This window comes from Mesorhizobium sp. M7A.F.Ca.US.010.02.1.1 (genome assembly GCF_004023085.1).
Classification (GTDB): domain Bacteria; phylum Pseudomonadota; class Alphaproteobacteria; order Rhizobiales; family Rhizobiaceae; genus Mesorhizobium.
Genome location: NZ_RZRV01000024.1, coordinates 1 through 56,805, shown reverse-complemented (window position 1 = coordinate 56,805; position 56,805 = coordinate 1). Strand labels below are relative to the sequence as shown.

Here is a 56,805-nt window from a genome sequence, read left to right as displayed (position 1 = left end):
AGGCTTCGAGACGACAACCGGCGTGCCGGCATCCGAACTTTCGCGGATGCCCATCTCGAGCGGCACTTCGCCAAGGAAGGTGACGCCGAGGCGCTCGGCCTCGCGGCGCGCGCCGCCATGGCCAAAGATGTCGTAGCGCTTGCCGGTGTCCGGGGCGATGAAATAGCTCATGTTCTCGACGATGCCGAGCAACGGGACGTCGACCTTCTTGAACATGTTGAGGCCTTTTCGCGCGTCGATCAGGGCCAGATCCTGTGGCGTCGAGACGATGACAGCACCAGCCAGCGGCACCTGCTGGGCCATGGTCAGTTGCGCGTCGCCGGTACCGGGCGGCATGTCGACGACGAGCACGTCGAGACGGCCCCATTCGACCTCGCGCAGCATCTGCGTCAGCGCCGACATCACCATCGGGCCGCGCCAGATCATCGGCGTTTCCTCGTCGACGAGGAAGCCCATCGACATCACCTTCAGGCCGTAATTCTCCATCGGTTTCAGGATCTTGCCGTCGACGGTCTGCGGCCGTCCGTGGATGTTGAGCAGCCTGGGCATGGACGGTCCGTAGATGTCGGCATCCAGCACGCCGACGCGCAAGCCGTTGGCGGCGAGGCCGAGCGCGATGTTGACGGCGGTGGTCGACTTGCCGACGCCGCCCTTGCCGGAGGCAACGGCAATGATCGCCTCGATACCGGGCACGCCACGCTTGCCCGAGCTGTGCGAGGCCGGTGCGTGCGGAGTCGCACGCGCCGCGGCGGCAGCGGGCTGAGCCGGCGGCGCGGGCCTGGGTGCGGGGCGCGAGGGAACCGGCGCCTCCATGCCGCCGCCCTTCTTTTCGGCCGTCAGCGCGACGACGGCGCCGGCGACACCGGGGATCGCCTTGACGACACGCTCGGCGGCAGCGCGCAGCGGCTCCATCTCCTGGGCGCGGGCGGCGGGAACGGTAATCGAGAAGAAGACCTTCCCGTCGGCGATGAAAATTTCCGAAACCATGCCGAGGTCGACGATGTTGCCGGTGAAATCCGGCCCGTTGACCGTCTTCAGACGCTCGGTGACGATTTCCTTGGTGACGGACATGGCAGTTTTTCCTTACGCAGCTTGCGCCTGAGATGCAGCTTGCACCTGAGATAATGCAGTTTCCGGACAGAACCAAGCCGTGGAGCAATGGCTGTCTTGGCGTGCCTGAAAAAGCGGCGGGTCCTGTCGGATTTCATCCACGCCAAACGTCTTCCAGATAATCGAGCGCCGATGCGGCCAACAATCAGGTCAAGCGACAGTCGTCAAACGATCGCGGCGACCTATTTCGGTGACCAGCACGGGCCGACAACCAGGAAAGGAGACCATCATGCTCGCAAACAGCAACGCAACGGCAAATCTGGCGGTAAGCGACCTGGCAAAGGCCAAGGCTTTCTACGAGGGAACGCTTGGCCTGCAACAGGTGCACGATGAGGGCGGCGAACTGATCGTCTACAAAAGTGGCGATACCACCCTCAACGTCTATCATTCCCAATTTGCCGGAACCAATAAGGCGACAGCGGTGACCTGGATGGTTGGCGACGGGATCGGCGATATCGTCAAGGCGCTGAAGTCGAAGGGCGTCGCCTTCGAGCACTATCAGATGCCGGGCCTGACACTGGAGGGCGATATCCACGTCGGTTACGGAATGAAGGTCGCCTGGTTCAAGGATCCAGACGGCAACATCCTGAACCTTGTGGACAGGTAGATTTCCTCACCTCACCTCGCCAGGCCAACCGCGAGGTAGGTGAGCGCCGAAATCAAAGCGGTGGCCGGCAGGGTGACGATCCAGGCAATGACGATATTGCCGGCAATGCCCCAGCGCACGGCCGAGACGCGGCGGGCGGCGCCGACGCCGATGATGGCGCCGGTGATCGTGTGCGTGGTCGATACGGGAACGCCGAGCCAGGTCGCGGCAAACAGCGTGATCGCCCCACCGGTCTCGGCGCAAAAACCCTGCATCGGGTTCAGCCGGGTGATCTTCGAGCCCATGGTGTGGACAATGCGCCAGCCGCCGAACAACGTACCGAGCGCCAGCGCCGTCTGACAGGTGAGCACGACCCACAGCGGCACATAGAAAGTCGCGCCGAGCATGCCTTGCGAATAGAGCAGCACGGCAATGATGCCCATGGTCTTCTGGGCGTCGTTGCCGCCGTGCCCGAGGGAATAGAGCGAGGCGGAAAAGAACTGCATGACGCGGAAGGTGCTGTCGACCGCAAACGGTGTCTGGCGCACGAAGAGCCAGGAAACGGCAAGGATCAGGACAAGAGCCAGGATAAAGCCGGTCGCTGGCGACAAGACGATTGCCGCAACCGTCTTGCCAAGCCCTGTCCAGACGATGGCGCCCACGCCTGCCTTTGCCACACCGGCGCCGACCAGACCGCCAATCAGCGCGTGCGAGCTGCTCGACGGGATGCCGGCGATCCAGGTGACGATGTTCCAGACGATGGCGCCGACGAGCGCTGCAAAGATCACCGCCGGGGTGACGATGCTGACGTCGATGATACCCTTGCCCACGGTCTCGGCAACGTGGAGGCCGAAGAACATGAAGGCGATGAAATTGAAGAATGCCGCCCACAGCACCGCATATTGCGGCCGCAGCACGCGGGTGGAAACGATGGTGGCGATGGAATTGGCGGCATCGTGCAGGCCGTTGAGAAAGTCGAAGAACAGTGCGACGGCGACGAGGCCGGCCAGCACGGGAAAGGCAATGGTGGCTTCCATCACCTAGACATTCTCAATGACGATGCCGCTGATCTCGTTGGCGACGTCCTCGAAGCGGTCGACCACCTTTTCCAGCTGGCCATAAATCTCTGAGCCGATCATATAGGCCATCGGATCGCTGCTGCCGTGCTTCCTGAAGAGATCCTTCAGCCCTTGCTCATGCAGGTCGTCGGCCCGGCTTTCGACGCGCATTACCTCTTCGGCGATGGCGTTGAGGCGCACAGTATGCGTCGCGACCTTGCTGAGCAGCGGGATCGCCTCGGCCACCAGCTTGGCGGCGGCGACGATGACGCCACCCATTTCCTGCATCAGCGGATCGAACTCCTTGCGCTCGAACAGCTTCACCGTCTTGACCGTCTTGTGCATCATATCGATGGCATCATCCATCGACTGGATCAGGTCCTTGATGTCGCCGCGATCGAAGGGTGTGATGAAGGAGCGCCGCACCGCCAGCAGGACTTCCGCGGTGATGTGGTCGGCCTCATCTTCGAGATCGATGATTTTCTGGCACCATAGGTCGATATCCCTGCCCTGGAGAAGCTGCTCCAGCGCCTCGGCACCGCCGACCACGGTGCGCGAATGTCGTTCGAACAGGTCGAAGAAGCGATCTTCGCGCGGCAAAAGCTTGCGGAACCAGCCCAGCATGGTCGATCTCCCAGTTTCATCCACATAGCGCCGCATCGCGCCGCGGGAAATAGGTAGCCGGCTTAAAGGTGTGGATGCCGGGCAATTGTGCGTGGTGCTTGCGGTAGAGCACAATTTCCCCGACCTTGCAGCGAACGACCGGAAAGATCGCATGATCGACAAGCTGGAATTCTTCATCGCGCTCGCCAGGGAGGAGCATTTCGGCCGGGCGGCGGAGGTGTGCGGTGTCACCCAACCGACGCTCTCGGCCGGCATCAAGCAGTTGGAAGGCCAGCTTGGCGTCATGCTGGTTCTGCGCGGCTCACGCTTCCAGGGGCTGACGCCGGAGGGAAAACAGGTGCTGGTGTGGGCACGCCGCATCGTCGGCGACACCAGAACCATGCGCGAGGAAATGCGCGCGGCGCGCCACGGACTTTCCGGCCGTATCCGCATCGCCGCCATCCCGACGGCGCTCGCCATGCTGCCGCGGCTGACGACGCCGTTTCGCGAAAAGCATCCCGGCGTCACCTTTTCGGTGCTGTCGCGGACCTCGATCGAGGTGCTGTCGCTGCTCGGCAATTTCGACATCGATGCCGGGATCACCTATCTCGACAACGAGCCGCTGGGGCGGGTGACCAGCGTGCCGCTCTATGGCGAGCGCTACCAACTGATCACCGCGATGGGGAATCCCTATTCCGACCGCGACAAAGTGACATGGGCGGAGCTCTCGAGCCTGCCGCTGTGTCTGTTGACGCCGGACATGCAGAACCGCCGCATCATCGATCAGCATCTGGCCGAAGCTGGCGTGCAGGTGCGACCGACGCTGGAATCCAATTCCATGATCGTGCTGTTTTCGCACATCCGCACCGGCAAATGGTCGTCGATCATGCCGCTCAACCTTGCGGAAACATTCGGCTTTTCCGAGCCGATCCGGGCCATTCCGATCATCGAGCCAGATGCCAGCCACACGGTCGGCCTGGTGGCGACACCGCGCGAACCGCACACACCTTTGGTCTCGGCGCTGCTGGACGAGGCAATGGCGCTGGCGGACGATTTCCACGCCAACCGTTCCGCTAGACAGAGTTAGCCAAACGGAACGATAGAAAATTTCTATCGTACAACGAAACCGCTTTATTGATTTCAGAGGTTTTCTCTGGTTTCTTAAGCACTTAGCGATAAAGCGGCACGCGCATGTCGTTGTTCCAAAACAGCTTGATGCTCTTGGCCGATAGTATGGGTCGCTACGATAGGGAGGGCGCTGCATGACAATGCAGCCTGCAAGTACCGAGATTACGTCGCGCACGGCCGCGATCATCCAGGAGATGAAGGGCCTCGAAGGCCCATTGCTGCCGATCCTTCACGGCATCCAGGAAGAGTTCGGCCATGTGCCCAAGGATGCGCTGCCGGTCATCGCCGAGGCGCTGAACATTTCCAGGGCCGAGGTGCACGGCGTCGTCAGCTTTTATCATGATTACCGCAGCCACCCGGCAGGCAGGCATGTGCTGAAGCTCTGCCAGGCGGAATCCTGCCAGTCGATGGGTTCGGACGCCATCGCCGCCAAGCTGAAGCAATTGCTGGGCATCGGCTTCCATGAGACGACCCGCGACGGTTCGGTGACGCTGGAGCCGGTCTATTGTCTCGGCCTGTGCGCCTGTTCGCCCGCCGCAATGCTGGATGGCGAGGTGATCGGGCGGCTCGATGACGAGAAGCTCGACGAGATCGTTGCAGAGGTGCGCTCATGATCCCGCGTATCTACATTCCCGGCGATTCCGGTGCGCTGGCGCTTGGCGCCGAAAAGGTCGCCAAGGCGATCGCCGGCGAACTCGCCGAGCGCGGCATCGAAGCCAAGATCGTGCGCAACGGGTCGCGCGGCGCCTATTTCCTCGAGCCTATGGTCGAAGTCGCGACAGCCAATGGCCGCATCGCCTACGGGCCGGTCAAGCCGTCCGACGTCAAAAGCCTGTTCGACAGCGGCTTCCTCACCGGCGGCCACCACAAGCGCTGGCTGGGCACGCCGGACAAGATCCCCTTCCTGGCCAAGCAGACGCGGCTGACCTTCGCGCGCTGCGGCGTCACGGATCCGCTTTCGCTCGAATCCTACAAGAAGCATGGCGGGTTGAACGGACTGACGAACGCGCTGGCGCTGACGCCTGCCGCCACCGTCGCCCAGGTTACCGAGTCGGGCCTGCGCGGGCGCGGCGGCGCAGGCTTCCCGACCGGCATCAAGTGGAAAACGGTGCTCGATACCGCAGGCGACCGCAAATACATCGTCTGCAACGCCGACGAAGGCGATTCGGGTACCTTCGCCGATCGCATGATCATGGAGGGCGATCCCTTCGTGCTGATCGAAGGCATGACGATCGCCGGTATAGCCACGGGCGCGACGAAGGGCTTCGTCTATGTCCGCTCGGAATATCCGCATGCGGTGGCGGTGATGAACAAGGCCGTCGAGATCGCCCGCAAGGCTGGCGTTCTTGGCGCCAGCGTGCTGGGCTCACCCTACGCTTTCGACATGGAGATCCGGGTCGGCGCCGGCGCCTATGTCTGCGGCGAGGAGACGGCGCTGCTCGATTCGCTCGAGGGCAAACGCGGCATGGTTCGGGCAAAGCCGCCACTGCCGGCGCATAAGGGGCTGTTCGGCAAGCCGACGGTGATCAACAACGTCATCTCGCTGGCCTCGGTGCCTGTCATCATGGACAAGGGTGCGGCCTACTACAAGGATTTCGGCATGGGCCGCTCGCGCGGCACGATCCCGATCCAGATCGCCGGCAACGTCAAATATGCCGGTCTGTTCGAAGCCGCTTTCGGCATGACGCTGGGCGAGATCGTCGACGAGATCGGCGGCGGCACGGCCACGGGGCGCCCCGTCAAGGCCGTGCAGGTCGGCGGGCCGCTCGGCGCCTATTTCCCGCGCGCGCTGTTCGACACGCCATTCGATTATGAAGCCTTCGCCGCCAAGGACGGGCTGATTGGCCATGCCGGCATCGTGGTGTTCGACGACACCGCCGACATGCTGAAACAGGCGCGCTTCGCCATGGAGTTCTGCGCCATCGAAAGCTGTGGCAAATGCACGCCCTGCCGCATCGGCTCGACGCGCGGGGTTGAGACCATCGACAGAATAGTTGCGGGCATTGAGCCGGAGAAGAACCTCGCTCTGGTCACCGATCTCTGCAACACGATGAAGTTTGGTTCGCTCTGCGCGCTGGGCGGCTTCACGCCCTATCCCGTGATGAGCTCGATCACCCATTTCCCCGACGACTTCAAGCCAGCGCCCGTGCGCGTGGCTGCCGAATAGGAGCTGGCAGATGAACATCAAGGCCGACTTCCCCTCCCTCGTCGAAGAGATCGACTACGGAACCCCCCAATCGAAGGCGCAGAAGCAGGTCACGCTGAACGTCGACGGGCGCAGCATCACCGTGCCGGAAGGCACCTCGATCATGCGTGCGGCCATGGAGGGCGGGGTCGAGATCCCGAAGCTTTGCGCCACCGACATGCTGGACTCCTTCGGGTCGTGCCGTGTCTGCCTTGTCGAGATCGAAGGACGTGGCGGCACGCCGGCGTCCTGCACGACGCCCGTCGGCGAAGGCATGATCGTGCGCACGCAGACCGAGCGGCTCGACGCCATTCGCCGAGGCGTCATGGAACTCTACGTCTCCGACCATCCGACCGGCTGGAACGAACAGGCCGGAACCGGCGCCAGCGAGTTCGATGCAGTGGCGAAGTCGATCGGCCTGATCGAGAACCGCTACGGCATCGAAGGTCGCAACCACGTCAAGCCGGAAGGTGGCGTGGCGCCCGGCCATGGCTCGCTGGCGGTCGACTACATCGCCCGCGACGAGTCCAACCCCTATTTCACCTATGATGCCTCGCAATGCATCGTCTGCTCGCGCTGCGTGCGGGCCTGCGAAGAGGTGCAGGGCACCTTCGCGCTGACCATCGAGGGACGAGGCTTCGAATCCCGGGTTTCGGCGGGGATGCACGAGGCGTTCATCGATTCGGAATGCGTGTCCTGCGGCGCCTGCGTCCAGGCCTGTCCAACCGATGCGCTGCGTGAGAAGACGGTGCTTGCCAAGGGCCTGCCGGAGCGCTCCGCCGTCACCACCTGTGCCTATTGCGGCGTCGGCTGCTCATTCAAGGCCGAGGTGAAGGGTGACGAAGTCGTTCGCATGATGCCCTATAAGGAGGGCAAGGCGAACCACGGCCATTCCTGCGTCAAGGGCCGTTTCGCCTATGGCTATGCCACCCACAAGGACCGCGTCCTGTCGCCGATGATCCGGGAAAAGGTCACCGACCCGTGGCGCGAGGTGAGTTGGGAAGAGGCGATCGCCCATACGGCCAAGGAATTCCGCCGCATCCAGTACCAGTATGGACGCACCTCGATCGGCGGCATAACCTCCTCGCGCTGCACCAATGAGGAAACTTACCTAGTCCAGAAGATGGTGCGGCAAGGTTTCCGCAACAACAATGTCGACACCTGCGCACGAGTCTGCCATTCGCCGACGGGCTACGGGCTCGGCCAGACCTATGGCACCTCCGCTGGCACGCAGGATTTCGATTCCGTCGACTTCACCGACGTCGCCGTCATCATCGGCGCCAATCCGGCTTCCGCCCACCCGGTGTTCGCCTCGCGGCTGAAGAAGCGGCTGCGCCAGGGCGCCAAGCTGATCGTGCTCGATCCGCGCCGCACCGAGATGGTCAAGTCGGCCCATATCGAAGCGGATTACCACCTGCCGCTGAAGCCCGGCACCAATGTGGCCGTGCTGACGGCGCTGGCGCATGTGATCGTCACCGAGGGCCTGTTCGACGAAGCCTTCATCCGCGAACGCTGCGACTGGACGGAGTTCCAGGATTGGGCATCGTTCGTCGCCTTGCCGGAAAACAGCCCCGAAACCGTCGGCAAGCTTTCCGGCGTCGATCCGGAGTTGATCCGGGGTGCCGCCCGCCTCTATGCCAAGGGCGGCAACGGCGCGATTTATTACGGCCTCGGCGTCACCGAACACAGCCAGGGTTCGACCACGGTTATGGCTATCGCCAACCTCGCCATGGCCACCGGCAATATCGGCCGGCCAGGCGTCGGCGTGAACCCGCTGCGCGGCCAGAACAACGTGCAGGGCTCGTGCGACATGGGCTCGTTCCCGCACGAACTGCCGGGATATCGCCACATCTCCGGCGAAGCCGTACGCGATATCTATGAGACCTTGTGGGGCGTGAAGCTGGACGACGAACCCGGCCTGCGCATCCCCAACATGCTGGACGCCGCCGTTGACGGCAGTTTCAAGGGCATCTACATCCAGGGCGAAGACATTCTGCAGTCCGATCCCGACACCAAGCATGTCGCCGCCGGCCTTGCCGCGATGGAATGCGTCGTCGTGCACGACCTCTTCCTCAACGAGACGGCGAACTACGCGCATGTCTTCCTGCCGGGCTCGACCTTCCTGGAGAAGGACGGCACCTTCACCAACGCCGAGCGCCGCATCAACATGGTGCGCAAGGTTCTTGAGCCGAAGGCGCGCTACGCCGATTGGGAGGCGACGCAGGAACTTGCCCGCGCGATCGGGCTGGACTGGAACTATCAGCATCCCTCGCAGATCATGGACGAGATCGCGATGACGACGCCGAGCTTCGCCGGCGTCTCCTTTGAGCTGCTCGACCGTGTCGGATCCGTGCAATGGCCCTGCAACGAGAAGGCACCGCTCGGCACCCCGATCATGCACATCGACGGGTTCGTGCGCGGCAAGGGCAAGTTCATCCGGACCGAATATGTGGCGACAGACGAAAGGACGGGGCCACGCTTCCCGCTGCTGCTCACCACCGGCCGCATCCTGTCGCAGTACAATGTCGGCGCGCAGACCAGGCGCACCGACAACAGCATGTGGCACTCGGAGGACCGGCTTGAGATCCATCCGCACGATGCCGAGAACCGGGGCTTGCGCGACGGCGACTGGGTCCGGCTGACCAGCCGCTCGGGCGAGACGACGCTGCGCGCGCTGATCACCGACCGGGTGTCGCCCGGTGTGGTCTACACGACGTTCCATCATCCGGACACGCAGGCCAACGTCATCACCACCGACTTCTCCGACTGGGCGACGAACTGTCCGGAATACAAGGTGACGGCGGTGCAGGTCGGCGCCTCCAACGGGCCGTCGGAATGGCAGCGCGACTATGACGAGCAGGCCAAGCAGAGCCGGCGCATCGCGAAGCTGGAAGCGGCGGAGTAGTCTTGGCACCTCGCCTTCGAGGGAACGAGAGCGAAGTTACTTTGATGGAGGAACAAAGGTGACCCGAAAGGAAGCCTACGAAATGCTCCTTCGCCTTTGTGAGAAGCAAGGCGCCGATCTGGATCGCTTCCTAAGTGATATTCAGGGACATGCTGCCAAAGAGGATTTCGAAAAGCTTCGGAGCATCGTCGGCAAGATAATGGGCAACGGACACTACGAGGCGTTTGAAGCCATTGCCCATGATGTTCCCGAATTGGCGCCTGTTTGGATGAAGCGAACCTGATGCGTACCCGCCAGCCTCTCAGCCAAATTTCCCGCTTGGCGCATCGCGCCAGCGGCACGGCTGCTGCCGACCGCATGGTGCCGGAAGAGACGCCGGTGGCGTTCTCCTTTGCCGGCACCACCCACGCCGTGATGATGGCGAGCCCGGCCGACTTCGAGGATTTCGCGCTCGGCTTCTCGCTGACCGAAGGCATCATCTCGTTACCGGATGAGATCGAAGCGATCGAGGTCGAGGACCATGGCGCCGGCATCGACATCCAGATCCGGCTGAAGGACCGAGCCAACACTCGTTTTGAAGCGCGGCGGCGAAGGCTCGCCGGCCCGGTCGGCTGCGGGCTCTGCGGCATCGAATCGATCGAGGAAGCAATGCGCTCGGTCGATGCGGTTGGTGCTTCAAAGCTTACGCTTGATGCCGACGACATTGTCCGTTCGGTCAAGCTTCTGTCGAAAGTGCAGCCGCTGCACACCGAGACCGGAGCCGTGCACGCCGCCGGCTTCTATGTACCTGGCAAGGGCATCGTCATGGCGCGCGAAGATGTCGGCCGTCACAATGCGCTCGACAAGCTGGCCGGCGCGCTGGCCAAAGCCCGCATCGACGGCGCATCCGGTGCTGTCGTGGTGACATCCAGGGTTTCGGTTGAAATGGTGCAGAAGACGGCTTCTATCGGCTCGGCCTTCATCATCGCCGTCTCGGCGCCGACCGCACTTGCCATCCGCACGGCGCAAGAGGCCGGCATGACGCTGGTGGCGCTGGTTCGCGGCGACGATTTTGATATTTTCACCCACCCCGACCGGGTGGTTTGCGGAGTTGCCAAGCATGTCGCATGACGAAGAACACATTATGAGCACCGCCGAGAAGCTGGTGCGCATGGCAAACCAGATCGCCGATTTCTTCCATTCCAAGCCGCGCGAGGAAGGCATTGCCGGCGTCGCCGAGCACATCAACAAGTTCTGGGAGCCGAGGATGCGGCGGCAGTTCTTCGAAATGCTGGACGACGGCACCGGGAACTTCAACGAGTTGGTGGTGGCCGCCTCCGCCAGGATCAGGCGGCCGATCACGCCGGCTGCGGCCGACCTCAAACTCGGACTCGAGCCCTCCCCTGCCGATGTCGCCGCCTCGCAGGAATAGTCGCCAAGCCGCGCCGGCTTATATTCTCCATCGCTAAAGTTATCTGCCGCAATCTGCGCTGTTCTGCTATGGTTTGACGACCAGAAATCGTCAGGCCGGGGTGGAAATCTCGTGAGGCCGATCGAGACGCGATACGCCCGTAGCGGCGATGTGCGGATCGCCTATCAGGTGGTCGGGCAGGGATCGTTCGATCTCGTCTTCGTGCCGGGTTTCATTTCCAACCTCGACCTGCACTGGGAAGACGAGGGCTATACCAGGCTCTTGAAGCGGCTTTCGGCATTCTCGCGGCTGATCCTGTTCGACAAGCGCGGCACCGGTCTTTCCGACCGCGTCGACGCGCATAACCTGCCCAGTCTCGAAACGCGGATGGACGATGTGCGCGCGGTTATGGACGCCGCCGGCAGCGGCCGTGCAGCCCTGCTCGGCTCCTCCGAAGGCGCGCCGATGGCGATGCTGTTCGCCGCCACCTATCCGGAGCGGACGCGAGCTCTGGCGCTCTATGGCGGCTATGCGCATTTCCACAAATGGGTGATGTCGCCCGAACGCCTCGACGCTTTCATCGAGATGGCGGAGACAGCCTGGGGCACCGGCGCCACGCTGCCCCATTTCGCGCCGAGCCGGGTCGACGACGCGCATTTCGCCCAGTGGTGGGCACGTTTCGAACGATTGTCCGCGAGCCCGACGGCGGCGACGGCGCTGGCGCGCATGAACGCCGACGTCGACATCCGCCATATCCTGAGCGTGATCAGCGCGCCGACGCTCGTGATACATCGCCGCAACGATGCGCGGGTCGACCCCGATGCCAGCCGCTTCCTTGCACAGAAGATCCCCGGTGCCCGGCTCGTCGAGATTCCCGGACGCGACCATCCGATCTGGACCGGCGATGTCGAAGGGGTGGCCGACCTGATAGAGGAATTCCTGACCGGCGAGCGCGCCGTGGGCGAAGTGGACCGCGTGCTGGCGGCACTTCTGGTGACACGTATCTACGACACGGCTCGGCTCGGCGACCGCATGTGGAGCGAACGCAGCCAGCGCTTCCAGGAAACCTGGCGGCTGCTGGTCGGGCGCCATGGCGGGCGTTCGGCGGGCCTGCATGGCGAGTTGATGATTTCGCGCTTCGACGGCCCGGCACGCGCCATACGCTGCGCGGCGGCGCTGCGCGAGGCGGCGCAGGAAATCGGCGTGGCAAGCGCGCAAGGGGCGCATGTCGGCGAGATCGAAGTGCGCGGTCCGCCCGTCGGGATGACGGCGCGGGTGGCGATGCAACTGGCCGCCCATGCCGGGCGCGGCGACATTATCGCGTCGCGTCTCATCGCCGACCTGGCGGCTGGGTCGGGCCTGCATTTCACCGACGCCGGGCGCGTCAGCGTCGACGAGTTGGAGGAGCCGCTGGCGCTGGTCCATGCGACGTCCGAACAACATCTGGAACCCGCCGGCCGGCCCAAACCCAAGGCTGCCGAGCCGGCCGCATTGACGGCGCGCGAAAGCCAGGTGGTGAGCCTCGTCGCCGATGGCAAGAGCAATGCCGCGATCGCCGCCGAATTGAGGCTGAGCGAACATACGGTCAAGCGCCATGTCGCCAACATACTGCTCAAGCTGGACCTGCCGTCGCGGGCGGCGGCGGCGGCGTTCTCAGTCAGGCACCCTGGCCCGCACGGGCCATGAGAGCCATGGCGCTTTCGGGGGAAGCGGCCAAAGGCGGGTAAGCGGTATCAGTGTTCTCCATGCAGGCCAGGCGGATGTCGCCGGAAAAGGTGCTGCGAACGGAGGAGGAAATGCTGAAGTCGAACCGGACACTCAAATTGCTTGTGATCGCTGCAAGCGTGGGCGCGCTGTTCGCCATCGCTCCGGCAAAGGCCGAGGACGCGTCCGCGGCGGCGACCTACAAGGGCATTGAGGCGACGCTCGGCTCGGTGCCGGACATGTTCAAGACGTTGCCGGATGTGGCCGTCGCCGGCGCCTGGGCCGAGATCAAGGGCGTGCAGCTCAACCCGAAGACGGCGCTTGACGGCAAGACCAAGGAACTGCTGGGCCTCGCCGTCGCGGCGCAGATCCCGTGCCAGTATTGCATCTATTTCCACACCGAGGCGGCCAGGCTCAACGGCGCCAGCGACGAGGAGATCAAGGAGGCGGTGGCGATGTCCGCGATCGTGCGCCACTGGTCGACGATGCTCAACGGCAGCCAGGTCGATCTGACGACCTTCAAGAAGCAGGCCGACGACGTGTTCGCGGCCGTCAAGGCGAAGTCGCAGTAAAAACCACTGCCTGGCGACAAGCGCCGGGCAGCACTTCGACCATCAACCGCCCGGAAGACGGGCCAATGGAGAACGACATGCTGACCAAGACTCAAACAGTGGATGGCGCGGCGATCAAGAAGGCCATCGAAATCCGTGACGGCAAGATGCTGTCGAGCTTTTATGCCGAAGACGCGCTGGTGCGGGTGATCGACCGCAACAACCCGCCGAGCAAGCCGCGCGAGATCCGCGGACGCGCCGCGATCACCACATTCTGGGACGACATCTGCAGCCGCGCGATGACCCACAAGGTCGATACCACCATCGCCGACGGCGACAGTCTCGCCTTCACCCAGGCCTGCGCCTATCCGGACGGCACCAAGGTGTTCTGCGCGGCGATGCTGGAGCTGAAGGACGGGCGGATCGCAAGGCAGACCGTCGTGCAGGCCTGGGACGAGTAGACCAACAGCCGGTGGATCAATCGCAGCCTGGGCCGCAAACCTGGAGGAGAAGACGATGTTCAGCGCCAGATGGCAGATCGACGCCAAGTTCGGGCACAAGCAGACCGTGCTCGACCTGTTGAAGAAATGGGAACGCGAGATCGGCTCGCAGGTCGGCCTCGCCGAGCTGGAGTTCCAGATCATGACCGGTTCTATCGGCGCGCGGGAGGCGACCGTCGAGTCCCATCACCAGGTCGAAAGCCTGGCCCAGTTGGAGGCGTTCTTCGCCAAGATCGGCAAGATCGACGCGCACGCGAAATGGGGCAAGGAGATCGAGCCCTATGTCGTGTCGGGCACCAGCCTATGGAATATTTATCGCGTTGTGGAGTAGCGACTCTTCTCCCCGTAAAACGGGGAGAAGAGAAAATAGCCACGCCCGGCCCTTCGCAGGCGCAGGGCGTTCGAAGCTCGAAAAGCCAAGCAATTGGCTTTTCGTTTGCTACGCGGACCACTTCTCAACCATGCGCCACCATCACATGCCGCACGGCGGTGTAGTCCTCCAGCGCATAGAGCGACATATCCTTGCCGTAGCCGGACTGCTTCAGCCCGCCATGCGGCATCTCGTTGGTCAGCATGAAGTGGGTGTTGATCCATGTGCAGCCATATTGCAGGCGGGCGGCCGTCGCCATGGCGCGCGAGACATCCTTGGTCCATACCGAGGACGCCAGGCCGTAGTCGCTGTCATTGGCCCAGTTCACCGCCTCGTCGACCTCCGAAAAACGAGTAACCGAGACGACCGGGCCGAACACTTCGCGGCGGACGATCTCGTCTTCCTGCAGCGCGCCGGCGACGACGGTCGGCTGGTAGTAGAAGCCGGAACCCTCGCCCGGCTTGCCGCCGGTGGTGATCTCGATGTGGTTCAGTTCCGAGGCGCGCTCGACGAAGCTGGAGACGCGGTCGCGCTGGCGGCGGGAGATGAGCGGGCCGATCTCGTTTTCAGTGTCGTCGGGACGATTGTACTTGATGGTCGAGACGGCCGAGGAGAGATCGGCGACGAGCTTGTCATAGATCTTCCTGCCGGCGTAGATGCGGCAGGCGGCGGTGCAGTCCTGGCCGGCATTGTAATAGCCGAAGGCGCGCAGCCCGTTGACCACGGCGCCAAGATCGGCGTCGTCGAAGACGATGACCGGCGCCTTGCCGCCGAGTTCGAGATGCGTGCGCTTGACCGACTTGGCAGCTGCCTGCAGCACCTTCTTGCCGGTGGCGACATCGCCGGTGATCGAGATCATGTTGACCTTGGGATGGTTGATCAGCGTGTTGCCGACGCTGTCGCCGCGGCCGAGCACGACATTGACCACGCCTTCGGGCAAGATGTCCGCAAGGATTTTCGCCAGCTTCAGCGCCGTCAGCGGTGTCTGCTCGGACGGTTTGAAGACGACGGTGTTGCCGCCGGCGATCGCCGGCGCCAGCTTCCAGGCCATCATCATCAGCGGATAGTTCCACGGCGCGATGGAAGCGACGATGCCGATGGCGTCGCGGCGGACCATCGAAGTATGGCCGGGAATGTATTCGCCGGCGACGACGCCCGGCATCGAACGGACGGCTCCGGCGAAGAAGCGGTAGCAGTCGACGATCGCCGGGATTTCGTCATTGAGCACGGCGTTGATCGGCTTGCCGCAATTGAGCGCCTCGAGCGTGGCGAATTCCTTGGCATCGGCCTCGATGCGGTCGGCGATCTTCAGCAAATAGCCGGAGCGCTGCGCCGGCGTGGTGCGCGACCACAAGACGAACGCTTGTTCGGCGGCAGTGATCGCCGCCTCAATCTGTGCCTGGCTGGCCTCGGGCAGGCTGAGGATGGTCGCCCCGGTCTTTGGATTGAGGATCGGCTCCTCGGTTTCGGTGCCCTTCTCGAATTTCGAGCCGATCAGCATCTGGGTGTCCATAAGGTTTCTCCCTTAACAGGAGCGAATAGGGAGTAGCGAGTAGGGTTTGACCGCCGAAATTCCCTATTCGCTACTCGCTATTCGCTGTTTTTCATTTCCCGCTTCCGGCGATCTGGTCGCCGTCGCGGGTGAGGTAATAGGCGGCAAGGATCGGCAGCAGCGTCACCAGCATGACGACCATGGCGACGACATTGGTGACCGGGCGCTGGCGCGGGCGGATCAGCTCTTCCAGCATCCAGATCGGCAGCGTCTGCTGCTGTCCGGCGGTGAAGGTGGTGACGATGACCTCGTCGAAGGACAGCGCGAAGGCCAGCATGCCGCCGGCAAGCAGTGCCGTGGCGATGTTGGGCAGCACGACATGACGGAAGGTCTGGAAACCGTCGGCGCCGAGATCCATCGATGCCTCGATCATCGATCCGGAGGTGCGGCGGAAACGGGCGACGGCGTTGTTGTAGACGACAACGACGCAGAAGGTGGCGTGGCCAAGCACGATCGTCCAGAACGAGAACGGGATATCTGCCAGCGAAAAGGCCGAGCGCAGCGCGATGCCGGTGATGATGCCGGGCAGCGCGATCGGCAGGATGACCAGCAGCGAGATGGTTTCGCGGCCGAAGAATTTTGTCCGCGACACCGCCGCCGAACAGAGCGTCCCGAGGACCAAAGCAATCGCAGTCGAGATCGAGGCAACCCTGACCGATAGCGACAGCGCCTGCCAGACATCCGGCCGGTTCCAGGTCACGGCGAACCATTGCGTCGTCAGCCCTGGCGGCGGCCAGACAAAACTCTTCTCCTCGGTGGTGAAGGCATAGACGAAGATCAGCAGGATCGGCAGATGCAGGAACAGCAGGCCGCAGGCGGCGGCGATCTTCAGGCCGAGCGGCGCCGACTGGGAACCATCAGAGCGCATCGAAGGCCCCCATGCGCTTGGCGCCCCAGAGATAGAAGCCCATGATGACGATCGGCACCACGGTGAAGGCGGCGGCGAGCGGGATGTTGCCGGCGGTGCCTTGCTGCGAATAGACGGCTTGGCCGATGAACAGCCGCGAGGTGCCGATGATCTGCGGAATGATATAGTCGCCGAGCGTCAGCGAGAAGGTGAAGATCGAACCGGCGACGATGCCCGGCAGCGCCAGCGGGAACAGCACGTTGCGGAAGGTCTGGCCGGGCGAAGCGCCCAAATCGGACGAGGCCTCGACGAGATTGCCGGGCACGCGCTCGAGCGCCGCCTGTACCGGCAGGATCATGAACGGTAGCCAGACATAGACGAAGACGATGAAGGTGCCGGTGAACGATACCGACAGCGAATTGCCGCCGACGATCGGCAGCGACAGCCAGGCGTCGAGCACCCACAACAAATGCAGCTTGGCGAGGAGCCAGGTGAGGATGCCTTCCTTGGCCAGGATGAGCTTCCAGGCGTAGATCTTGACCAGATAGCTCGACCACAGCGGCAGCATGATGCCGAGATAGAACAAGGCCTTCCAGCGACCGCGCGCATAGCGCGCCGCGTAGTAGGCGATGGGGAAAGCGATGACGGCCGAGGCCAGCGTGACCAGAGCCGCCATCGTCACCGTGCGCAGGATGATATCGAGATTGGCGGCCTGAAACAGGTCACCATAGGTCTTGAGCGTGAACTCACGGTTGATGAGACCGGAAAACTCGTCGATGGAGAAAAAGCTCTGCGCCAGGAGCGCAAACAGCGAGCCGATATAGACGATGCCCAGCCAAAGCACCGGCGGCAGCAGCATGAGCAACAGCAGGACCTTCGGCTTGCGCCAGAAAAGGTCCGACAGCGCGCCACGCAGGCCGCCGCTGCCCGGCAGGATGGCGGGCGCGGGATTGGAGCTGAGCGCGGCGGTCGTCATGATGGAGCTCTGTACTCATGGAGGATGTATGAGAGGCCGAGATCCTTCACACCCCCCTCTGTCCTGCCGGACATCTCCCCCGCAAGGGGGGAGATCAGCAGCTTGTCCGCCTCACCGGCTCTGCAGCGTTGGAAGCTGGCGAAGCCAGTGGTAACAGCCAATCTCCCCCCTTGCGGGGGAGATGTCCGGCAGGACAGAGGGGGGTGCAATGCGCAAACCTTCATCATGCCGGCTCGTCCATCAGATGCAGGTGCTCGCGGTTGAAAGTCAGCACGACCGCCTCGCCTTCCCCAGGCAAGGCCGTGCCGGCCGGCATGATGGCGTGCAGTCGAAGGCCGTCGGCGTCGAGCGCCAGTTTTGTCGTGGCGCCGAGATAGTTGGTCGAGACGAGGCGGGCGGACACGCCTTCACCACTTGTGCCCCCGCTGGCCGCGCGGCCGACGCGAATGGATTCAGGGCGGAGACTCCCCCAGCGATGCTGGCCGGAATAACGCTGGACGAAATCCGGTGGCAGTACATTCGATGAGCCGACAAAATCGGCAACAAAACGCGTCTTCGGCCGCTGGTAGATATCCTCCGGCGTGCCGATCTGCATGATCTTGCCGTCGTTGAAAACGGCGACGCGGTCGGCCATCGACAGTGCTTCGCCCTGGTCGTGGGTGACGAAGACGAAGGTGATGCCGAGCGCCTTCTGCAGCGACTTCAGCTCCTCCTGCATGTTCTCGCGCAATTTGAGGTCGAGCGCGCCGAGCGGCTCGTCGAGCAGCAGCACCTTTGGCTGGTTGACCAGCGCACGGGCGAGCGCGACGCGCTGGCGCTGGCCGCCGGAAAGCTGGCCGGGGCGGCGGGCGCCATAGCCGGGCAGCCGCACCAGTGACAGCGCCTCTTCCGCCGCCTTGTGCCGCTGAGCCTTGCCGACGCCCTTGACCATCAGCCCGTAGGCGACGTTGTCGAGCACGTTCAGATGCGGGAACAGCGCATAGTCCTGAAACACGGTGTTGACGTTGCGGCGATAGGGCGGAACGCCCTCGGCGCGTTCGCCGAAGATCGAGATCGAGCCCGATGTCGGCTGCTCGAAGCCGGCGATGAGGCGCAGGCAAGTGGTCTTGCCGGAACCGGACGGCCCGAGCATGGCGAAGAATTTCCCCGGCGCGATATCGAGATCGACCGCGTCGACGGCGCGCACGCTGCCGAAATGGCGCGAGGCTTTCTGGAAGGAGACGGCGGAGGTCATGGGCTGTCAGTCCGTTGCCGGTTTGGTGTGCTGATGTCGCGCGACGTCCTACCTCCCCCCTTATGGAGAGGTCGCGGCGAAGCCGCGGGTGGGGGTGCCTCGAAAAACGCCGAGCCGACCCCACCCCGACGCTATGCGTCGACCCTCCCCACGAGAGGGAGGGTAAGAAAAATCACCGCCCGCCGATGACGCCGATATAGTCCGACACCCAGCGGTAGTAGGGCACGCACTGGTCGTTCTGGGTGGTGCATTTCGACACCGGCGTCTTCCAGAACTTGATCTTGTCGAAATTCTCGTAGCCGTTGGTCTTGCAGCCTTCGTCGGTCAAAAGCTCGTTGCCCTTGCAGGCGGCGGGCACGACGGGCAGCGAACCGAACCAGGCCGAGACATCGCCCTGCACCTTGGGCGACAGCGAATGTTCCATCCACATATAGGCGCAGTTTGGGTTGGCCGAATCGGCTTCCATCATCGTGGTGTCGGCCCAACCGGTGGCGCCCTCCTCCGGGATGGTGGACGCGACCGGCTTCTTTGCGGCGACCAGCGTGTTGACCTGATACGGCCACGAGCCGGAAGCGACGACGCCTTCGTTCTGGAAATCGTCGACCTGAATGGCGGCGTCGTGCCAATAGCGGCCGACCAGCGTGCGCTGGACGCGCAGCAATTCCAGCGCAGCCTTGTACTGATCCTCGTTCAGTTCGTAGGGGTCCTTGATGCCGAGTTCCGGCTTGTGGAACATCAGATAGTTGGCGGCATCCGCGATGTGGATCGGCCCGTCATAGGCTTGGACGCGGCCCTTGTTGGACTTGCCGTCAGGCAGCTTCATTTCCTCGAAGACGATGTTCCAGCTCTTGGGAGCCTCCTTGAACACGTCGGTGTTGTACATGAGGACGTTCGGGCCCCACTGGTAAGGAACGCCGTAATGGGCGCCGCCGACGGTGAACCACGGCGCGTCCTTGAGGCGCTCGTCGACCGTCTTCCAGCTCGGGATGAGATCGGTGTTGATCGGCTGCACGCGCTTGCCGGCAACGAGGCGCAGCGAGGCATCGCCTGAAGCGGTGACGAGGTCGAAGCCGCCCTCATTCATCAGCGAGACCATCTCGTCGGAGGTGTTGGCGGTCTTGACGTTGACCTTGCAGCCGGTCTCCTTCTCGAAGGAGGTCACCCAGTCATAGCCCTTGTCGGTTTCGCCGCGCTCGATATAGCCCGGCCAGGCAACGATGTTGACCTGGCCTTCGCCCTTGCCAAGTTCCTTGACCTGGGCGACGGCCTGACCGGAAAAGGTCAGCGCGACCGTCAGAGCAGTGCATGACTTCAGGAATGAATTCATTGTCGATCTCCCATTTAGGCGCCTGACCCTGAAAGCCGGTTTCGGTCTTCGCTAGGGGTCACGCGCGGACTGAAAACTGTCAGTTCGTCCGTTGGGCTTGATGCCGCTCTGATGGCGGCTTTGGTCCCTGGACCGAAAGTGCTTTGAAAACTCCGGTTTCGCAAATTCATTTATCAGAAGGGCGATATCGGTTTTTCCGATAGGTGGGCAGTCGATCTCTCAGGGACGCTGGCGGACCGTCCGTTGCGACTGGGCAAGGCCGATGAAATCGCGCGCCGCCTGCGGCAGACCGGAGCCGCGCCGCCAGACCATGCCGACCTGGACCACCGGCAAGGAGCCGGAAATGTCGCGCGATTCGATGCGGTCGCCTTCCAGCGACCAGGGCCGGTAGACGAGGTCGGGCAGCAGCGCCACACCGGCGCCGGTGGCGACCAGACTGCGCACGGCCTCCACGGAACGGGTGCGGAAGGCGACATGCGGCTTGGCGCCGATCGCCGTCAGCAGCTTGCCGGTATTCTCCTCGATCTCGTCGACGGTCAGCATGATCAGCGTTTCGGAGGCAATGTCGCCAATGCCGATGATGTCGGCGCCGACGAGCGGATGACCGAGCGGCAGCCACAGCCGATAGGCCGAGACTTCGAGGATTTCCGACTGCAACGCGGTGCGGTCGCGCAAATTGGAGGTGACCATGACGGCAATGTCGAGCTTGCCGCCGATCAGGAGGTGTTCGAGATAATCGCCATTGTCCTCGATGGCAGAGACCTCGACACCGGGATAGGCGCGGCGGTAGCGGGCGAGCAGATCCGACAGCACATAGCCGGCGACCAGTGAGGTGACGCCGAGCTGCAGCCGGCCGGCCGCCACCGTCTGCTCGCCCGAGAAAGAGCGGCGCGCGTCGGAAACGTCCGCGAGAATCTTCGTCGCGTGGCGCAGGAACTGGTGGCCCTTGTGGGTGATGTTGAGGCCACGCGGATGGCGTTCGAACAGTTCGACGCCGAGATCGCTTTCGAGCTCCTTGATCGCTTCGGTGACCGACGATTGCGAGATTGACAGGTTCTGCGCGGCGCCCGAGACCGTGCCTTGCTCGGCGACGGCGATGAAGAACTGCAACTGGCGGATGGTGAAAGCCATGGCCGGACTAAACACGGCGGACGCGATGCTGGGAAGTGGCAACCGGCGAACACTTGACGGCTTCGCCAATCGTAACTAACTAAGTTACATGAAGCGCAACAGCCGACTGTCCTCGACCTTGCACATTCTCGTCCACATGGCCGAGAAGCCCGAACAGGCGCTGACCTCCGAGCAGCTTGCCACCTTCATCCACACCAATCCGGTCGTGGTCCGCCGCACCATCGCAGGCTTGCGCGATGCCGGCATCGTCACCTCGTCACGCGGGCACGGTGGCGGCTGGCTGCTCGGACGGGCGCCCGAGAAAATCTCCCTGGCCGAGATCAGCGCAGCGCTTGGCGAGACGCTGCTGCCGTTCAGCACCGAGCCGGAAAGCCCCGGCTGCCTCGTCGAGCAGGCGGTGATCGCCGTGCTCGACGATTTTCGCATCGCCGCCGAAAAGCTGCTGGCGGAGAAACTGAGCCGCATCACGCTGGCCGACCTGACCGCCGATTTCCGCCGCCGTTTTGACCTCATTGGAGTCTCCAGCCATGCAGTATGATCTTGCCGTCGTCGGCGGCAGCTTTGCCGGCCTGTCCGCCGCCATCCAGGTGGCGCGCGCTGGACGCAAGGTGCTGGTGATCGACGCCGGCCAGCCGCGCAACCGCTTTGCCGAGCATTCGCACGGCTTCCTCGGACATGACGGGCGCGCGCCCGGCGCAATCCTGGATGACGCAAGGCGGCAGCTGCTGGCCTATCCGACAGCCAGGGTTGTCGACAGGCGTGCGGACAAGGCCGTTGCTGCTGACAGCAGCGATTTCGAAATCGCCACCGACGGCGGCGAGACATTCGGCGCCACACGGCTGGTGCTGGCCACCGGGGTGCGCGATATCCTGCCGGAGGTTGCCGGTCTTGCCGAGCTCTGGGGCAGAAAAGTGCTGCACTGCCCCTATTGCCACGGCTACGAGGTTTCCGGCGGGCCGCTCGGCGTGCTCGCAACCGGCCCGATGTCCCTGCATCAGGCGCAATTGATCGCCGATTGGGGCGATGTCACGCTGTTCGGCAACGGCCTGTTCGAGCCTGACACAGAGCAGATGCGCGCGCTGGAGAGCCGAAAGGTGCGGTTTGAGCCCACCAGCGTTGCCGAGCTGCGGGAAGACGGCTCCGGCGGGTTGATCGTCCACCTCGACGATAGCCGAAAGGCCGGCGTCAGGGCGATGTTCACCGCGCCGCGCAACACCATGGCCAGCCCGCTGGCCGAACAGCTCGGCTGCGGCTTCACCGAAGGCCTTCTCGGTCCGATAATCACCGTCGATGACAGGCAGCAGACGACCGTGCCCGGCGTCTACGCCGCCGGCGACGCGGCACGTTCGATGCACAACATCGCCTTTGCGGTATCGGCTGGCACCTTTGCGGGCGTCTGCGCCCACCAGTCGCTGGTGTTTAGCTAAAACCCGGCTTCCTCGTCGGCGATGCTAAGCCGCGCGCCGGCCTGCGCAAGGGCGGCGGCCAGGTCGTGCGGCGGCGAGCGATCGGTGGCGAGTTCGGAAAAGCTGTCGAAGCCGCAGACCTGGACCAGACCAAGACGGCCGAATTTCGAGTGATCGGTGATGACCAGGGACCGCTGGCCGCGCGACAGCACCATGCGGGCGAACTCGGCTTCATCCAGATCAAAATCCATGACGCCCATCACCGCGTCGACGCCGCCGGTGGAAATGATGGCGTGGCTGACCGAAAAACGACTGACAAAATCGATTGCCGAGGCGCCGAAAGCAGCGCCGGAATCGCTGCGCAGCTCGCCGCCCGCCATATAGACCTTGTTGCCGTTGATGGTGGCCAGCGTGCGGGCAATATCCGAGGAATTGGTGACGACCGTCAGGCGCCGGTGGCCAAGCAGTTCACGCGCAAGGAACGAGGTCGTCGTGCCGGTGTCGAGCATGATCGATTCGCCGTCGCGTATGGTGGCGGCGACCATGCGGGCAATGACGCGCTTGGCGTCGGCGTTCTCACGCATACGCCGCTCGAACGGCGCTTCGCCGATCATCGACGGCAGGCCGATGGCGCCATGCATCTTGAGGACAGAGCCATCACCAGTCAGTGGCTTGACGTCGCGGCGCACTGTCTCGAGCGACACGCCCAGCCGGTCGGCCAGACTGGCGATGGTGACGGTGCCCTCTTCCTGCAGGAGACGCAGGATCTCGCCGTGTCGTTTGGACTGGGCCATCTGGTTTCCCGAACTGATGCTCCTGACCGATTCTAAGGTAATTCAAGTGCTTTTAAAGGAACTACCTTATGCTTTCGGGCAAAATACCCAAAAAAAGTCACACCTTTTTATTGACAAGCGGGCAACCCGGGCGTGAAATCAAAGACATCAACAGGCTTCAGATCTGCGACTGGGGGCAGAGACGCAACTCAGTGGTCAGGCCGTTTGGAACGTGCCTGTACAAGGAATTTTCAGATCCGCGGGGGCGGATGCCGGGCTCAAAAACCTGGCCAAGGGGCTCGTCGGTGCGGTGCGGGATACCGATCCTGGCGTCCCGCACCGACGAGAGTATTTACGTTTCTCCCCGCCGTCGTTGCGCTGTTCACGGCGCCTTGTCGAAGCCCAGCAAACCAGGGATGATTCCGTGACCGCCGAAGATCGCATCCGCGCCCTGCCCTGCTGGACCGGTGGCATCGAGATCGCACCGCTGCCCGGCGGCCTGAGCAACGCGAATTATGTGGTCACGGACGCGGCCGGACGACATGTCGTGCGCTTCGGCAAGGACTATCCGTTCCACCATGTCTTTCGCGAGCGCGAGGTTATGACCGCGCGGGCGGCGCATGCCGCCGGTTTCGCGCCAGCCGTCCACCATGCCGAACCGGGCATACTGGTAACGGAATTTCTCGGTGCGAAAACCTATCTGGCGGAAGACGTGCGCGCCAATCTCGGCCGCGTCGCGGCTCTGATGCGCGCCTTCCACCGGGAGATGCCCAATCACGTTTCCGGCGCCGGCTTCATGTTCTGGGTGTTCCATGTCATCCGCGACTATGCGCGCACGCTTGAAGAGGGCGGGAGCCGCAAGCGCAGCGACTTGCCGCGCCTTTTGACACTGGCCGACGAACTGGAGCGCGCGCAGAAGCTGCTGCCGATCGTCTTTGGCCACAATGATCTGCTGCCGGCCAACATTCTCGATGACGGCAACAGGCTGTGGCTGATCGACTTCGAATATGCCGGTTTCAACACGGCGATGTTCGACCTCGCAGGCGCCGCCTCCAACGCCGGCATGAGCGACGAGGAATCCTTCGCCTTCCTGACAGCCTACTTCATGAAGGAGCCGGACGATGCGATCCGCCGTTCGCACGCGGCCATGCAATGCGCCTCGCTGCTGCGCGAGGCGATGTGGAGCATGGTCTCCGAGCTCTATCTCGACGCGCCAGGCATCGACTACGTCGCCTACACCGAGGAAAACCTCGTCCGGCTCGACGCGGCACTTGAAAACTACCGGACAAAATACGGGATACAGAAATCATGACATTGCCGAGCCAGGCCGCCATCGTCGTCATCGGCGGCGGCATCATCGGCTGTTCGACGGCCTATCATCTGGCGCGCGACCATAAGGCTGACGTGGTGCTGCTGGAGCAGGGCAAGCTGACCTCGGGTTCGACCTGGCATGCGGCCGGCCTTGTCGGGCAATTGCGCTCGTCGGCGTCTATCACCCGCGTGCTGAAATACTCCGTCGACCTCTACAAGGGACTGGAGGCCGAGACCGGTCTCGCCACCGGCTGGAAGATGACCGGCTGCCTCAGGCTCGCCACCAATGCCGACCGCTGGACGGAGTACAAAAGGCTGGCGACAACAGCAAAAAGCTTCGGCATGGACATGCAATTGCTGTCGCCGGACGAGGTGAAAAGAATGTGGCCGCTGCTGGAGACCGGCGATCTCGTCGGCGCCTCCTGGCTGCCGACCGATGGCCAGGCGAGCCCCTCCGACATCACGCAGTCGCTGGCCAAGGGCGCGCGCATGCATGGCGCCAAACTGTTCGAGGATGTCCGTGTCACCGGCTTCGAAATGAAGGACGGCCGCATCACGGCGGTGAAGACCAGCAAGGGCGACATCGCCTGCGACAAGGTGGTCAACTGTGCGGGCCAATGGGCGCGGCAAGTGGGGGCCATGGCCGGCATCAACGTGCCGCTTCAGCCGGTGAAGCACCAGTACATCATCACCGAGAAGATCGACGGTCTGGCGACCGACGCGCCGACCATCCGCGACCCTGACCGACGCACCTATTTCAAGGAGGAAGTCGGCGGGCTGGTGATGGGCGGCTATGAGCCGAACCCGCAGGCCTGGGCGACTGGTCTCCCCGGCGGCGACGTACCCAATGATTGGGAGTTCAGGCTGTTCGACGACGACTACGACCATTTCGAGCAGCACATGAGCCAAGCGATCGCGCGCGTGCCGGCGCTGGAAACCGTCGGCGTCAAGCAGATGATCAACGGGCCGGAGAGTTTTACGCCGGACGGCAATTTCATTCTCGGCACAGCGCCCGAATGTGCCAACATGTTCGTCGGCGCCGGCTTCAACGCCTTCGGCATCGCCTCGGGCGGCGGCGCCGGCTGGGTGCTGGCGCAGTGGGTGGTCGACGGCGAAGCGCCGCTCGACCTTTGGGTGGTCGACATCAGGCGCTTTTCCAACCTGCACCGCGACCGTCAGTGGGTCCGCGACCGCACGCTGGAGGCCTATGGCAAGCACTATACGATCGGCTTCCCGCATGAGGAGTATGCCAGCGGGAGGCCCCGTATCCTCTCGCCGCTCTACGACAGGCTGAAACAGCATAATGCTGTGTTCGGCTCGAAGCTCGGCTGGGAGCGGCCGAACTGGTTCGCGCCCGAAGGCGTCGAGCCGCAGGACATCTATTCGATGGGCCAGCAGAACTGGTTCGCGGCGGTCGGCGACGAACACCGTCATGTGCGCGAAAAGGTTGGCATATTCGATCAATCCTCCTTCGCCAAATACGAGTTGAGCGGGCCCGATGCGCTGAAGGCGCTGGACTGGATCTGCGCCAACGACGTCAGCAAACCGGTCGGCCGGCTGACCTACACGCAGCTTCTCAACACGCGCGGCGGTATCGAGGCTGATCTCACTGTGGCGAGGCTGGCCGAGGAGAAATTCTACATCGTCACCGGCACAGGTTTCCGCACGCATGATTTCTCATGGATCAGCGATCATATCGGCGAAGGGCTCGACGCCAGGCTTGTCGACGTCACCGAGGATTTCGGCACGCTGTCGCTGATGGGTCCTCGGGCGCGCGACGTGCTCTCGGCGGCGACCGGAACCGACGTGTCGAATGCCGGCTTCCCGTTCGGCCATGTGCATGAGATTGCCATCGCCGGCCACACGGTTCGGGCGCTGCGCGTCACCTATGTCGGCGAACTCGGCTGGGAACTGCATGTGCCGATCGCGGCCACCGGCGAAGTCTTCGACGCGCTGCTGGCGGCAGGCGAGAAGCATGACATCCGCCCGGTCGGCTATCGGGCGCTGGAATCGCTAAGGCTGGAAAAAGGCTATCGCGCCTGGGGCTCCGACATCACCCCCAACGACACGCCGCAGGAAGCCGGGCTCGGTTGGGCGGTCAAGCTGCGCAAGAACACCGATTTCGTTGGACGGCGCGCGCTGGAGAAGACCAGCGGCGCGGCACTGAAGAAACGCTTTGCCGGCTTCACGGTCGACGACCCCGAGATCGTGCTGCTCGGTCGCGAAACCATACTGCGCAATGGCGATCCGGTCGGTTATCTCAGCAGCGGTGGTTATGGCTACACGCTGGGCAAGACCATCGGCTACGGCTATGTGCGCAACGCCGACGGGGTGAGCGACGATTTTCTGGTCTCGGGCGACTATGAACTGGTGGTTGCGATGGAGAGGACACCGGCCAAGATCCATCTCGAGCCGATGTACGACCCGGCAGGCGCCAGGGTCAAAGCGTAGGTCAGGTCACGCGCAGTGCGAGACCGCGGCTGGGCACGGTGTCGGCTTCGCCCGGCATGGAGACGTAAGGGCGCGTTTCCTCGACGCGGGTGACGAGGCCTTGCGCCTCGATCTCGCCGACACGCGTGGCAAAGCCGGCATCCCACAGCGTGTTCTTGACCGTCAGCACGATCACGCCGCCCGGGCGGCAGATGCGGATTAGCTCGTCCAGCCCCTCGACGCCGACATGGCCCGAGGTGAAGACGCCGGCCGAGATGATCCCGGCATAGGCATCATCGGCAAAGGGCAGATGACCGCCGAGCGCCAGGCAATGGAGCGCGGAATAGACGCCCTTGCGGGCCGCCTGATCCAGCATGCCTTGTGAAATATCGAGTGCCTCGACTTGCGGGTAACCAGCAATATCAAGCCATTCGCCGATGAGCCCGGTGCCGGCCCCGGCATCGAGCAGCGGTGCTGAACCGCGCGGCAGATGGCGGGCCAGCAAGGCAAGGCAGATCGTCGGATGGCGATAGCCGGCGGCCGACATGTCGGCGTCATAGGTTTCCGACCAGCGATCATAGAGTGCGGCCACCTCTTCGGGCCGCTTTGCCGCGTAGGCCGCGCCGAGCGCGCCATGATGTTTGCTGTCCGCCACTTTTATCCAGTCCGCCAATTTTTGATCTCGCAGTGATGATAGCCAAAGCGCGAAAATTGTGGAACCGTCGCTGCGACAAATAACGGCGTGGGGGCGCAGGCATGGTGACTGACGAGGCGCGTGCGGCACTGGACGCCATTCCCATGCTGGCCGGCTACAGCGGGCCGCTGGAACGGCTGGGCGGCCTCACCAACCTCGTCTTCAAGGCCGGCGACTTCTGCCTGCGCATTCCCGGCAAGGGCACCGAGGAATACATCAACCGGGCCAACGAAGCAGTGGCTGCACGCGAAGCGGCAAAGGCAGGGGTCAGTCCCGAGGTGCTGCATGTCGACCCCGGCACCGGGGTGATGGTGACACGCTACATCGCCGGCGCCGAAACGATGTCGCCGGAGAAATTCCGGACACGTCCGGGCAGTCCGGCCCGCGCCGGCGAGGCCTTTCGCAAGCTGCACGATTCAGGCGCGGTGTTTCCCTTCCGCTTCGAATTGTTCGCGATGATCGACGATTACCTCAAGGTGCTGTCCACCAAGGAGGTCGCCCTGCCCGCCGGTTATCATGACGTGGTGCGCGACGCCGAGAGCGTGCGCTCGGCGCTGGCCGCCTATCCGCTGCCGCTCGTTGCCTGCCACTGCGATCCGCTGTGCGAGAACTTTCTCGATACCGGCGAGCGGATGTGGATCGTCGACTGGGAGTATTCGGGCATGAATGACCCACTCTGGGACCTTGGCGACCTCAGCGTGGAAGGCAAATTCGACACGGGGCAGGATGAGGAGATGATGCGCGCCTATTTCGGCGGCGAGGCCAAGCCGGCGGAGCGCGGCCGCATCGTCATCTACAAGGCGATGTGCGACCTGTTGTGGACGCTGTGGGGGCTGATCCAGCTCGCCAACAACAATCCGGTCGATGATTTTCGCGCCTATGCCGACGGTCGGTTCGCGCGCTGCAAGGCGCTGATGGAGACGACGGAGTTTTCACGGCACCTGGCGGCGATACGTCAGGGCTGAGCCTACTAATTCACGCCCTTCGGCACGTTTTCGGGCGGCACCGCAGTCTCGACCACTTTCTGGCGGTGGAAGATGAACAGGCCGGCCAGAACGACGATGCCCGAGCCGATCAGTATGCGCGGGCCTGGCACGTCGCCGAAGAATGCCAGTCCGAACACCACCGCCCACAGCAGCAGCGTGTAGTGCAGCGGCGCCAATGTCGAAGCCGGCGCCAGCTTGAGCGCCCTGGTGATCATCAGATGCGCGCCGCAGGAGACGATGCCGAGCAGCAGCATGGCGCCGAGATCGAGCGCCGACGGCGTCTGCCAGGCGCCGATGGTCAGCACACCCCCGACCAGCAGCGTGCCGATAGTCTGCCATGTCACCAGATTGGTGTCGCTGGTGCCGCGCAGCCGGCGGTTGAGGATGATGGCGAAGGCGAAGGAGATGCTGCCCACCAGCGCAAAGCCCGACGACAGCGAGAACGCCGCCGAGGACGGTTTCAGCATGATCAAAACGCCGCAGAAGCCGAGCAGGATCGCCATCCAGCGGCGCCAACCGACCTTTTCGCCAAGCAAGAGGTGCGAGAGCGCCGCAACGTAGATCGGCCCGGCCATGTAGAAACTCATGACATCGGCAAGCGGCAGATAGACCACGGCGGCATAAAAGAGCGCGGTGTCGAGCGTGGTCATGACAACGCGCAGCAGCTGCAGCTCCAAGCGCTCCATGCGAAACAGCTTGGCCGTGCCTTGATGGGCAATCATCGGGCCAAGCACGAAAAAGGCGCCGATGGAGCGGATCAGCACCACCTGACCGACGGAGAAGCTGGCGACCAGCCACTTGCCCATGGCGTCGTTCAGCGCAAACAGGAAGTCGCCGGCCAGCATCAGCAGAATGCCGGCCAGAAGCACATTCCTGATCGTCGAATTCTGCGCCACGGGCTGCGTCATGCCGATCCCGATTCCTCCCTAGTAAGCCGCGTCGTAGACGGAAGCGGCGGCTTTGACGAGGAGAATTCGGGCAATGGGTAAGACCAGCGCCAGGAATCGGCTGTATCTAGCTGGATATGTGCCGCCGGTTCACCATTCCCGGCCTTCCGTCGATGGACAGCCTGGTTTCCTGCTTCGTCCGCTCCGCCACCACCTTGCCCCTGGCGATGACGCACAGGCGCTCGGCGCGCAAGCGCAGGGCTTCGACCGGATTGCCGGCATCGAGGACGACAAGGCTGGCGCGCTTGCCGACCGCCAGGCCGAGATGATCGAGGCCCATGATCGCGGCATTGACGTTGGTGACCATGTCGAAGCAGCGCGCCATCTCGGCCGGGCTCGACATCTGAGCAACGTGCAGACCCATGAAGGCGACATCGAGCATGTCGGCGGTGCCAAGCGAATACCAGGGATCGAGCACGCAATCCTGGCCCCAGCCGACGCGAATGCCGAGCGCCAGCATCTCCTTGACCCGAGTCAGGCCGCGGCGCTTCGGGAAGGTGTCGTGGCGGCCCTGCAGCATGATGTTGATCAGCGGATTGGGAATGACCGAGACGCCGGCCTCGGCGATCAGCGGCAGCAGCTTCGAGACGTAGTAATTGTCCATCGAATGCATCGATGTGAGATGCGAGCCGGCCACCCTGTTTTGCAGACCAAGGCGCTGCGTCTCATAGGCAAGCTGTTCGATGTGACGCGACAGCGGGTCGTCGGTCTCGTCGCAATGCAGGTCGACCATCAGGCCGCGCCTGGCCGCGATCTCGCACAGCTCCGTTACCGAGCGCGTGCCGTCGGCCATGGTGCGCTCGAAATGCGGGATGCCGCCGACAATGTCGACGCCCATGTCGAGCGCGCGAATGGTGTTTTCACGCGCAGATGGAGCGCGATAAAACCCGTCCTGCGGGAAAGCGACCAGTTGCAGGTCGATATAGGGAGCGACCGTCTTCTTGACCTCGAGCAGCGCCTCGACCGCCAGCAGCCTGTCATCGCAGACATCGACATGGGTGCGGATGGCGAGCAGGCCCATCGACACCGCCCAGTCGCAATAGGCCAATGCGCGATCACGCACCGCCTCATGCGTCAAAAGCGGCTTCAACTCGCCCCATAGCGAAATGCCTTCGAGCAGCGTACCCGACGCGTTGATGCGTGGAATGCCGTATGAGAGCGTCGCGTCCATGTGGAAATGCGGATCGACGAAGGGCGGCGAGACCAGATTGCCGCGGGCGTCGACCTCGGTTCGCGCGGAACCCTGCATAATGGGCTCGATCGCCGCGATCGTCTCGCCGCTGATGCCTATGTCGGCAACCCTGCCATCAGGCAGCGTGCCGCCGCGAACGATAAGGTCGAAATCCATCTGTCGTCATCCCGTCAAAAGAATCATCTGATATAGCCGAGGCTGAAAATCGCATCCCGTCGATGCCGCTTGCAACAGCGGTTTGTCCGCGGCGGCCGCGGATGGTTCCATCCGGCCGCAACTCCCTCTATAAGCCGCCTTCGTTGTCCCGGTTTCAAGGATCCGCCGTTTGTTTCGTTTCTTCCGCTCGACGGAAAACCAGCGCCTCGTTGCGAGGTTGATCCGGGAATCCTTTTATCAGCACAGGTTTGGCTACGGCGCCGCGATCTTGTCGATGCTTGTGGTGGCCGCCACGACCGGCGCCAGCGCCTGGATTCTCAAAGAGATCACCGACGAATTCGTGGTCTTCAAGCGGATTGACCGCGTCAACCTGATTGCGGCGGGGGTCGCCACGATCTTCATTCTCAAGGGTCTCGCCAACTTCATCCAGGCTTATTTCATGAGCCGGGTCGGCAACGCCATCATCGCCGATCGCCAGCGCAAGATCTACGATCGAATCCTGGCGCAAGGCATCGAATTCTACCATTCGACCTCCTCGTCCGACCTGATCACACGCATGACCAACAATGCGCAGGCGGCGCGCAACGTGCTCGACCTCGTTGTCACGTCCTATGTGCGCGACCTGTTGTCGCTGGTTGTGCTGGTAGGAGTCATGGTCTGGCAGCAGCCAGCCTTGTCTATAATCTGCTTCGTCGTCGGCCCCTTGGCTATCTACGGGGTCAACCGCATCCTCAAACGTGTTCGCAAGTTCGCCGCGATGGAGTTTCGCTCGGTCGGCCAGATCGTGCAGGTGATGCAGGAAACGGCAATCGGCGTCCGCGTCGTCAAATCCTTCAACCTCGAAGGCGCAATGCGCAACCGCATGTACAAGGCTGTGTCGGACGTCGAGAACCGGGCCAACAACATCGCGACGCTGGAGGCTGCGACAAGCCCGGTGATGGAGACGCTGGCCGGGCTGGCAATTGCCGGGGCCATCTTCGTCAGCGGCTTCCTGGTCTTGCAGGGCGGCCAGATGCCGGGAAACATCATGGCCTTCATCGGGGCGCTGCTGTTTGCCTATGAGCCGGCAAAGCGCCTTGCGCGCGTGCGCATATCGCTGGAAAGCGGTATTGTCGGCGTGCGCATGATGTTCGAGCTCGCCGACCAGCCGCTGACTCTGGTGGAGAAGCCCGACGCGAAGCCGCTTCTGGCCGGACCGGGCGAGATCCGGTTCGACGCCGTCGACTTCGCTTATCAGAACGGGCCGCCGGTGCTGGACAGATTCGATCTGACGCTTGCGCCCGGCAAGATGACGGCGCTGGTCGGGCCTTCCGGCGGCGGCAAGTCGACGATTCTAAACCTGATCATGCGCATGTACGACCCGAAGAGCGGCAAGGTGCTGTTCGACGGCCAGGACATTTCCCATGCGACGCTGGCGTCGCTGCGGGAAAAGATCGCCTATGTCAGCCAGGATACGTTCCTGTTTGCCGGCACCATCATGCACAACATCCGGCTTGGGCGCGAGGGTGCGACCGACCAAGAGGTGATCGCCGCCGCCAAGGCGGCCAACGCCCATGACTTCATCAGCGCGCAGGCGAAAGGCTACGAGACGGATGTCGGCGAGAATGGCGGCCTGCTATCGGGCGGCCAACGCCAACGGATCTCGATAGCACGCGCCATGCTGCGCAATGCCGAGATCCTGCTTCTGGACGAAGCGACCAGCGCGCTCGACGCCGAATCTGAAGCGCTGTTCCGAGACGCGCTGCAGCAATTGACGGAAGGCCGCACGACGGTCGTTATCGCGCACCGTCTGTCAACCGTGCACCAGGCAGACACGATCGTGGTGCTCGAAGCCGGCAAGGTGGTGGAAAGCGGCCCGCACAAGACCTTGCTCAAGCAGGGCGGGCTTTACCAGAAGCTTTATGAGTATCAGTTGATGCCGTGATGGTGTTCCGGATGTTGGAGCCAGCCCCCCTTATCCGGCCCTTCGGGCCACCTTCTCCCCGAGGGGAGAAGAGATCGTCAGCGCCGGCGCCAGCCTCTTCTCCCCTGCGGGGAGAAGGTGGCCGCGTAGCGGCCGGATGAGGGGGCCTGGGCGCGAACCTTATTCCGGCACAAACCTGACCGCGCCCTTGGCCGCGCTGGTCGCCATCGCGGCATAGGCGCGTAAGGCGGTCGTCACCTTGCGCTTGCGCTTTTCCTCGGGCTTCCAGGCCAGGGCGCCCCTGGCCTCCATAGCAGCACGGCGCGCTGCCAGTTCGGCATCGTCGACAGCCAGGCGGATGCTGCGGTTGGGGATGTCGATCTCGATCGTATCGCCCTCCTGCACGAGCCCGATCAGCCCGCCTTCGGCGGCTTCCGGCGATGCGTGGCCGATCGACAGGCCCGAGGTGCCGCCGGAGAAGCGGCCGTCGGTGACCAGAGCGCAGGCCTTGCCGAGCCCTTTCGACTTCAGATAGCTGGTTGGATAAAGCATTTCCTGCATGCCTGGGCCGCCGCGCGGCCCTTCATAGCGGATGACGACCACATCGCCGGCCTTGATCTCGTTCGACAGGATCGCCTTGACGCTGGAATCCTGGCTTTCGAACACGCGGGCCGGGCCGGTGAACTTCAGGATCGATTCATCGACGCCGGCCGTCTTCACGATGCAGCCGTCGAGCGCCAGATTGCCTTTCAGCACGGCGAGGCCGCCATCCTTGGAAAAGGGATGTTCGGTCGAGCGGATGACGCCTTTCTCGCGGTCGAGATCGAGTTCGTCCCAGCGGCGGTCCTGGCTGAAAGCGACCTGTGTCGGCACGCCACCAGGGGCGGCGAGGAAGAAATCGCGCACACTCTGGCTGGTCGTGCGAGAAATATCCCAATGGTCGAGCGCTTCGCCCAGCGTTCGCGTGTGCACCGTCGGCAGGTCGCGGTTGAGCAGGCCGGCATTGTCGAGCTGGCCGAGGATGGCCATGATGCCGCCGGCGCGGTGGACGTCTTCCATGTGCACGTCGGACTTGGCTGGAGCAACCTTGCACAGCACCGGCACCTTGCGCGACAGCGCGTCGATGTCGTCCTGATCGAAATCAATCTCGCCCTCATGCGCGGCAGCCAGGATGTGCAGCACGGTGTTGGTCGAGCCGCCCATGGCGATGTCGAGCGTCATAGCGTTCTCGAAGGCGCCCTTCGAGGCGATGTTGCGCGGCAGCGCGGTTTCGTCGTCCTGCTCGTAATAGCGCTGAGCGAGATCGACGATCAAGTGGCCGGCCTCGACGAACAGCCGCTTGCGGTCGGCGTGGGTAGCCAGCGTCGAGCCATTGCCCGGCAACGAAAGGCCCAGCGCCTCGGTCAAGCAATTCATCGAATTGGCGGTGAACATGCCCGAGCAGGAGCCGCAGGTCGGGCAGGCCGAGCGCTCGATGACCTTGACGTCCTCGTCGGAAATTCGGTCGTCGGCGGCCGCGACCATGGCATCGACCAGGTCGAGCGCCTGCGTCTTGCCGGCCAGAACCACCTTGCCGGCTTCCATCGGACCGCCGGAAACGAAGACGGTCGGGATGTTGAGGCGCAACGAGGCCATCAGCATGCCGGGCGTGATCTTGTCGCAATTGGAGATGCAGACCATGGCGTCGGCACAGTGAGCGTTGACCATGTACTCGACCGAGTCGGCGATCAATTCGCGCGACGGCAGCGAATAGAGCATGCCGTCATGGCCCATGGCGATGCCGTCGTCGACGGCGATGGTGTTGAATTCCTTGGCGACGCCGCCGGCCTTCTCGATCTCGCGCGCGACCAACTGGCCGAGATCCTTGAGATGGACATGGCCCGGCACGAACTGGGTGAAGGAGTTGACCACCGCGATGATCGGCTTGCCGAAATCCGAGTCCTTCATGCCGGTGGCGCGCCAGAGGCCGCGAGCGCCGGCCATGTTGCGGCCATGGGTGGTGGTGCGGGAGCGATAGGCAGGCATGTTTTTTCCTTGGTGGCTGGCCACAGCCAGGCATGGCGCGGCGGAGCTGAATTCGGACCGCAGGCGTTATAGACGCGCAAGCCCGGTCTGGCCACAATTTTGCAATGCGCCAGAACGCAAGGCGCAACTTGGTTGACGAGGATCATTCATCTGTATATAGCCAAATGGGTATATACCTTATTGGCTATGGATGACAGATGAACCAGCTGGACGCTATCTTTGCCGCGCTCGCCGATCCAACACGGCGCGCCATCCTTGCGCGGCTCATCCAGGGCGAAGCTTCGGTCATGGAGCTCGCCGAACCCTTCGCGATGAGCCAACCGTCTATTTCCAAGCATCTCAAGGTGCTGGAAAACGCTGGGCTGATCTCTCGTGGCCGCGACGCGCAGCGCCGGCCATGCCGGCTGGAAGCCGAGCCGCTAGCCGAGGCCAATGACTGGCTGGAGCGTTATCGCAAAATCTGGGAAGGCAATTTCCAGCGCCTCGACGCCCTGTTGGGCGCCATGCAAGCCGAAAAAGCTCCCGGCGAGGCAGACCAATAGCCGGAAAAAATCGGGACCTGTGTCGGATCGCCGGCCGGCCGGCCGTCCTTGGACAACATAAGGAGGATCATCGTGAGCACCACAATTCTTCCCGGCTCAACCGTCGCCACCTTGACAGTGACCACGCCCAGCGACCGTGAGATCCAGATCACCCGCCTCTTCGCGGCGCCACGGCCGATGGTCTTCGACTGCTGGACGGTGCCGGAGCTGCTGAAGGGCTGGCTGCACGGCCCGGACGGCTGGCGTCTGACGGTCTGCGAGATCGACCTCAGAGTCGGCGGCGCGACGCGTTATGTCTGGCAGCACCGCGACGGTCGCAGTATGGGTATGAGCGGCGCCTATCGCGAAATCGTACGGCCGAGCCGGATCGTCGCAACCGAACTGTTCGACGAGGACTGGACCGGTGGCGAAACGATCGGAACGGTGACCTTTACCGATCAGACCGGCAAAACCCTTTTAACGCAGACGGTGCTCTACGCTTCGCAAACAGCCCGTGACGGCGCTCTCGGCACCGGCATGACCAGCGGCATGGCCAACAGCTACGCCCAGCTCGACGCCTATCTTTTTTCACTCCAGGACGCCGCTAAGGGCGCCGCCTGACCCTTCCCCAAAGAAATGCCAAGGAGACAGACAATGCAAAAGATCACCACCTCCCTGTGGTTCGACGGCCAGGCCGAAGAGGCCATGAACCACTACGTATCGATCTTCAAGAATTCCAAGGTGTTGAGCGTCACGCGCTGGCCACAGGGCCACGCCCAGGAAGGCAAGGTGTTGGTGGCCTCATTCGAACTCGACGGCGTGCAGTTCCAGGCGCTCAATGGCGGCCCCCAATACAAATTCACAGAGGCCATGTCGCTGTCGATCGACTGCAAGACGCAGGCTGAAGTCGACCATTTCTGGAGCAAACTCACCGAAGGCGGTGGCGAACCCGGCCGTTGCAGCTGGCTGAAGGACAGATTCGGCGTTTCCTGGCAGGTCGTGCCGGAGCAATTGCCCAGGCTGCTCGGGGATGCGGACCGGGCGAAGGCCGGCCGGGTGATGTCGGCGATGATGCAGATGGGCAAGATCGACATCGCCAAGATCGAAGAAGCGGCCAAAGCTGAGCGAAACCTTCAACGCTGGCGCCGCCCTCATCCGCCCTTCGGGCATCTTCTCCCCGTAAACGGGGAGAAGGAAAAAGCGCGACTTACGCCGCCTTGTCGCGGACCTGATAATCCTTGATCGTGGCAAACTTGATCGCCTTCCAGCGTTCCGCTTCGTAGTTCAGCGAAAAGGCGTGCTGGGCCAGGAACACCGGATCGTTGTCGAGGTCGCGGGCGATGTCGCCGCGATGCGCCTCGATGAAGCGCAGGACCTCGGCCTTGTCGTCGGCCGAGATCCAGCGGCAGACCGAAAACCGCGACATCTCGAATTCGACCGGCAGCGTGTATTCGAAGTTCAGCCGCTCCTTCAACACGTCGAGCTGCAGGGCGCCGACGACGCCGACGATGGCAGGCGAGCCGTCCTCCGGCGAAAACAGCTGCACGACGCCCTCTTCGGCCATCTGGTGCAGCGCTTCCTTGAGTTTTTTCGCTTTCATCGCGTCGCCGAGGCGAACGCGGCGCAGGATTTCCGGTGCGAAATTCGGCACGCCGCGGAACAGGATTTCCTCGCCCTCGGTCAGCGTATCGCCAATACGCAGCGTGCCGTGGTTGGGAATGCCGACGACATCGCCGGCGAACGCCTCGTCGGCGGTGACGCGGGTGCGGGCAAAGAAGAATTGCGGCGCCGACAGCGACATAGGCTTTCCCGTACGCACCAGCTTGGCCTTCATGCCGCGCTCGAGCTTGCCCGAACAGACGCGGACGAAGGCAATGCGGTCGCGGTGGTTGGGATCCATGTTGGCCTGGATCTTGAAGACGAAGGACGTCATCTTCTCCTCGGTTGCCTCGACCTTGCGGGTGTCGGCCTCCTGCGCGCGCGGCGGCGGTCCAAAAGCGCCAAGCGCCTCGATCAGGTCGCGCACGCCATAATTGCGCAGCGCCGAGCCGAAATAGACCGGCGTCAGATGGCCCTCTCGGAAGGCTTCTATATCAAGGGGTCTGCACGCTTCCCGCGCGAGCTCCAGTTCCTCGATGAAGGCTTCGCGTTCGTTTTCTGGCAAAAGGCCAGCAACGCGGTTGGAATCGGGACCATTAACCGGCGTGCGTTCTTTCTCCGCGTCGCCCCTGCGCACGGCATTCAGCGCCAGATGATAGGTGCCGGCAAAATTCTTGCCGCGGCCGATCGGCCAGGTGACGGGGGCAGTATCCAGCGCCAGCTTCTGCTCGATCTCGTCCAAAATCTCGAACGGATCGCGGCTTTCGCGGTCCATCTTGTTGATGAAGGTGATGATCGGAATGTCGCGCAGCCGGCAGACTTCGAACAGCTTCAGTGTGCGCGGCTCGATGCCCTTGGCGGCATCGATGACCATGACCGCCGAGTCGACCGCCGACAGCGTGCGGTAGGTGTCGTCGGCGAAATCCTCGTGGCCGGGCGTGTCGAGCAGGTTGAAGACATTGTCTTCATACTCGAAGGTCATCACCGAGGTGACGACCGAGATGCCGCGCTCACGCTCGATCTTCATCCAGTCGGAGCGGGTCTGGATCTTGTCCTTCTTGGCTTTGACCTCGCCGGCAAGCTGGATAGCGCCGCCGAACAGCAGCAGCTTTTCGGTGAGCGTCGTCTTGCCGGCGTCCGGGTGCGCGATGATCGCGAAGGTGCGGCGGCGCGCCACTTCTTCTTCTATTGCTTCGGGCATTCTCTGGGATTTCCGTGTGACAGGCCGGGCTTCTAGCAGCGCAGTGCCGGGCTGTCGACCGGTCCGGCGGCTCGGAAGCTGCTGATCGCCGCCTCACCGTCAGAGCATACAGCTCAGCCGTGCTGTGGCTCCGGCCAGTGCATTGCCGCATATTTTGCGCTGCGCAATGTTGGCAAGCGGCTGCCGGGATGGCACTGGACGAACATCCCTCCGGATGGCGAGGCAGAGGAGCAAGCATGACTGCGGCGAAACAAGTGATCGTCATCGGCGCCGGCATCATCGGCGCCTCCATCGCCTGGCATCTGAGCAAGGCGGGAGCACAGGTCACGGTCATTTCCGACAGCCCCGTCGGTGGAATCGCCACCCCAAACTCGTTTGCCTGGATCAATGCCAGCTGGGGCAATCCGGAGCCCTATTTCCGGCTGCGCACCCGCGCGATGGCCGAATGGTCGCGGCTGGCGCAGGACCTACCCGGCCTGCCGCTCAGCTGGTGCGGTGGCCTGTGCTGGGATCTGTCGGCCACCGACATGGAAATCTACGCCACGGAGCATTCCGCCTGGGGCTACGGCATCGAACGCGTCGACCGCGCCGGTGCCGCGCGCATCGAGCCCAATCTCGCCGAGCTTCCCGACTTTGCCCTGCATGTGGCTGAGGAAGGTGTCGCAGAGCCCGTGGCCGCCGCCCATGCCCTATTGGCAGACGCGAAGCGACATGGCGCGAAGACCATCTCCAGCACGGTGACGGCCCTGGTCCAGACCGGCGGCAGGATCACCGGTGTCGACACTTCGCACGGATTGATTGCATCAGACGAGGTGGTGGTCGCGGCCGGCGTCGGCTCGCCGGAGATCGCCGCGACCGCCGGGATCAACCTGCCGATCGAAACGCCGCCCGGCCTGATCGTCCACTCACGGCCTTACAAAAAGCTGCTCAACGGTCTGGTTCTGGCCGAGCGGCTGCACATGCGCCAGACGGCGGAAGGCCGCATCATCGCCGGCTCGGATTTTGGCGGCGCCGATCCGGGTATGAATGCCGAAGCCACCGCCCACGCGCTGTTTGCGGCCATGAAGGCCATGCTGCGCGACAGCGACGGGTTGGAACTCGATTTCCACACGGTCGGCTACCGGCCGACGCCGATCGACGGCTTTCCGATCATCGGCCGCGCGGTGGGCATGGACGGTGTCTATGTCGCGGTCATGCATTCCGGCATCACGCTGGCGCCGGCCGTCGGCCTGTTCGCCACAAGGGAAATCCTCGACGGCGAGCGCGACCCCTTACTTGCCCCTTATGGATTGTCGCGCTTCGCTCAATAGGCGGGCGGACGGCGAAAGCCGCCGGTGAGTGGTTCGATTGCCTTGGCGATGCCGAGCAGCCGTGACTCCGACCAGCGTTTGCCGACCAGTTGCAGGCCGATCGGCAGGCCGGTGCTGTCCAGTCCGCACGGCATGGAAAGCGCTGGATGGCCGCTGTAGTTGAACACGGCGCCATAGGCCGGCAGCATCCAGTAGCTCTGCTCCTTGCCGTCGACCTTGATCGGCGTGCCCGGCTCGCAATGCGGGAAGGCGGTGGTCATGGCGACCGGGCAGATCAACGCGTCGTAGGCCTCGAAAAACCGGTCCCAGGCGAGAATGGATTTGTCGCGGCGGGCGAGTGCCTCGAACCAGCGCGAGACCGGTGTCGGTTCCTCCGGCGGCTCAGGCTGAGCGGCCTCCAGCATCATGCCGATCAGCGCGCCGCCCTGCTCCAGATCGTCATGCAGGTCGAGTTTCGGCAGTTTTGCTTCTTCGACGACCGCTCCTGCGGATTGTAACTGCCTTGCGAGACTTTCGACCGCGGCGCTGACGTCGCCCGCCACTGGAAACCCGGGAAAGAACGGCGCGAAGGCAATGCGCAATGTCTTGAGGTCGAGGCTTGGCATATCCTCGACCGGCACCGGCGCAAGATCGGTGTCGCTTCCATTAGGACCGGCAATGATTTGATAGATCAGCGCCAAATCTTCCACACTGCGCGCCAGCGGCCCAAGGCAGGACATCAGCCGCACGCTGCGCGCAGTACCGCCGGGATCGGGAAAGACGCCGGCCAGCGAGACGCGGTGCTCCGTCGGCTTCAGGCCATAGACACCGCAGAAACTGGCCGGCAGCCGGATTGAGTCCTGCATGTCGGTGCCGACATCGAACGGCGTCATCCCCGAGCAAAGTGCAGCCGCCGCGCCGCCGCTGGAACCGCCCGCCGTGCGCTGGAGATTCCAGGGATTGCTGGTGCGACCAAACAGCGGATTGTTCGACTGCCAGTCCGAAAGCATGGTCGCGACATTGGTCTTGGCCATCAGCACGCCGCCAGCCGCACGCAAGCGGGCGACGACCGGACTGTCCTGTTTGGCGACATAGTCGGCAAAAGGCGGAAAGCCGACCGTGGTCTTCATGCCGGATGTATCGTGCATGTCCTTCAGCGTGAACGGTACGCCGTGCAGCGGGCCGAGGGCCTCGCCGCGCGCCTGGGCCGCGTCGGCCTTCTTGGCGCACTCGCGAGCCCCTTCCCTGTCGAGCGAGATGACGGCGTTGACCGCATCGTTGTGCGCATCGATCTGCGCCAGATGCGCGTCGAGTGCCTCGACGGCGGAGATCTTCCGCGCGGCGATGGCAGTGGCCAGCTCGATGGTTGAGGAAAAGACGAGGTCCATTGACAATGCTCCGGCTTGGCCGCGTTCGCCTGATCGGATGGCGGACAGCGGCGCTGCTTCAAATGGAGTTGAGCATTCGAGGATTGTCTGCGTTTGATCGAAATTGTGCAGACTGGACTGTCCAAGTCTGCACTCTACGGCGCCCCCTCTGTCCTGCCGGACATCTCCCCCCACAGGTGGGGAGATTGGATGTCACGACAGCTTTCGCCAATCTCGGACGTTGCAAGGAATAGCGCGGCAGTCGCAGGTGCCAATCTCCCCCCGTGTGGGGGAGATGTCCGGCAGGACAGAGGGGGGCTGTCCCGCGGCGTTGCCGCACTTTTGCAACTAGACGGCCAGTGCCAGCCTGGCCGATGCGGGTGCGAAAGGGCGAATGACCATGCCATCGCCAGTGATCGTCACAAAACTCGACGGCGGGATCGCCTGCCAGTCGCCGCCCTCGCGGTCGAAGGGCTCGGAAACGATGCAGCGGCCGCCGCCCTTGCGCAGGACAGACGTGTAGAGCGTCGGTGCGTGAGCGTCGGTGGCGTAGCGCACCGCATGCAGCGCCTGCCCGTCGGAGAAGGCGGCGGTGAGTTTCAGCGCCGGTTCGAGGCCGGCGCGGCGCGAGGCTTCGAGCACGCGGCTGGTGGCGCGGGAGACGGCGCCTTGCGGATCGCCGGTCAATCCCTCGTCGATCATCAGCAGGAAAAACAATTCGGAATCGGTGGTGCCTTCGCGCTGGTCGAAGACAGCGTCGGACAGCGAATTCTCCAGCGCGCGGCGGATTTTTTCGAAGCCGCCGATCTGGCCGTTGTGCATGAACGACCAAGAGCTGGAGATGAACGGATGGCAATTCATGCGGCTGGTGGCGCCGCCGGTGGACGCCCGCACATGGGCGAGGAACAGGCCGGATTTGATCTGCCGGCACAGGCTCTTCAGATTGGGATCCGACCATGCCGGCAGGATGTCTCGGTAGAGACCCGGCTCCGGGCGGTCGCCATACCAGGCAAGGCCAAAACCGTCACCATTGGTCGGCGATTTCGCTTCCTGGGCGCAATGGCTCTGGGCGATCAGCGAGTGACAGGGCGCGGTGAGCATGTCTTCGAGAAAGACTGCTTCACCGAGATAGGCCGCCCACCGGCACATCGCTTCTGTCGCCCTCTAGGCGCGATCCATAAGAGCCGCAGGCTCCTTGATCGCGTGTGTGCCTCTGTTGTGCGTCCGCTCGTAAAGCTCACGAACGATTCGGCTGGCGGTAGTCTCAAACAGAAATGGCAAGAAAGCGTGAACGAGCGCGGCGCCAGCCGCCATCAGCAGCCGCGACGAGAACCAGCCGGCAAAGGCCATATGAGTGAAATAGGTTTCGCCGACCTTGGCCGGATGAGAGGTGAAAATCCTTGCGACCGACATGCTGGTCCCCTTCAGCGCTTGAAGTTCCTGATATGAGTATCCTGACACGCTTCGCCGGTTCATCGGTCTCAAAATATCCTTGTATTTGACCCGTTGATGGGACAAACATCCCACATGGCGTTGGAAATCGACGAAATCGACCGGAAATTGCTTGCCGAATTGCAACGCGACGGCACGCTGTCGGTCGACCAGCTGTCGGAACGGGTGGCGCTGTCGCGCAATGCCTGCTGGCGCCGGGTGAAGCGGCTGGAGGAGGATGGCGTCATCACCGGCCGCGTGGCGCTGGTCGATGCCGAAAAGCTCGGACTTGGCCTTTCCGTCTTCATCCTGATCCGCACGTCCAACCACGACCCGGAGTGGCTGCAGAAATTCCGCGCGGCAGTGACCGGCTTTCCCGAGATCACCGGCGTCTACCGCATGTCGGGCGACCTCGACTATGTCTTGCGCGCCCGCGTCGCCGACGTGAAGGCCTATGACCGGCTCTACCAGCGGCTGATCGCCAAGGTGGCGCTGTCGGATGTGTCCGCGTCCTTCGTGATGGAGGAGATCAAGGAGACCACCGTCGTTCCGATGGAACTGAGGTAGATTAGCTGAAGCCTCCCAACTTCGTCATCCACGGGCGGAGCAGGAGCGAAGCTCCGTCGCGAAGACCCGAGGATCCATGCCGTGACCTTGGCCGAGGAGTGCAGCGGAGCAGAATTCTGCACCGCAGCAACGCTTTAAAGTCGCGGCATGGATCCTATGTTCTGCGCTGCGTCGCTTCGCTCCTTGCTTCGCCCGTGGATGACGAAGCGTTGGGTGGTCACAGTGCCGCCCAAAAGAAAGCCGTTGATAGAATTACAGTCGAGTTGACCGAATCGCCGTTCGCGCCGATAGGATCGATTTTATGCGCGCAGCCCTTCAAACTCCCTCCGTCATCGGTCCGACCGTCGGCTTCGTCAGGTTGCCGCATGCTGAAGGACTTCCCCTTCCTGCTTATGAAAGCACCGGTGCTGCCGGCATGGATCTGCGCGCCGCCGTGCCCGACGACCGGCCGCTGCTGATCCTGCCTGGCAAGCGTACTTTGGTGCCGACCGGGCTGATCCTGGAAATTCCGGAAGGCATGGAGGGCCAGGTGCGGCCGCGCTCCGGACTTGCTTTCAAGCACGGCCTGACTGTCCTCAACACGCCCGGCACCATCGACAGCGATTATCGCGGCGAGGTGAAGGTGCTGCTGATCAATCTCGGCGACGAGGACTTCGCGGTGACGCGCGGCATGCGCATCGCCCAGATCGTTTTTGCCGCGGTGACGCAAGCCGCCGTGGAAGAGCGCAACCTAGCTGGCGGCACGGCGCGCGGCGCGGGCGGGTTCGGGTCGACCGGCACCGCCTGATGCCTGAACTGCCTAAACTTGTCATCTTCGACTGCGACGGGATCCTGGTCGACACCGAGAACCTCGCCAATCGGCGCCTCGCCGAATGGCTGACCGCTGCCGGCTATCCGACAAGCTTCGAATATTGCCGCAAGAATTTCTCCGGCCGCAGCATGGCGTCGGTGCAGAAAGAGATCGAAGCAGAGACCAGCGTCAGGCTCGGCGTCGATTTCGTCGATCGCTGGAACGCCGGCCTGCCGGATCTGTTTGCCCACGGCGTCGAAGCGATCCCCTACGTCCGCGAGTTCGTCGAAGCCGTGCGTTCAGCCGGTATCGCCTATTGCGTCGCCACCTCGGCCCGAGTGTCGAAGATGCACATCACGCTCGGCCAGACCGGGCTGTTGCCGCTGTTCGAACACGCGATGTTTTCCTCGACCATGGTCAGCCGTGGCAAGCCGTTCCCGGACCTGTTCCTGCATGCGGTCAAGACCATGGGCTTCGCGCCCGCCGACTGCATCGTCATCGAGGACAGCGTCGCCGGCACGCAGGCCGGGATCGCCGCCGGCATGCGGGTGTTTTCCTATCATGCCGATCCCTATTCCGACCGCGCTGGCCTGATCCAGGCCGGCGGCATCCTGTTCGACGACATGCGCGAGCTGGCCGGGCTGGTGCCGATCCACTAAGCTGATCTGCAGCCCGCGGCTGTACGCCTCGATCGTCCGTGCTAGCTTGGCCCCGCCAATTCGAGGCCACGCATGAAACCCGCCCTGTTCCGCTTCTTCCTTACCTTGACGCTGCTGCCGTTTTTGTGGACTGCGGCCGGCGCGCAAGCCGTCGGCTTCCCGGAACTCGGCAGTGCTTTGCCCGGCCGCACGGATGCCACCTATCTCGACCTCGCGAGGATGGTCATTCCAGATCTCGCCGCGGACCAGGACGGCTTCTACAGGGGCGGGTTACCGATCGAGATGCGACATATCGAGCGACCGGACGGCGGCGGTTCGCCGCCCGAAACTTCGGGCTTTTCCAATGCCGCGGTGCTTGCGATCAAGGCCGGCGGCAAGGACCGGCTGGCCATGCTGTTCGACCTCGGTGACTCTCCCGACAGCGCCGAAGGCTATGCGGTGCTGGCGCTCTACGACGTCACGGCCAAGCCAAAATTGCTCGACGCCGTCAATGTCGCGCTCGACCGCGGCACCTACTTCCGCGAACCGGGCAAGCTTTCGGTCAGCGCCAACGATGACGTCCTGATCACCATGAGCGCGCATTTCAACTCGAGCCAGAACTATGTGATCACGCCGCTGATCATGGTCCGCGACGACAAATTCGAACTGATCGACATGATCTATACGTTCGACGAAAACCTGTGCGCCTACAGCCGCAAGCAGGATGTAGCTTTTCAGGCCATCGCGGAGGGGAAGTCCTATGCTGCCATCAAAGTGACGGTGACCGAAGCCACGGTGCTCAACGGCGAAAGCTGCGACGACACTCCGCCCAGACCAGAGTCCCACGAGATTTCCGTCACCTATCACTGGGACAAAAAGACATCGCGCTACATCAAGGATTCCGACACGCTGGACAAATTGGCAGGAGAGAACGCCAAACGCTTCTGAACCAACCGCATTCGTTTGCCCGGCGAAATCGGGCAGGATAAAATCCGCTCAGCCACACGGCACATGATGGGGGAACTACTATGGACAAGGGCAAGATCTTTCGCGACCTGCATGCCTCGACCTTCGTCATGCCCAATCCCTGGGATATCGGCACGACGAAGCTGCTCGGCTCGTTCGGCTTCACGGCGCTGGCGACAACCAGCGCCGGCTTTGCCTTTTCGCGCGGCTTGCCGGACGGCGCGGTGACCTTCGACCAGATGATCCACCATTGCCGCGAGGTGTCGGGGGCGACCAGCCTGCCGGTCTCGGCCGACCTCGAGAAAGGCAAGGGCGACAGCGCCGAGCAGGCCGCCGAAACCATCTTCGCGGCCGAAGCGGCCGGTCTTGCCGGCTGCTCGATCGAAGACCACACCGGCGACCCCGACAAGCCAATCTATGATTTCGCGCACGCTGTCGAGCGCGTTGCGGCGGCGGTGGAGGCGGCGCGGGCGCTGAAGCGCGATTTCGTCTTCACGGCGCGGGCCGAGAATTTCCTGTGGGGCAAGTCCGACCTCGACGATACCATCAAGCGGCTGCAGGCGTTCGAGAAGGCCGGCGCCGACGTGCTCTATGCGCCAGGCATCGGCGACGTCGAGATGATCCGCACGCTCTGCTCGGCGGTCAGCAAGCCGGTCAATGTCATGGCAAAGCCTGGCTTCACCATCGCCGACCTCGCCATGGCCGGCGTCAAGCGCATCTCGCTCGGGCCGTGGCTGACCAATTTCGCCTATGGCATGCTGGAAACGGCGGCACGCGAGATCCAGCAGGACGGCACCTTCGGCTTCACCCGCGCCGCCATGCCGTTCGGCAAATTGCAGGCCCTCTTCACGAAGCCCGTCGCATGACGCTGGCCGTGGTCGATATGCATACCGGCGGCGAGCCGCTGAGGATCGTCACCGGCGGCTATCCCGGTATTCCCAAGGGCACGATCCTGGAAAAGCGCGCCTATGTGCGCGACCATCTCGATCATCTCAGGAAAATCCTGATGTTCGAGCCGCGCGGCCATTACGACATGTATGGCGCCTTGCTGGTCGAGCCGGACCTGCCCGGCGCCGACCTCGCCGTGCTGTTCATGCACAATGAGGGTTACTCGACGATGTGCGGCCACGCCATCGTCGCGCTCGGCCGCTACGCCGTAGATGAGGGATTGGTGGCGAAACAGGAACCAATCACGACAGTCAATATCGAGGCGCCGTGCGGGCTGGTCGTCGCCTCGGTCGAGGTCAGGGACGGCAAGGCCGGTGCGGTGTCGTTCGAAAGCGTGCCGGCCTTCCTGTTCGCCGGCGGGCAGACGATAGAGCTGGCGGGCCATGGCACGATCGGCTTCGACGTCGCCTATGGCGGCGCCTTCTACGCGCTGGCCGATTGTCACCAATTCGGGCTTGAATTCGGCAGAAGCCGGGTGCGCGATTTCGTCGATGCGGCAACCGCGCTGACGGACAGGCTCAAGGCCGAATTGCCGCTGTCGCATCCCGACCATGCCGACCTAGCCTTCCTCTATGGCACCATCCTGACCGATGGCCGCGATGCGTTTTCCAGCGAGGTGACTAAAAACATCTGCGTCTTCGCCGAGGCGGAGGTCGACCGCTCGCCGACCGGCTCCGGCGTCACCGCAAGGCTGGCGGCCATGCATGCCAAGGGCGAGATCGCGATCGGACAGACGCGCACATTCGAAAGCATTGCCGGCTCGCGTTTTTCGGGAGCCGTGGTGCGGACTGCAAAGGCTGGCCCGCACGAGGCGATCATCGCCCGCGTCGGCGGCCGCGCCTATTATAGTGGCAGGACTGAGTTTATCGTCGAAGCGGACGACGAGCTCGGACGCGGATTCCTGTTGCTCTGAAGAAAATGCTCAGTGGCGCGAGGAGCGAGCCACTTCCCGCACCGAGATCGCCTTGTGCAGATGCACCATCATGGCGGCGGCGAACAGCGGCGTCAGCAGGTTGAGCAACGGCACGGCGAGGAAAGCCGCGATGAGCAGCCCGGCGAGAAACACTGTGGCGGCATAGTGCCTGCGCAAGGCCCTGGCCTCTTCTTCCCTACGAAAGCGCATGGCGGCGAATTCGAAGAACTCGCGCCCGAGCAGATAGCCGTTGACGATGAAGAAGGCGGCTATGTTGACGCCCGGCACCAAGAGAAGCAGCAGCGCGACGATGTTGCCAAGAATGACGACGCCGAGGAATCGCGCCGACAGCACCAGCGAGCGCAGCGCCGGCATGGCGCGGCCGGTCGGATCGCCGGGATAGTCGGTGCGCTCGACCACTTCGGCGATATCGTCGAGGAACAGGCCGGCGACAACAGCCGTCACCGGCGCGATGAGCAACGCCATGCCGAAGGCAAGCGCTATTGCCGCGATGATGCCGCCCAGCCACCCGGCCCAGGACGGCATGCCGGGCAACAGCGTCTGCAGCCACGGCAGCGCCAGCCACTCGACGAGGCTGGTCAGGCCGAACCACAAGGCGACAAGCGCCAGCAGCGTCAGACCCAATGTCTTGAGGAACACGGCCCGAAAGGGAGGCGAGAGCAGCTCGAGGGCCGCTGTGCGGGCAGCGTCGAAAATCACCTTGTCACACCCCGGTTAGCGGACGCCGCCTAAAAGGCGGATGCTTCCGAGATAGGCAGCGCAGGCCATGAGCACAAGCGGGCTGGTTCTTTGCTTTGACGCAATTCCCAAGGGAAAGCGCTATCCGCTTTTCCCGGGAAAACCGCTCACACTTTTCCTGGAATTGCTCTACCGCGCAAACGCCGGCTTTCGAATCGGGATGGTCATGGCAGCGACCCCGGCCACGACGAACGCCATGCCCAGCCATGCCGTCGAGCCTAGGCTTTCGCCGAGGAAAAGGGCGCCGATGCCGACGCCGATCGGCACCCGCAGATAGGCCTGCGAGGTGGTGCCGACCGAACCCAGCGTGTGGATGAGGCGGAAATAGATGACGAAGGCCAGCGCCGTCGAAAACACCGACAGGCCGAGCAGGGCCAGGATAGATGCGGTCGAGGGCGCGAGCGTCCATGGCTGGTCGAACACAAGGCTGAGGGGCACGAGTATGACGGCGCCGCACAGCATGGAACCGGCGGCAGGCAGCATTGGGTCGAGGCCCTTGAAACCACGGCCGAAAATGGCCGCACCCGCATAGCAGATTGTTGCCGCTACGATGGCCAACTGCGCCCACAACTCGTGACCGAGGCCACCCAGTGCCTGCGTGCCGATGATGAGGCAGATGCCGGCAATGCCGGCGCCGACGCCAATCAGCTTGCGCACCGTGACCGGCTCGTGGCGGGTGATGAGCGCTGTCAAGAGGAAGGTGAAGATCGGCGAGGTGGCATTCAGGATGGTGGCGAGGCCGGCATCGACCGAACGTTCCGCCGCCGCGATGAGGGTGAACGGGATGACGCTGTTGAGGCAGGCCTGGAAGGCGAAGCGGCGCCAGCTTGCCGCATCGCCCGGCATGGCGAGCCCGCGCCACCGGAGGATGGCGAACAGGATACCACCGGCAATCAGGGTGCGGGCGGCAATGAAGGTGACCGGCGGGATGGTTTCGACGCCGATCTTGATGAAGGTGTAGGAGGCGCCCCAGAGCACCGCCAGCACGACGAGCAGCGCCAGGTCGGTGGTCATGTCGTTCTTTGCAGGCTCGTTCTTTGTCGAGATCTTCTTTGTAGACATGGGGCTGGCTCGCCTTCGAAACGGGATCGGCTGAACCAGGCTTGTAGGCGGTGCGGCGAAGAAATGCTTCGGCCACGGTCGAATTGTCATAGCGCCTCGCGGCTGAGGCGCCTTTTGCCTGTTCCGCCAAAGTTGCGTGTCTCGCCCTAGGCAAACCGGTTTCAAATCGCTAGACCCGCGCCGGGCCGGCGTGGCAAGAAGCCGGCTCGGGTTTTTGGCGGAGATTTTGATGCCGGATTATGACGTGCTTTGCATCGGCAATGCCATTGTCGACATCATCGCCCAGTGCGACGAGGAATTCCTCGAGACCAACGGCATCATCAAGGGCGCGATGAACCTCATCGACACAAAGCGCGCCGAACTGCTCTACAGCCGCATGGGGCCGGCGATCGAAGCCTCCGGCGGTAGCGCAGGCAACACGGCGGCCGGCGTCGCCAGTTTCGGCGGCCGCGCCGCCTTCTTCGGCAAGGTCTCCAACGATGCGCTGGGCGAAATCTATGCCCACGACATCCATGCGCAGGGCGTCGCCTTCGACACCAGGCCGCTCAAGGGCGAGCCGCCGACGGCGCGCTCGATGATCTTCGTCACCCCCGACGGCGAGCGCTCGATGAACACCTATCTCGGCGCCTGCGTCGAGCTTGGACCGGAGGACGTCGAGGCCGACAAGGCCTCCGGCGCCAAGGTCACCTATTTCGAAGGCTATCTGTGGGACCCGCCGCGCGCCAAGGAAGCAATCCGCCAGACGGCGAGGCTGGCGCACGCGGCAGGTCGCGAAGTGTCGATGACACTGTCGGATTCGTTCTGCGTCGACCGCTACCGAGACGAGTTCCTCGACCTGATGCGTTCGGGCACGGTCGATATCGTCTTTGCCAACAGCCACGAGATCAAGTCGCTCTACCAGACATCGTCGTTCGACGAAGCGCTGGCGCAGATCCGCAAGGATTGCCGGATCGCCGCCGTCACCCGCTCGGAAAAGGGCTCGGTCATCGTGCGCGGCGACGAGACCGTGGTCATCAAGGCGACCGCGATCAAGGAACTGGTCGACACGACAGGTGCCGGCGATCTCTATGCCGCCGGGTTCCTGCATGGCTACACGCAAGGCCGCGACCTGCAGACCTGCGGCGACCTTGGCTCACTGGCGGCCGGATTGGTGATCCAGCAGATCGGCCCCAGGCCGCGGCAGAATTTGCGCCGCGAGGCTGAGCAGGCGGGGTTGCTGTAACCTTAAAGCCCGGCGCTTGTGCCGTAGGCGGCCGGTCGCGCCGCTGCCCTTCGCAGGCTCAGGGCGTTCGAAGCTCGAAAAGCCAAGCAATTGGCTTTTCGTCCGCTGCGCGGACCGCTTCTCACCGTCGCGCGGCTGTCATACATCGCACCTACACGCAATCCGGACGTCCCGCGACTGACATTTCGGTGCGCCCTCAGTCCGTTGGGGTGTCAAGAAATGCTAGACAGCATGCTGTCGGGCGGCCGGATTCGTTGCCGCCGCGATTTCCGCTTTCCGCTCTAGAGATTCAACAATCGGCCGCAGCTGAGGGGAGCGCGGCCCGGAAGACAGATGCATGAACAGATTTCAGATCCAGGCCCTCAGGCAGGACGACTTCGCGGAGATGGTCGCGGAGGAGGTCGAACGCGCGCTTGCCCACTATGATGAGGCCATCAACAAGCCAACCATGGTCTCGGTCGGCAAGATCGCCGGCAGCATAGCGTCCGCCGTCACCTTGCTGTCGCCGAAGCACCAGCGCGCCATCGACGCCATCCATGCCGACCTGCCCGGCCTGGCCTCGAAATTCGTGCGCGCGCTGGCGGCGGAAGCCGCGCGCCGCAGCGAAGCCGGTATTGCCGGCGTGATCAATCCGCCGATGACCCCGTTGACCGATGTCGAGCCCCCCTCGCTGCCAAAGTCCGACGATCTCGAATCGATGCTGATCGAGGACTGGGCGGGCCGCGTCGCCGGCTCGACCTATCTGGAAGAGCATTTGCGCATCGCCCGCTCGACCCTGCACCGTTGGCAGAGACGGGGTGAGGTCATCGCCTTGCGCAAGGGCGGCCGCAAACATGTCTTCCCGCTGGCGCAGTTCGTCGACGGCCGCCCGGTTGCAGGCATTCGCGACGTGCTGTCGCTGATCACCAATCCAAGGCTCGCATGGCTGTGGCTGACGCGGCCCTCGGCGCAGCTCGACGGCCGCATTCCTGTCGACCTGCTTCGGCAGGATCAGGTCGACGAGGTCGTTGAGGCCGCGCGCGTATTCGCGCCGCGCTGAACGCCTCGCGACCTCACCGCTCAGGCTCGCCCCTCAAGTCCCCGCCGTATACGCCGCGATCGCCGCCATGTTGACGATGTCGCTGTCCTTGGCGTTGAGCGACACGATCTGAACCGGCTTGTTCAGGCCGACCAGCAGAGGACCGATGACCGTGGAGCCGCCGAGTTCCTGCAGCATCTTGGTCGAGATCGAGGCCGAGTGGAACGCCGGCATGATCAACACATTGGCCGGGCCGGTCAGCCTTATGAACGGATATTGCGCCATGGCGCGGGCGTTGAGGGCGACGTCGGCGGCCATTTCGCCGTCATACTCGAAGTCGACGCGGCGCTTGTCGAGGATGCGCACGGCTTCCTGGACGCGTTCGGAGCGCTCGCCCTGCGGATGGCCGAAGGTGGAATAGGCGAGCATGGCAAGGCGTGGCTCATAGCCCATGCGGCGGGCAAAGCCTGCGGCCTCCTCGGCGATGTCGGCGATCTGCTCGGCATTGGGCATATCGTGCACGGCGGTGTCGGCGACGAGCACGGTCTTGCCCCGCGCCAGCACGATCGAGACGCCGATGACGCGGTGGCCGGGCTTGGCGTCGATGACGCGGCGGATGTCGTCGAGTGCGGTGGAATAGTTGCGGGTCACACCGGTGACGATGCCGTCGGCGTCACCCAGCGCCACCATGCAGGCGGCAAAATGGTTGCGGTCGTTGTTGATCAGGCGCTGGCAGTCGCGGAACAGGAAGCCTTTGCGCTGCATGCGCTCGTAGAGATAGTCGGTGTAGATGCCGTTGCGGCGCGACAGCCTGGCATTGATGATCTCGATGCCTTGCTTGTTGAGGTCGATGCCGGCGTGCTTGGCGTTTTCCTTGATGACGTCGTCGCGTCCGAGCAGGATGGCGGTGCCGAGCCGCTGGTTCACATAGGAGACGGCGGCACGCATGACCTGCTCCTCCTCGCCCTCAGCGAAGACGATGCGCTTGGGCTGGCGGCGCACGCGGTCGTAGATGCGCTGCAGGGTCGAGGCGATCGGGTCGCGGCGGGCCGACAGCTCCTGCGCATAACGGTCGAGATCGAGGATCGGCTTGCGGGCGACGCCTGAGTCCATCGCCGCCTTGGCGACTGCAATCGGGATGGCCGAGATCAGGCGCGGGTCGAACGGCACCGGGATGATGTAGTTGGGGCCGAATTTCGGCCGGTTGCCCTGATAGGCGGCGGCGACGTCGTCGGGCACGTCCTGGCGCGCCAGTGCCGCCAGCGCCTGGGCGGCGGCGATCTTCATGTCGTCATTGATGGTGGTTGCCCTGACATCCAGCGCGCCGCGGAAAATGTAGGGGAAGCCGAGCACGTTGTTGACCTGATTGGGGTAATCAGAACGCCCTGTGGCCATGATGGCGTCGGTGCGGATTTCGGCGACCTCCTCCGGCGTGATTTCCGGATCGGGATTGGCCATGGCGAAGATGATCGGGTTCTTGGCCATCGACTGCACCATGGCGGTGGTCAGCGCGCCCTTGGCGGAGAGGCCGAGGAAGACGTCGGCGCCGTCGAGCGCCTCGGCGAGGCTGCGCGCCTCGGTCTTGACCGCATGCGCCGACTTCCACTGGTTCATGCCTTCGGTGCGGCCCTGGAACACCACACCCTTGGTGTCGCACAAAGTGATGTTTTCGGGGGCAAAACCCATCGCCTTCATCAGCTCGATACAGGCGATGCCGGCGGCGCCAGCGCCGTTGCAGATCATTTTTGTGGTCTTCATGTCGCGGCCGGTGATTTCCAGCGCGTTGATCAGGCCGGCGGCCGAGATGATCGCAGTGCCGTGCTGGTCGTCATGGAAGACCGGGATGTCCATCAATTCGCGCAGGCGCTGCTCGATGATGAAGCATTCCGGCGCCTTGATGTCCTCGAGATTGATGCCGCCGAAAGAGGGCCCGAGGAAACGCACACAGTTGATGAACTCGTCGGCGTCCTCGGTATCGACCTCGAGGTCGATGGAATCGACATCGGCGAAGCGCTTGAACAGCACCGCCTTGCCCTCCATCACCGGCTTGGAGGCCAGCGCGCCGAGATTGCCAAGGCCGAGAATGGCGGTGCCGTTGGAGATGACGGCGACCATATTGCCGCGCGTCGTGTAGTCGAAGGCGCGCGAGGGGTCTTCGGCGATGGCCAGAACAGGAACCGCGACGCCAGGCGAATAGGCGAGGCTGAGGTCGCGTTGCGTCGCCATCGGCTTGGTGGCAACGACCTCCAGCTTGCCGGGGCGACCCATGGCGTGGAATTCGAGCGCTTCCTGCGCACTGACGGACGGACCGTTGTTCTCGGTTTTCCTGGCCATGATGTTCTTGATTTCCTCACCGGTGCAGCACCTCGTTGAAGCGGGTGCTTTGTGTCGGACCGAATTAAGACCACGCGCCGCCGCGTGTAAACCGCCAGCGCTGGAATCGCCGTCCGCATCGGCAATTGCGGACAAGCTGCCGTCCCGTCGTCCCCTGTTTTTCGAAGCTCTGGCATTAAACCGCATCATCACATCTGCTAGCGTGCCGCGCATGAACATGCACAGCCCGAACGAGCCAGACGCCCCCGAGGCGATGACGCCGGTGCCGACCGCCCACTCCGGCGCCACGCCGATGATCGAGCAATTCATCGAGATCAAGGCGGCGAACCCCGATTCGCTGCTGTTCTATCGCATGGGCGATTTCTACGAGCTGTTCTTCGACGATGCCGAGAAGGCGAGCCGGGCGTTGGGCATCGTGCTGACCAAACGCGGCAAGTATCAAGGGCTCGACATTCCGATGTGCGGCGTGCCGGTGCATGCCGCCGACGATTATCTGCAAAAGCTGATCGGCCAGGGTTTCCGCGTTGCCGTCTGCGAACAGATCGAGGATCCGGCCGAGGCCAAGAAACGCGGCGGCAAATCGGTGGTGCGCCGCGACGTGGTGCGGCTGGTGACACCGGGCACCATCACCGAGGACAAATTGCTGGCGCCGTCGGAATCGAGCTTCCTGATGGCGCTGGGGCGGGTGAAAGGCGGAGCGGACCACTCCTTTGCGCTGGCCTGGATCGATATCTCGACGGGCGCCTTCCGCGTCACCGACACCACCGCCGACCGGCTTTTGGCCGACATTTTCCGCGTCGATCCGCGCGAGCTGATCGTCGCCGAGCCGGTGTTCCACGATCCGGAGTTGAAACCGGTGTTCGACGTGCTTGGCCGCGTCGCCAGCCCGCAGCCGCCGTCGCTGTTTGATTCGGCCTCGGCCACGGGACGCATCGCCCGCTTCTTCGATGTGGCGACACCGGATAGTTTTGGCGCCTTTTCGCGCGCCGAACTGTCGGCGATCTCCGGCGCCATCGCCTATGTCGAGAAGACGCAGAAGGCGGAGCGCCCGCCGCTATCGCGGCCCGAGCGCGAAGAGCAAGGATCGACCCTGTTCATCGATCCGGCCACGCGCGGCAATCTGGAACTCTTACGCACTCTGTCGGGTAGCCGCGAAGGCTCGCTGTTCAAGGCGATCGACCGCACGGTGACGGGCGGCGGCGCAAGGCTGCTCGCCGACCGGCTGATGGCGCCACTGACCGACCCGGTGGCGATCGGCGGCAGGCTGGACTCGGTTTCGTTCTTCCGTGCCGAAACGCGGCTGTGCCAGGCGGTACGGTCGAGCCTGAAGAGCGTCGCCGACATGCCGCGCGCGCTGTCCAGGCTGGCGCTCAACCGGGGCGGCCCGCGCGACCTTGGCGCGCTGCGCGCCGGTTTCGAGGCTGCCGGCGCGATCGCCGAGATCTTTGCCGCGACCGCCCTGCCCAGGGAATTGACGGCGGCACTCGCTGCCATCCACGCGCTGCCCCAGGCGCTGGCCCAGCACCTGACACAGGCGCTTGGCGACGAACTGCCGCTGCTCAAGCGTGACGGCGGCTTCGTTCGCGGCGGCTATCACCCCGATCTCGACGAGATGCGGGCGCTGCGCGATGAGTCGCGCAAAGTGATCGCCGGGCTGGAGCGCTCGCTGATCGACGAGACAGGCATCCGCTCGCTGAAGATCCGCCACAACAATGTGCTTGGCTACTACATCGAGGTGACCGCCAATCACCACGCGATCATGACCGGCAGCGACGGCGCCAAGGCTCGCTTCATCCACCGCCAGACCATGGCCAACGCCATGCGCTTCACGACGACCGAGCTTGCCGAACTCGAGACCAAGATCGCCAACGCCGCCGACCGGGCGCTCAGCATCGAGCTTGCCGCCTTCGACGCGCTGACGGCGGAAGCGGTCGGCGAAGCGGAGAAGATCCGCGCCGGTGCGGATGCGCTGGCCGTGCTCGATGTCTCGGCGGCACTTGCGCTTCTCTCGGAAAGCGAAGCCTGGTGCCGGCCGGTGGTGGATTCGAGCCTTGCTTTCGACATTTTGGGGGGCCGGCATCCGGTGGTCGAGCAGGCCTTGCGCCGTTCGGGCGAAGGCCCGTTCGTCGCCAATGATTGCGACCTGTCGCCGGAGGGCAGCGCCAAGAATGGCGCGATCTGGCTTCTGACCGGCCCCAACATGGGCGGCAAGTCGACGTTCCTGCGGCAAAACGCGCTGATCGCCATCCTGGCGCAGACCGGCTCGTTCGTGCCAGCGACCTCGGCCCATATCGGCGTCGTCGACCGGCTGTTCTCGCGTGTCGGCGCCTCGGACGATCTGGCGCGCGGCCGCTCGACCTTCATGGTCGAGATGGTCGAGACGGCGGCAATCCTCAACCAGGCCGGCGAGCGCGCCCTGGTGATCCTCGACGAGATCGGCCGCGGCACCGCCACCTTCGACGGCCTGTCGATCGCCTGGGCGGCGGTCGAATATCTGCATGAGAAGAACCGCTGCCGGGCGATCTTCGCTACTCACTTTCACGAAATGACCTCGCTGGCCGGCAAGCTGGCGCGGCTCCACAACGTCACCATGCGGGTCAAGGAATGGGAAAACGACGTCGTCTTCCTGCACGAGGTCGGCAAGGGCGCCGCCGACCGCTCCTACGGTGTGCAGGTGGCGCGGCTGGCCGGGCTGCCGGAAGCGGTGGTCGACCGGGCCAAGGAAGTCCTGCACCAGTTGGAGGAAGGCGAGGTTTCCGGCAAGACCAACCGGCTGGTCGACGACCTGCCGCTGTTTTCGGTGGCGGTGAAGCGGGAAGCGGCGAAGCCGGCCAAGGGCGACGCGTTGGGTGCCGCGCTCGGCGACATCAATCCCGACGAGATGACGCCAAGGGAAGCGCTGGAGGCGCTTTACCGGCTTAAGGGACTGGCGTAGCCAGTAAAGGTCGGCGGGACAGCACCCCCTCTGCCCTACCGGGCATCTCCCCCGCAAGGGGGGAGATCGGACGTCACCTTGGCTTTCGCCAATCACCATGCAAGGAGAGCGGAGCGCGGAAGCTGCCTATCTCCCCCCTGTTTGGACCGGAGACATCGCGAACAGGTGTGCGAGGACATCGCGAACAGTTTGGCGTGCTTTGCGCCGGGAGGTTCGCGATGCCATTTGGGAACACCAGCGTGATGGATGGGAAGTTGGAGTTTGT

51 protein-coding genes and 1 pseudogene (1 of these 52 only partly in view) are annotated in these 56,805 nt (G+C 63.6%); 31 read left to right on the top strand and 21 right to left on the bottom strand.

Annotated elements, in window-relative coordinates:
• Window positions 1–1,071, bottom strand: the 5' portion of a protein-coding gene (locus tag EOA19_RS22630) for an Mrp/NBP35 family ATP-binding protein (RefSeq protein ID WP_128304844.1). Its footprint begins 111 nt before the window's first position; the window shows 1,071 of its 1,182 coding nt (coding positions 1–1,071); it begins with the start codon at window positions 1,069–1,071; its stop codon lies off the left edge, out of view.
• Window positions 1,072–1,339: 268 nt separating this feature from the next.
• Between EOA19_RS22630 and EOA19_RS22625 the strand changes: the two genes are divergently transcribed.
• Complete coding sequence (locus tag EOA19_RS22625; RefSeq protein WP_023811693.1) at window positions 1,340–1,717, top strand: VOC family protein; 378 nt, start codon at window positions 1,340–1,342, stop codon at window positions 1,715–1,717.
• Window positions 1,718–1,728: 11 nt separating this feature from the next.
• Here EOA19_RS22625 and EOA19_RS22620 read toward each other — a convergent pair whose 3' ends face one another.
• Together EOA19_RS22620 and EOA19_RS22615 are read right to left on the bottom strand one after the other, a co-directional pair.
• The gene (locus tag EOA19_RS22620) at window positions 1,729–2,733 is read right to left on the bottom strand and encodes an inorganic phosphate transporter (RefSeq protein WP_023811692.1); all 1,005 of its coding nucleotides are present in this window, start codon (window positions 2,731–2,733) and stop codon (window positions 1,729–1,731) included.
• Window positions 2,734–2,736: 3 nt separating this feature from the next.
• A complete protein-coding gene (locus EOA19_RS22615; RefSeq protein WP_023811691.1) occupies window positions 2,737–3,378 on the bottom strand; it encodes a DUF47 domain-containing protein in 642 nt (213 codons plus the stop codon).
• 151 nt (window positions 3,379–3,529) lie between these two features.
• Between EOA19_RS22615 and EOA19_RS22610 the strand changes: the two genes are divergently transcribed.
• From EOA19_RS22610 to EOA19_RS22560, 11 genes are all read left to right on the top strand, one after another.
• A complete protein-coding gene (locus tag EOA19_RS22610) occupies window positions 3,530–4,444 on the top strand; it encodes a LysR family transcriptional regulator (protein ID WP_128304843.1) in 915 nt (304 codons plus the stop codon).
• Window positions 4,445–4,619: 175 nt separating this feature from the next.
• A complete protein-coding gene (locus EOA19_RS22605; RefSeq protein WP_023811689.1) occupies window positions 4,620–5,099 on the top strand; it encodes a formate dehydrogenase subunit gamma in 480 nt (159 codons plus the stop codon).
• Window positions 5,096–6,652 (top strand): NADH-quinone oxidoreductase subunit NuoF, encoded by a 1,557-nt coding sequence (locus EOA19_RS22600; protein WP_128304842.1) that lies wholly within the window; start codon window positions 5,096–5,098, stop codon window positions 6,650–6,652. The genes EOA19_RS22605 and EOA19_RS22600 overlap by 4 nt, the downstream gene beginning before the upstream one ends.
• Before the next feature lie 10 nt (window positions 6,653–6,662).
• Complete coding sequence (gene fdhF / locus EOA19_RS22595; RefSeq protein WP_128304841.1) at window positions 6,663–9,575, top strand: formate dehydrogenase subunit alpha; 2,913 nt, start codon at window positions 6,663–6,665, stop codon at window positions 9,573–9,575.
• A gap of 58 nt (window positions 9,576–9,633) precedes the next feature.
• Window positions 9,634–9,858, top strand: a complete 225-nt coding sequence (locus EOA19_RS22590) for a hypothetical protein (RefSeq protein WP_128304840.1) — start codon at window positions 9,634–9,636, stop codon at window positions 9,856–9,858.
• Window positions 9,858–10,685 carry a formate dehydrogenase accessory sulfurtransferase FdhD gene (gene fdhD, locus EOA19_RS22585; protein WP_128304839.1) on the top strand — a complete coding sequence of 276 codons (828 nt, stop codon included), beginning with the start codon at window positions 9,858–9,860 and terminating at the stop codon, window positions 10,683–10,685. The genes EOA19_RS22590 and fdhD overlap by 1 nt, the downstream gene beginning before the upstream one ends.
• Window positions 10,675–10,986, top strand: coding sequence for a formate dehydrogenase subunit delta (locus EOA19_RS22580; RefSeq protein ID WP_023811684.1), 312 nt, complete (start codon window positions 10,675–10,677; stop codon window positions 10,984–10,986). The genes fdhD and EOA19_RS22580 overlap by 11 nt, the downstream gene beginning before the upstream one ends.
• 111 nt (window positions 10,987–11,097) lie before the next feature.
• On the top strand, window positions 11,098–12,651 hold the full coding sequence (locus EOA19_RS22575) for an alpha/beta fold hydrolase (RefSeq protein WP_128304838.1): 1,554 nt from the start codon (window positions 11,098–11,100) through the stop codon (window positions 12,649–12,651).
• Between the two features lie 110 nt (window positions 12,652–12,761).
• Complete coding sequence (locus tag EOA19_RS22570; RefSeq protein ID WP_128304837.1) at window positions 12,762–13,241, top strand: carboxymuconolactone decarboxylase family protein; 480 nt, start codon at window positions 12,762–12,764, stop codon at window positions 13,239–13,241.
• A 77-nt stretch (window positions 13,242–13,318) separates the two neighbouring features.
• A complete protein-coding gene (locus tag EOA19_RS22565) occupies window positions 13,319–13,681 on the top strand; it encodes a nuclear transport factor 2 family protein (protein WP_128304836.1) in 363 nt (120 codons plus the stop codon).
• Between the two features lie 55 nt (window positions 13,682–13,736).
• Complete coding sequence (locus tag EOA19_RS22560; RefSeq protein ID WP_127290045.1) at window positions 13,737–14,051, top strand: hypothetical protein; 315 nt, start codon at window positions 13,737–13,739, stop codon at window positions 14,049–14,051.
• A gap of 124 nt (window positions 14,052–14,175) precedes the next feature.
• Here EOA19_RS22560 and EOA19_RS22555 read toward each other — a convergent pair whose 3' ends face one another.
• From EOA19_RS22555 to EOA19_RS22525, 6 genes are all read right to left on the bottom strand, one after another.
• Entirely contained in the window at window positions 14,176–15,603 is a 1,428-nt protein-coding gene (locus EOA19_RS22555) for a gamma-aminobutyraldehyde dehydrogenase (RefSeq protein ID WP_128304835.1), read from the bottom strand.
• 91 nt (window positions 15,604–15,694) lie between these two features.
• Window positions 15,695–16,510, bottom strand: a complete 816-nt coding sequence (locus EOA19_RS22550) for an ABC transporter permease (protein ID WP_127320604.1) — start codon at window positions 16,508–16,510, stop codon at window positions 15,695–15,697.
• Window positions 16,500–17,465, bottom strand: a complete 966-nt coding sequence (locus EOA19_RS22545) for an ABC transporter permease (RefSeq protein ID WP_023811677.1) — start codon at window positions 17,463–17,465, stop codon at window positions 16,500–16,502. The genes EOA19_RS22550 and EOA19_RS22545 overlap by 11 nt, the downstream gene beginning before the upstream one ends.
• Before the next feature lie 223 nt (window positions 17,466–17,688).
• Window positions 17,689–18,699 (bottom strand): ABC transporter ATP-binding protein, encoded by a 1,011-nt coding sequence (locus tag EOA19_RS22535; RefSeq protein WP_128304834.1) that lies wholly within the window; start codon window positions 18,697–18,699, stop codon window positions 17,689–17,691.
• A 172-nt stretch (window positions 18,700–18,871) separates the two neighbouring features.
• Window positions 18,872–20,026, bottom strand: coding sequence for an ABC transporter substrate-binding protein (locus EOA19_RS22530; protein ID WP_023811674.1), 1,155 nt, complete (start codon window positions 20,024–20,026; stop codon window positions 18,872–18,874).
• A gap of 219 nt (window positions 20,027–20,245) precedes the next feature.
• The gene (locus EOA19_RS22525) at window positions 20,246–21,157 is read right to left on the bottom strand and encodes a LysR substrate-binding domain-containing protein (protein ID WP_023811673.1); all 912 of its coding nucleotides are present in this window, start codon (window positions 21,155–21,157) and stop codon (window positions 20,246–20,248) included.
• Between the two features lie 88 nt (window positions 21,158–21,245).
• Between EOA19_RS22525 and EOA19_RS22520 the strand changes: the two genes are divergently transcribed.
• The gene (locus EOA19_RS22520) at window positions 21,246–21,695 is read left to right on the top strand and encodes an Rrf2 family transcriptional regulator (RefSeq protein ID WP_128304833.1); all 450 of its coding nucleotides are present in this window, start codon (window positions 21,246–21,248) and stop codon (window positions 21,693–21,695) included.
• Window positions 21,685–22,584 (top strand): NAD(P)/FAD-dependent oxidoreductase, encoded by a 900-nt coding sequence (locus EOA19_RS22515; protein ID WP_128304832.1) that lies wholly within the window; start codon window positions 21,685–21,687, stop codon window positions 22,582–22,584. The genes EOA19_RS22520 and EOA19_RS22515 overlap by 11 nt, the downstream gene beginning before the upstream one ends.
• Here the strand turns inward: EOA19_RS22515 and EOA19_RS22510 are convergent.
• Complete coding sequence (locus tag EOA19_RS22510; RefSeq protein ID WP_127290028.1) at window positions 22,581–23,357, bottom strand: DeoR/GlpR family DNA-binding transcription regulator; 777 nt, start codon at window positions 23,355–23,357, stop codon at window positions 22,581–22,583. The genes EOA19_RS22515 and EOA19_RS22510 overlap by 4 nt on opposite strands.
• Window positions 23,358–23,760: 403 nt before the next feature.
• On the opposite strand from EOA19_RS22510, the gene EOA19_RS22505 reads away from it, so the two are divergent.
• Together EOA19_RS22505 and EOA19_RS22500 are read left to right on the top strand one after the other, a co-directional pair.
• Window positions 23,761–24,648: a phosphotransferase family protein gene (locus tag EOA19_RS22505; protein WP_128304831.1), complete on the top strand. Its 888-nt coding sequence runs from the start codon at window positions 23,761–23,763 to the stop codon at window positions 24,646–24,648.
• Complete coding sequence (locus tag EOA19_RS22500) at window positions 24,645–27,098, top strand: FAD-dependent oxidoreductase (protein ID WP_128304830.1); 2,454 nt, start codon at window positions 24,645–24,647, stop codon at window positions 27,096–27,098. Before EOA19_RS22505 ends, EOA19_RS22500 begins: the two co-directional genes overlap by 4 nt.
• Before the next feature lies 1 nt (window position 27,099).
• On the opposite strand, the gene EOA19_RS22495 is transcribed toward EOA19_RS22500, so the two are convergent.
• Window positions 27,100–27,732 carry a class I SAM-dependent methyltransferase gene (locus tag EOA19_RS22495; protein ID WP_164893001.1) on the bottom strand — a complete coding sequence of 211 codons (633 nt, stop codon included), beginning with the start codon at window positions 27,730–27,732 and terminating at the stop codon, window positions 27,100–27,102.
• Between the two features lie 101 nt (window positions 27,733–27,833).
• Between EOA19_RS22495 and EOA19_RS22490 the strand changes: the two genes are divergently transcribed.
• On the top strand, window positions 27,834–28,736 hold the full coding sequence (locus EOA19_RS22490; RefSeq protein ID WP_023811666.1) for a phosphotransferase family protein: 903 nt from the start codon (window positions 27,834–27,836) through the stop codon (window positions 28,734–28,736).
• 5 nt (window positions 28,737–28,741) lie between these two features.
• Here EOA19_RS22490 and EOA19_RS22485 read toward each other — a convergent pair whose 3' ends face one another.
• Both EOA19_RS22485 and EOA19_RS22480 read right to left on the bottom strand, forming a co-directional pair.
• Window positions 28,742–29,665, bottom strand: coding sequence for a DMT family transporter (locus EOA19_RS22485; protein WP_023811665.1), 924 nt, complete (start codon window positions 29,663–29,665; stop codon window positions 28,742–28,744).
• Window positions 29,666–29,771: 106 nt separating this feature from the next.
• Window positions 29,772–31,052 carry an amidohydrolase family protein gene (locus EOA19_RS22480; protein WP_023811664.1) on the bottom strand — a complete coding sequence of 427 codons (1,281 nt, stop codon included), beginning with the start codon at window positions 31,050–31,052 and terminating at the stop codon, window positions 29,772–29,774.
• A gap of 169 nt (window positions 31,053–31,221) precedes the next feature.
• Here EOA19_RS22480 and EOA19_RS22475 point away from each other — a divergent pair, with 169 nt between their 5' ends.
• Entirely contained in the window at window positions 31,222–32,976 is a 1,755-nt protein-coding gene (locus EOA19_RS22475; RefSeq protein WP_023811663.1) for an ABC transporter ATP-binding protein, read from the top strand.
• A 159-nt stretch (window positions 32,977–33,135) separates the two neighbouring features.
• Here EOA19_RS22475 and ilvD read toward each other — a convergent pair whose 3' ends face one another.
• Complete coding sequence (gene ilvD, locus EOA19_RS22470; RefSeq protein ID WP_023811662.1) at window positions 33,136–34,980, bottom strand: dihydroxy-acid dehydratase; 1,845 nt, start codon at window positions 34,978–34,980, stop codon at window positions 33,136–33,138.
• A gap of 197 nt (window positions 34,981–35,177) precedes the next feature.
• Between ilvD and EOA19_RS22465 the strand changes: the two genes are divergently transcribed.
• The 3 genes and pseudogenes from EOA19_RS22465 to EOA19_RS22455 form a co-directional block, all read left to right on the top strand.
• The gene (locus EOA19_RS22465) at window positions 35,178–35,522 is read left to right on the top strand and encodes a metalloregulator ArsR/SmtB family transcription factor (protein ID WP_023811661.1); all 345 of its coding nucleotides are present in this window, start codon (window positions 35,178–35,180) and stop codon (window positions 35,520–35,522) included.
• A 72-nt stretch (window positions 35,523–35,594) separates the two neighbouring features.
• On the top strand, window positions 35,595–36,122 hold the full coding sequence (locus EOA19_RS22460) for an SRPBCC family protein (protein ID WP_245273228.1): 528 nt from the start codon (window positions 35,595–35,597) through the stop codon (window positions 36,120–36,122).
• A gap of 33 nt (window positions 36,123–36,155) precedes the next feature.
• Window positions 36,156–36,620 (top strand): annotated as a pseudogene (locus tag EOA19_RS22455) (VOC family protein); the annotation flags it as partial.
• 88 nt (window positions 36,621–36,708) lie between these two features.
• On the opposite strand, the gene EOA19_RS22450 reads toward EOA19_RS22455, so the two are convergent.
• Window positions 36,709–38,301 (bottom strand): peptide chain release factor 3, encoded by a 1,593-nt coding sequence (locus EOA19_RS22450; protein WP_023811658.1) that lies wholly within the window; start codon window positions 38,299–38,301, stop codon window positions 36,709–36,711.
• A 236-nt stretch (window positions 38,302–38,537) separates the two neighbouring features.
• Between EOA19_RS22450 and EOA19_RS22445 the strand changes: the two genes are divergently transcribed.
• Window positions 38,538–39,611: an FAD-binding oxidoreductase gene (locus tag EOA19_RS22445; RefSeq protein ID WP_128304827.1), complete on the top strand. Its 1,074-nt coding sequence runs from the start codon at window positions 38,538–38,540 to the stop codon at window positions 39,609–39,611.
• Here EOA19_RS22445 and EOA19_RS22440 read toward each other — a convergent pair.
• From EOA19_RS22440 to EOA19_RS22425, 3 genes are all read right to left on the bottom strand, one after another.
• A complete protein-coding gene (locus tag EOA19_RS22440) occupies window positions 39,605–40,978 on the bottom strand; it encodes an amidase (protein WP_023811656.1) in 1,374 nt (457 codons plus the stop codon). The genes EOA19_RS22445 and EOA19_RS22440 overlap by 7 nt on opposite strands.
• Before the next feature lie 327 nt (window positions 40,979–41,305).
• Entirely contained in the window at window positions 41,306–42,106 is an 801-nt protein-coding gene (locus EOA19_RS22430; protein WP_023811655.1) for a class II glutamine amidotransferase, read from the bottom strand.
• Window positions 42,107–42,121: 15 nt separating this feature from the next.
• Window positions 42,122–42,370, bottom strand: a complete 249-nt coding sequence (locus EOA19_RS22425) for a DUF6356 family protein (RefSeq protein WP_023811654.1) — start codon at window positions 42,368–42,370, stop codon at window positions 42,122–42,124.
• 114 nt (window positions 42,371–42,484) lie between these two features.
• On the opposite strand from EOA19_RS22425, the gene EOA19_RS22420 reads away from it, so the two are divergent.
• The 6 genes from EOA19_RS22420 to EOA19_RS22395 all read left to right on the top strand — a co-directional run bounded on the left by EOA19_RS22420 (window position 42,485) and on the right by EOA19_RS22395 (window position 47,210).
• Window positions 42,485–42,955, top strand: a complete 471-nt coding sequence (locus tag EOA19_RS22420) for an Lrp/AsnC family transcriptional regulator (protein ID WP_023811653.1) — start codon at window positions 42,485–42,487, stop codon at window positions 42,953–42,955.
• Between the two features lie 301 nt (window positions 42,956–43,256).
• Entirely contained in the window at window positions 43,257–43,742 is a 486-nt protein-coding gene (gene dut, locus EOA19_RS22415; protein WP_128304825.1) for a dUTP diphosphatase, read from the top strand.
• Complete coding sequence (locus tag EOA19_RS22410) at window positions 43,742–44,404, top strand: HAD family phosphatase (protein ID WP_128304824.1); 663 nt, start codon at window positions 43,742–43,744, stop codon at window positions 44,402–44,404. The genes dut and EOA19_RS22410 overlap by 1 nt, the downstream gene beginning before the upstream one ends.
• Before the next feature lie 72 nt (window positions 44,405–44,476).
• On the top strand, window positions 44,477–45,331 hold the full coding sequence (locus EOA19_RS22405) for a hypothetical protein (protein ID WP_128304823.1): 855 nt from the start codon (window positions 44,477–44,479) through the stop codon (window positions 45,329–45,331).
• A gap of 80 nt (window positions 45,332–45,411) precedes the next feature.
• Complete coding sequence (locus EOA19_RS22400; RefSeq protein WP_128304822.1) at window positions 45,412–46,215, top strand: oxaloacetate decarboxylase; 804 nt, start codon at window positions 45,412–45,414, stop codon at window positions 46,213–46,215.
• Window positions 46,212–47,210 (top strand): proline racemase family protein, encoded by a 999-nt coding sequence (locus EOA19_RS22395; protein ID WP_128304821.1) that lies wholly within the window; start codon window positions 46,212–46,214, stop codon window positions 47,208–47,210. Before EOA19_RS22400 ends, EOA19_RS22395 begins: the two co-directional genes overlap by 4 nt.
• A gap of 9 nt (window positions 47,211–47,219) precedes the next feature.
• Here the strand turns inward: EOA19_RS22395 and EOA19_RS22390 are convergent, their stop codons facing one another.
• Together EOA19_RS22390 and EOA19_RS22385 are read right to left on the bottom strand one after the other, a co-directional pair.
• A complete protein-coding gene (locus EOA19_RS22390) occupies window positions 47,220–47,930 on the bottom strand; it encodes a sulfate transporter family protein (protein ID WP_023811647.1) in 711 nt (236 codons plus the stop codon).
• A gap of 168 nt (window positions 47,931–48,098) precedes the next feature.
• Window positions 48,099–49,031 carry an EamA family transporter gene (locus EOA19_RS22385; RefSeq protein ID WP_128304820.1) on the bottom strand — a complete coding sequence of 311 codons (933 nt, stop codon included), beginning with the start codon at window positions 49,029–49,031 and terminating at the stop codon, window positions 48,099–48,101.
• A 229-nt stretch (window positions 49,032–49,260) separates the two neighbouring features.
• On the opposite strand from EOA19_RS22385, the gene EOA19_RS22380 reads away from it, so the two are divergent.
• The gene (locus EOA19_RS22380; protein WP_023811645.1) at window positions 49,261–50,253 is read left to right on the top strand and encodes an adenosine kinase; all 993 of its coding nucleotides are present in this window, start codon (window positions 49,261–49,263) and stop codon (window positions 50,251–50,253) included.
• A 337-nt stretch (window positions 50,254–50,590) separates the two neighbouring features.
• On the top strand, window positions 50,591–51,292 hold the full coding sequence (locus EOA19_RS22375; protein WP_128304819.1) for an antitoxin Xre/MbcA/ParS toxin-binding domain-containing protein: 702 nt from the start codon (window positions 50,591–50,593) through the stop codon (window positions 51,290–51,292).
• A gap of 33 nt (window positions 51,293–51,325) precedes the next feature.
• Here EOA19_RS22375 and EOA19_RS22370 read toward each other — a convergent pair whose 3' ends face one another.
• Window positions 51,326–53,605, bottom strand: coding sequence for an NADP-dependent malic enzyme (locus tag EOA19_RS22370; protein ID WP_128304818.1), 2,280 nt, complete (start codon window positions 53,603–53,605; stop codon window positions 51,326–51,328).
• A 211-nt stretch (window positions 53,606–53,816) separates the two neighbouring features.
• Between EOA19_RS22370 and mutS the strand changes: the two genes are divergently transcribed.
• Window positions 53,817–56,540, top strand: a complete 2,724-nt coding sequence (mutS, locus tag EOA19_RS22365) for a DNA mismatch repair protein MutS (RefSeq protein WP_128304817.1) — start codon at window positions 53,817–53,819, stop codon at window positions 56,538–56,540.
• Window positions 56,541–56,805 lie beyond the last annotated feature (265 nt).

Bases quoted from the DNA above. Each gene is read 5' to 3' on its own strand.
- EOA19_RS22525 (WP_023811673.1), bottom strand. From the start codon at position 21,157: ATGGCTTTCACCATCCGCCAGTTGCAGTTCTTCATCGCCGTCGCCGAG.
- EOA19_RS22500 (WP_128304830.1), top strand. From the start codon at position 24,645: ATGACATTGCCGAGCCAGGCCGCCATCGTCGTCATCGGCGGCGGCATC.
- EOA19_RS22425 (WP_023811654.1), bottom strand. From the start codon at position 42,370: ATGTCGGTCGCAAGGATTTTCACCTCTCATCCGGCCAAGGTCGGCGAA.
- EOA19_RS22490 (WP_023811666.1), top strand. From the start codon at position 27,834: ATGGTGACTGACGAGGCGCGTGCGGCACTGGACGCCATTCCCATGCTG.
- EOA19_RS22560 (WP_127290045.1), top strand. From the start codon at position 13,737: ATGTTCAGCGCCAGATGGCAGATCGACGCCAAGTTCGGGCACAAGCAG.
- mutS (WP_128304817.1), top strand. From the start codon at position 53,817: ATGAACATGCACAGCCCGAACGAGCCAGACGCCCCCGAGGCGATGACG.
- EOA19_RS22380 (WP_023811645.1), top strand. From the start codon at position 49,261: ATGCCGGATTATGACGTGCTTTGCATCGGCAATGCCATTGTCGACATC.
- EOA19_RS22605 (WP_023811689.1), top strand. From the start codon at position 4,620: ATGACAATGCAGCCTGCAAGTACCGAGATTACGTCGCGCACGGCCGCG.
- EOA19_RS22615 (WP_023811691.1), bottom strand. From the start codon at position 3,378: ATGCTGGGCTGGTTCCGCAAGCTTTTGCCGCGCGAAGATCGCTTCTTC.
- EOA19_RS22625 (WP_023811693.1), top strand. From the start codon at position 1,340: ATGCTCGCAAACAGCAACGCAACGGCAAATCTGGCGGTAAGCGACCTG.
- EOA19_RS22400 (WP_128304822.1), top strand. From the start codon at position 45,412: ATGGACAAGGGCAAGATCTTTCGCGACCTGCATGCCTCGACCTTCGTC.
- fdhF (WP_128304841.1), top strand. From the start codon at position 6,663: ATGAACATCAAGGCCGACTTCCCCTCCCTCGTCGAAGAGATCGACTAC.
- EOA19_RS22395 (WP_128304821.1), top strand. From the start codon at position 46,212: ATGACGCTGGCCGTGGTCGATATGCATACCGGCGGCGAGCCGCTGAGG.
- EOA19_RS22565 (WP_128304836.1), top strand. From the start codon at position 13,319: ATGCTGACCAAGACTCAAACAGTGGATGGCGCGGCGATCAAGAAGGCC.
- EOA19_RS22440 (WP_023811656.1), bottom strand. From the start codon at position 40,978: ATGGACCTCGTCTTTTCCTCAACCATCGAGCTGGCCACTGCCATCGCC.
- EOA19_RS22570 (WP_128304837.1), top strand. From the start codon at position 12,762: ATGCTGAAGTCGAACCGGACACTCAAATTGCTTGTGATCGCTGCAAGC.
- EOA19_RS22445 (WP_128304827.1), top strand. From the start codon at position 38,538: ATGACTGCGGCGAAACAAGTGATCGTCATCGGCGCCGGCATCATCGGC.
- EOA19_RS22480 (WP_023811664.1), bottom strand. From the start codon at position 31,052: ATGGATTTCGACCTTATCGTTCGCGGCGGCACGCTGCCTGATGGCAGG.
- EOA19_RS22550 (WP_127320604.1), bottom strand. From the start codon at position 16,510: ATGCGCTCTGATGGTTCCCAGTCGGCGCCGCTCGGCCTGAAGATCGCC.
- EOA19_RS22520 (WP_128304833.1), top strand. From the start codon at position 21,246: ATGAAGCGCAACAGCCGACTGTCCTCGACCTTGCACATTCTCGTCCAC.
- EOA19_RS22515 (WP_128304832.1), top strand. From the start codon at position 21,685: ATGCAGTATGATCTTGCCGTCGTCGGCGGCAGCTTTGCCGGCCTGTCC.
- dut (WP_128304825.1), top strand. From the start codon at position 43,257: ATGCGCGCAGCCCTTCAAACTCCCTCCGTCATCGGTCCGACCGTCGGC.
- fdhD (WP_128304839.1), top strand. From the start codon at position 9,858: ATGCGTACCCGCCAGCCTCTCAGCCAAATTTCCCGCTTGGCGCATCGC.
- EOA19_RS22510 (WP_127290028.1), bottom strand. From the start codon at position 23,357: ATGGCCCAGTCCAAACGACACGGCGAGATCCTGCGTCTCCTGCAGGAA.
- EOA19_RS22370 (WP_128304818.1), bottom strand. From the start codon at position 53,605: ATGGCCAGGAAAACCGAGAACAACGGTCCGTCCGTCAGTGCGCAGGAA.
- EOA19_RS22555 (WP_128304835.1), bottom strand. From the start codon at position 15,603: ATGGACACCCAGATGCTGATCGGCTCGAAATTCGAGAAGGGCACCGAA.
- EOA19_RS22485 (WP_023811665.1), bottom strand. From the start codon at position 29,665: ATGACGCAGCCCGTGGCGCAGAATTCGACGATCAGGAATGTGCTTCTG.
- EOA19_RS22375 (WP_128304819.1), top strand. From the start codon at position 50,591: ATGAACAGATTTCAGATCCAGGCCCTCAGGCAGGACGACTTCGCGGAG.
- EOA19_RS22535 (WP_128304834.1), bottom strand. From the start codon at position 18,699: ATGACCTCCGCCGTCTCCTTCCAGAAAGCCTCGCGCCATTTCGGCAGC.
- EOA19_RS22420 (WP_023811653.1), top strand. From the start codon at position 42,485: ATGGCGTTGGAAATCGACGAAATCGACCGGAAATTGCTTGCCGAATTG.
- EOA19_RS22430 (WP_023811655.1), bottom strand. From the start codon at position 42,106: ATGTGCCGGTGGGCGGCCTATCTCGGTGAAGCAGTCTTTCTCGAAGAC.
- EOA19_RS22450 (WP_023811658.1), bottom strand. From the start codon at position 38,301: ATGCCCGAAGCAATAGAAGAAGAAGTGGCGCGCCGCCGCACCTTCGCG.
- EOA19_RS22545 (WP_023811677.1), bottom strand. From the start codon at position 17,465: ATGACGACCGCCGCGCTCAGCTCCAATCCCGCGCCCGCCATCCTGCCG.
- EOA19_RS22610 (WP_128304843.1), top strand. From the start codon at position 3,530: ATGATCGACAAGCTGGAATTCTTCATCGCGCTCGCCAGGGAGGAGCAT.
- EOA19_RS22530 (WP_023811674.1), bottom strand. From the start codon at position 20,026: ATGAATTCATTCCTGAAGTCATGCACTGCTCTGACGGTCGCGCTGACC.
- EOA19_RS22620 (WP_023811692.1), bottom strand. From the start codon at position 2,733: ATGGAAGCCACCATTGCCTTTCCCGTGCTGGCCGGCCTCGTCGCCGTC.
- EOA19_RS22600 (WP_128304842.1), top strand. From the start codon at position 5,096: ATGATCCCGCGTATCTACATTCCCGGCGATTCCGGTGCGCTGGCGCTT.
- EOA19_RS22385 (WP_128304820.1), bottom strand. From the start codon at position 49,031: ATGTCTACAAAGAAGATCTCGACAAAGAACGAGCCTGCAAAGAACGAC.
- EOA19_RS22410 (WP_128304824.1), top strand. From the start codon at position 43,742: ATGCCTGAACTGCCTAAACTTGTCATCTTCGACTGCGACGGGATCCTG.
- EOA19_RS22465 (WP_023811661.1), top strand. From the start codon at position 35,178: ATGAACCAGCTGGACGCTATCTTTGCCGCGCTCGCCGATCCAACACGG.
- ilvD (WP_023811662.1), bottom strand. From the start codon at position 34,980: ATGCCTGCCTATCGCTCCCGCACCACCACCCATGGCCGCAACATGGCC.
- EOA19_RS22580 (WP_023811684.1), top strand. From the start codon at position 10,675: ATGTCGCATGACGAAGAACACATTATGAGCACCGCCGAGAAGCTGGTG.
- EOA19_RS22405 (WP_128304823.1), top strand. From the start codon at position 44,477: ATGAAACCCGCCCTGTTCCGCTTCTTCCTTACCTTGACGCTGCTGCCG.